The 56,287-nt window shown below is 75.6% G+C and carries 55 protein-coding genes (1 of these 55 cut by a window edge); 33 read left to right on the top strand and 22 right to left on the bottom strand.

Annotation, left to right across the window (positions count from 1 at the left end; genetic code table 11):
- Positions 1–962, bottom strand: partial view of a glutamate synthase subunit beta gene (locus KSNIM_RS06435; RefSeq protein WP_263102256.1) — the 5' portion only. The gene continues 547 nt to the left of window position 1, outside the view; only the first 962 of its 1,509 coding nucleotides appear in the window; it begins with the start codon at positions 960–962; its stop codon lies off the left edge, out of view.
- A gap of 196 nt (positions 963–1,158) precedes the next feature.
- Positions 1,159–3,264, bottom strand: a complete 2,106-nt coding sequence (locus tag KSNIM_RS06430; RefSeq protein WP_263102255.1) for an MMPL family transporter — start codon at positions 3,262–3,264, stop codon at positions 1,159–1,161.
- Positions 3,265–3,574: 310 nt separating this feature from the next.
- Here KSNIM_RS06430 and KSNIM_RS06425 point away from each other — a divergent pair, with 310 nt between their 5' ends.
- The 7 genes from KSNIM_RS06425 to KSNIM_RS06395 all read left to right on the top strand — a co-directional run bounded on the left by KSNIM_RS06425 (position 3,575) and on the right by KSNIM_RS06395 (position 8,815).
- Positions 3,575–4,171 carry a MarR family winged helix-turn-helix transcriptional regulator gene (locus KSNIM_RS06425; RefSeq protein WP_263102254.1) on the top strand — a complete coding sequence of 199 codons (597 nt, stop codon included), beginning with the start codon at positions 3,575–3,577 and terminating at the stop codon, positions 4,169–4,171.
- A gap of 80 nt (positions 4,172–4,251) precedes the next feature.
- The gene (locus KSNIM_RS06420) at positions 4,252–4,902 is read left to right on the top strand and encodes a beta-glucanase (RefSeq protein WP_263102253.1); all 651 of its coding nucleotides are present in this window, start codon (positions 4,252–4,254) and stop codon (positions 4,900–4,902) included.
- Positions 4,903–5,057: 155 nt separating this feature from the next.
- A complete protein-coding gene (locus KSNIM_RS06415) occupies positions 5,058–5,324 on the top strand; it encodes a hypothetical protein (RefSeq protein WP_263102252.1) in 267 nt (88 codons plus the stop codon).
- A 211-nt stretch (positions 5,325–5,535) separates the two neighbouring features.
- The gene (locus KSNIM_RS06410) at positions 5,536–6,543 is read left to right on the top strand and encodes a LacI family DNA-binding transcriptional regulator (RefSeq protein ID WP_263107850.1); all 1,008 of its coding nucleotides are present in this window, start codon (positions 5,536–5,538) and stop codon (positions 6,541–6,543) included.
- A 214-nt stretch (positions 6,544–6,757) separates the two neighbouring features.
- Positions 6,758–7,270, top strand: coding sequence for a flavodoxin domain-containing protein (locus KSNIM_RS06405; protein WP_263102251.1), 513 nt, complete (start codon positions 6,758–6,760; stop codon positions 7,268–7,270).
- A 213-nt stretch (positions 7,271–7,483) separates the two neighbouring features.
- Complete coding sequence (locus tag KSNIM_RS06400) at positions 7,484–7,780, top strand: SHOCT domain-containing protein (protein WP_263102250.1); 297 nt, start codon at positions 7,484–7,486, stop codon at positions 7,778–7,780.
- 39 nt (positions 7,781–7,819) lie between these two features.
- A complete protein-coding gene (locus tag KSNIM_RS06395) occupies positions 7,820–8,815 on the top strand; it encodes an Acg family FMN-binding oxidoreductase (protein ID WP_263102249.1) in 996 nt (331 codons plus the stop codon).
- Positions 8,816–8,877: 62 nt separating this feature from the next.
- On the opposite strand, the gene KSNIM_RS06390 is transcribed toward KSNIM_RS06395, so the two are convergent.
- Positions 8,878–10,584, bottom strand: a complete 1,707-nt coding sequence (locus KSNIM_RS06390; protein WP_263102248.1) for a GAF domain-containing protein — start codon at positions 10,582–10,584, stop codon at positions 8,878–8,880.
- A 232-nt stretch (positions 10,585–10,816) separates the two neighbouring features.
- On the bottom strand, positions 10,817–13,573 hold the full coding sequence (locus KSNIM_RS06385; RefSeq protein ID WP_263102247.1) for an AfsR/SARP family transcriptional regulator: 2,757 nt from the start codon (positions 13,571–13,573) through the stop codon (positions 10,817–10,819).
- A gap of 118 nt (positions 13,574–13,691) precedes the next feature.
- Between KSNIM_RS06385 and KSNIM_RS06380 the strand changes: the two genes are divergently transcribed.
- The 8 genes from KSNIM_RS06380 to KSNIM_RS06345 all read left to right on the top strand — a co-directional run bounded on the left by KSNIM_RS06380 (position 13,692) and on the right by KSNIM_RS06345 (position 22,685).
- Positions 13,692–14,687: a pyridoxal phosphate-dependent aminotransferase gene (locus KSNIM_RS06380; RefSeq protein ID WP_263102246.1), complete on the top strand. Its 996-nt coding sequence runs from the start codon at positions 13,692–13,694 to the stop codon at positions 14,685–14,687.
- Positions 14,684–15,688, top strand: coding sequence for an SAM-dependent methyltransferase (locus KSNIM_RS06375; protein WP_263102245.1), 1,005 nt, complete (start codon positions 14,684–14,686; stop codon positions 15,686–15,688). The genes KSNIM_RS06380 and KSNIM_RS06375 overlap by 4 nt, the downstream gene beginning before the upstream one ends.
- Entirely contained in the window at positions 15,685–16,983 is a 1,299-nt protein-coding gene (locus KSNIM_RS06370; protein ID WP_263102244.1) for an acetyl-CoA carboxylase biotin carboxylase subunit family protein, read from the top strand. The genes KSNIM_RS06375 and KSNIM_RS06370 overlap by 4 nt, the downstream gene beginning before the upstream one ends.
- The gene (locus KSNIM_RS06365; RefSeq protein ID WP_263102243.1) at positions 16,980–18,266 is read left to right on the top strand and encodes an MFS transporter; all 1,287 of its coding nucleotides are present in this window, start codon (positions 16,980–16,982) and stop codon (positions 18,264–18,266) included. The genes KSNIM_RS06370 and KSNIM_RS06365 overlap by 4 nt, the downstream gene beginning before the upstream one ends.
- Positions 18,263–19,633, top strand: a complete 1,371-nt coding sequence (locus tag KSNIM_RS06360; RefSeq protein ID WP_263102242.1) for an amino acid permease — start codon at positions 18,263–18,265, stop codon at positions 19,631–19,633. The genes KSNIM_RS06365 and KSNIM_RS06360 overlap by 4 nt, the downstream gene beginning before the upstream one ends.
- Positions 19,634–19,643: 10 nt before the next feature.
- Entirely contained in the window at positions 19,644–21,005 is a 1,362-nt protein-coding gene (locus KSNIM_RS06355; protein ID WP_263102241.1) for a hypothetical protein, read from the top strand.
- Between the two features lie 122 nt (positions 21,006–21,127).
- Entirely contained in the window at positions 21,128–22,171 is a 1,044-nt protein-coding gene (locus KSNIM_RS06350; RefSeq protein ID WP_263102240.1) for a zinc-dependent alcohol dehydrogenase family protein, read from the top strand.
- Between the two features lie 46 nt (positions 22,172–22,217).
- Positions 22,218–22,685, top strand: a complete 468-nt coding sequence (locus KSNIM_RS06345; protein WP_263102239.1) for a DUF3093 domain-containing protein — start codon at positions 22,218–22,220, stop codon at positions 22,683–22,685.
- A gap of 26 nt (positions 22,686–22,711) precedes the next feature.
- Here KSNIM_RS06345 and KSNIM_RS06340 read toward each other — a convergent pair whose 3' ends face one another.
- From KSNIM_RS06340 to KSNIM_RS06325, 4 genes are all read right to left on the bottom strand, one after another.
- Positions 22,712–23,530 (bottom strand): serine/threonine protein kinase, encoded by an 819-nt coding sequence (locus KSNIM_RS06340; RefSeq protein WP_263102238.1) that lies wholly within the window; start codon positions 23,528–23,530, stop codon positions 22,712–22,714.
- Positions 23,527–24,321, bottom strand: a complete 795-nt coding sequence (locus KSNIM_RS06335; protein WP_263102237.1) for a hypothetical protein — start codon at positions 24,319–24,321, stop codon at positions 23,527–23,529. The genes KSNIM_RS06340 and KSNIM_RS06335 overlap by 4 nt, the downstream gene beginning before the upstream one ends.
- 291 nt (positions 24,322–24,612) lie before the next feature.
- Complete coding sequence (locus KSNIM_RS06330) at positions 24,613–24,948, bottom strand: YnfA family protein (RefSeq protein ID WP_263102236.1); 336 nt, start codon at positions 24,946–24,948, stop codon at positions 24,613–24,615.
- A gap of 35 nt (positions 24,949–24,983) precedes the next feature.
- Complete coding sequence (locus KSNIM_RS06325; protein ID WP_263102235.1) at positions 24,984–25,844, bottom strand: universal stress protein; 861 nt, start codon at positions 25,842–25,844, stop codon at positions 24,984–24,986.
- 489 nt (positions 25,845–26,333) lie between these two features.
- Here KSNIM_RS06325 and KSNIM_RS06320 point away from each other — a divergent pair, with 489 nt between their 5' ends.
- The 8 genes from KSNIM_RS06320 to KSNIM_RS06285 all read left to right on the top strand — a co-directional run bounded on the left by KSNIM_RS06320 (position 26,334) and on the right by KSNIM_RS06285 (position 33,619).
- Entirely contained in the window at positions 26,334–27,041 is a 708-nt protein-coding gene (locus KSNIM_RS06320) for a helix-turn-helix domain-containing protein (RefSeq protein WP_263102234.1), read from the top strand.
- A gap of 154 nt (positions 27,042–27,195) precedes the next feature.
- Positions 27,196–28,533, top strand: a complete 1,338-nt coding sequence (locus KSNIM_RS06315) for a cryptochrome/photolyase family protein (protein WP_263102233.1) — start codon at positions 27,196–27,198, stop codon at positions 28,531–28,533.
- A gap of 57 nt (positions 28,534–28,590) precedes the next feature.
- Positions 28,591–29,772: a permease gene (locus tag KSNIM_RS06310; protein ID WP_263102232.1), complete on the top strand. Its 1,182-nt coding sequence runs from the start codon at positions 28,591–28,593 to the stop codon at positions 29,770–29,772.
- A gap of 72 nt (positions 29,773–29,844) precedes the next feature.
- Positions 29,845–31,359: an MFS transporter gene (locus tag KSNIM_RS06305; protein ID WP_263102231.1), complete on the top strand. Its 1,515-nt coding sequence runs from the start codon at positions 29,845–29,847 to the stop codon at positions 31,357–31,359.
- Between the two features lie 116 nt (positions 31,360–31,475).
- A complete protein-coding gene (locus KSNIM_RS06300; protein WP_263102230.1) occupies positions 31,476–31,634 on the top strand; it encodes a DUF5670 family protein in 159 nt (52 codons plus the stop codon).
- Positions 31,635–31,829: 195 nt separating this feature from the next.
- A complete protein-coding gene (locus tag KSNIM_RS06295) occupies positions 31,830–32,291 on the top strand; it encodes an ATP-binding protein (RefSeq protein ID WP_263102229.1) in 462 nt (153 codons plus the stop codon).
- 79 nt (positions 32,292–32,370) lie between these two features.
- Entirely contained in the window at positions 32,371–32,859 is a 489-nt protein-coding gene (locus KSNIM_RS06290; protein WP_263102228.1) for a hypothetical protein, read from the top strand.
- 97 nt (positions 32,860–32,956) lie between these two features.
- Positions 32,957–33,619, top strand: a complete 663-nt coding sequence (locus KSNIM_RS06285; RefSeq protein ID WP_263102227.1) for an HAD family hydrolase — start codon at positions 32,957–32,959, stop codon at positions 33,617–33,619.
- Between the two features lie 28 nt (positions 33,620–33,647).
- On the opposite strand, the gene KSNIM_RS06280 is transcribed toward KSNIM_RS06285, so the two are convergent.
- Together KSNIM_RS06280 and KSNIM_RS06275 are read right to left on the bottom strand one after the other, a co-directional pair.
- Positions 33,648–33,956, bottom strand: coding sequence for a DUF3040 domain-containing protein (locus tag KSNIM_RS06280; protein ID WP_263102226.1), 309 nt, complete (start codon positions 33,954–33,956; stop codon positions 33,648–33,650).
- Positions 33,957–33,961: 5 nt separating this feature from the next.
- Entirely contained in the window at positions 33,962–34,471 is a 510-nt protein-coding gene (locus tag KSNIM_RS06275; protein ID WP_263102225.1) for a hypothetical protein, read from the bottom strand.
- Between the two features lie 571 nt (positions 34,472–35,042).
- On the opposite strand from KSNIM_RS06275, the gene KSNIM_RS06270 reads away from it, so the two are divergent.
- From KSNIM_RS06270 to KSNIM_RS06245, 6 genes are all read left to right on the top strand, one after another.
- Complete coding sequence (locus tag KSNIM_RS06270; protein ID WP_263102224.1) at positions 35,043–35,849, top strand: SigB/SigF/SigG family RNA polymerase sigma factor; 807 nt, start codon at positions 35,043–35,045, stop codon at positions 35,847–35,849.
- 95 nt (positions 35,850–35,944) lie between these two features.
- Positions 35,945–38,413: a SpoIIE family protein phosphatase gene (locus tag KSNIM_RS06265; protein WP_263102223.1), complete on the top strand. Its 2,469-nt coding sequence runs from the start codon at positions 35,945–35,947 to the stop codon at positions 38,411–38,413.
- Between the two features lie 106 nt (positions 38,414–38,519).
- Positions 38,520–38,912 carry an STAS domain-containing protein gene (locus KSNIM_RS06260; RefSeq protein ID WP_263102222.1) on the top strand — a complete coding sequence of 131 codons (393 nt, stop codon included), beginning with the start codon at positions 38,520–38,522 and terminating at the stop codon, positions 38,910–38,912.
- Positions 38,909–39,331, top strand: coding sequence for an ATP-binding protein (locus KSNIM_RS06255; RefSeq protein ID WP_263102221.1), 423 nt, complete (start codon positions 38,909–38,911; stop codon positions 39,329–39,331). The genes KSNIM_RS06260 and KSNIM_RS06255 overlap by 4 nt, the downstream gene beginning before the upstream one ends.
- 98 nt (positions 39,332–39,429) lie before the next feature.
- The gene (locus tag KSNIM_RS06250) at positions 39,430–43,611 is read left to right on the top strand and encodes a HAMP domain-containing protein (protein ID WP_263102220.1); all 4,182 of its coding nucleotides are present in this window, start codon (positions 39,430–39,432) and stop codon (positions 43,609–43,611) included.
- Between the two features lie 5 nt (positions 43,612–43,616).
- Entirely contained in the window at positions 43,617–45,947 is a 2,331-nt protein-coding gene (locus KSNIM_RS06245; protein WP_263102219.1) for a PP2C family protein-serine/threonine phosphatase, read from the top strand.
- Positions 45,948–45,986: 39 nt separating this feature from the next.
- Here the strand turns inward: KSNIM_RS06245 and KSNIM_RS06240 are convergent, their stop codons facing one another.
- Entirely contained in the window at positions 45,987–47,090 is a 1,104-nt protein-coding gene (locus KSNIM_RS06240; protein WP_263102218.1) for a glutamate--cysteine ligase, read from the bottom strand.
- Positions 47,091–47,735: 645 nt separating this feature from the next.
- On the opposite strand from KSNIM_RS06240, the gene KSNIM_RS06235 reads away from it, so the two are divergent.
- Complete coding sequence (locus KSNIM_RS06235) at positions 47,736–47,945, top strand: hypothetical protein (protein ID WP_263102217.1); 210 nt, start codon at positions 47,736–47,738, stop codon at positions 47,943–47,945.
- A gap of 67 nt (positions 47,946–48,012) precedes the next feature.
- Complete coding sequence (locus KSNIM_RS06230; RefSeq protein WP_263102216.1) at positions 48,013–48,243, top strand: DUF6296 family protein; 231 nt, start codon at positions 48,013–48,015, stop codon at positions 48,241–48,243.
- An 88-nt stretch (positions 48,244–48,331) separates the two neighbouring features.
- On the opposite strand, the gene KSNIM_RS06225 is transcribed toward KSNIM_RS06230, so the two are convergent.
- Both KSNIM_RS06225 and KSNIM_RS06220 read right to left on the bottom strand, forming a co-directional pair.
- Positions 48,332–48,898: a type 1 glutamine amidotransferase domain-containing protein gene (locus tag KSNIM_RS06225; RefSeq protein ID WP_263102215.1), complete on the bottom strand. Its 567-nt coding sequence runs from the start codon at positions 48,896–48,898 to the stop codon at positions 48,332–48,334.
- 113 nt (positions 48,899–49,011) lie between these two features.
- The gene (locus KSNIM_RS06220; protein ID WP_263102214.1) at positions 49,012–49,248 is read right to left on the bottom strand and encodes a hypothetical protein; all 237 of its coding nucleotides are present in this window, start codon (positions 49,246–49,248) and stop codon (positions 49,012–49,014) included.
- Positions 49,249–49,416: 168 nt separating this feature from the next.
- On the opposite strand from KSNIM_RS06220, the gene KSNIM_RS06215 reads away from it, so the two are divergent.
- Complete coding sequence (locus KSNIM_RS06215) at positions 49,417–49,647, top strand: hypothetical protein (protein WP_263102213.1); 231 nt, start codon at positions 49,417–49,419, stop codon at positions 49,645–49,647.
- A gap of 57 nt (positions 49,648–49,704) precedes the next feature.
- Here KSNIM_RS06215 and KSNIM_RS06210 read toward each other — a convergent pair whose 3' ends face one another.
- The 3 genes from KSNIM_RS06210 to KSNIM_RS06200 form a co-directional block, all read right to left on the bottom strand.
- Positions 49,705–50,199 carry a DUF6328 family protein gene (locus KSNIM_RS06210; protein ID WP_317633996.1) on the bottom strand — a complete coding sequence of 165 codons (495 nt, stop codon included), beginning with the start codon at positions 50,197–50,199 and terminating at the stop codon, positions 49,705–49,707.
- A gap of 195 nt (positions 50,200–50,394) precedes the next feature.
- On the bottom strand, positions 50,395–51,168 hold the full coding sequence (locus tag KSNIM_RS06205; protein ID WP_263102211.1) for a class I SAM-dependent methyltransferase: 774 nt from the start codon (positions 51,166–51,168) through the stop codon (positions 50,395–50,397).
- A 47-nt stretch (positions 51,169–51,215) separates the two neighbouring features.
- Positions 51,216–51,947 (bottom strand): endonuclease/exonuclease/phosphatase family protein, encoded by a 732-nt coding sequence (locus KSNIM_RS06200; protein WP_263102210.1) that lies wholly within the window; start codon positions 51,945–51,947, stop codon positions 51,216–51,218.
- Between the two features lie 281 nt (positions 51,948–52,228).
- Here KSNIM_RS06200 and KSNIM_RS06195 point away from each other — a divergent pair, with 281 nt between their 5' ends.
- Positions 52,229–52,483: a hypothetical protein gene (locus KSNIM_RS06195; RefSeq protein ID WP_263102209.1), complete on the top strand. Its 255-nt coding sequence runs from the start codon at positions 52,229–52,231 to the stop codon at positions 52,481–52,483.
- Between the two features lie 7 nt (positions 52,484–52,490).
- Here KSNIM_RS06195 and KSNIM_RS06190 read toward each other — a convergent pair whose 3' ends face one another.
- The 6 genes from KSNIM_RS06190 to KSNIM_RS06165 all read right to left on the bottom strand — a co-directional run.
- A complete protein-coding gene (locus KSNIM_RS06190) occupies positions 52,491–52,964 on the bottom strand; it encodes a MarR family winged helix-turn-helix transcriptional regulator (protein ID WP_263102208.1) in 474 nt (157 codons plus the stop codon).
- Entirely contained in the window at positions 52,961–53,374 is a 414-nt protein-coding gene (locus KSNIM_RS06185; RefSeq protein ID WP_263102207.1) for an EVE domain-containing protein, read from the bottom strand. The genes KSNIM_RS06190 and KSNIM_RS06185 overlap by 4 nt, the downstream gene beginning before the upstream one ends.
- On the bottom strand, positions 53,371–53,811 hold the full coding sequence (locus KSNIM_RS06180) for an SRPBCC family protein (protein WP_263102206.1): 441 nt from the start codon (positions 53,809–53,811) through the stop codon (positions 53,371–53,373). Before KSNIM_RS06180 ends, KSNIM_RS06185 begins: the two co-directional genes overlap by 4 nt.
- 141 nt (positions 53,812–53,952) lie before the next feature.
- Positions 53,953–55,095 carry a flavin-containing monooxygenase gene (locus tag KSNIM_RS06175; RefSeq protein ID WP_263102205.1) on the bottom strand — a complete coding sequence of 381 codons (1,143 nt, stop codon included), beginning with the start codon at positions 55,093–55,095 and terminating at the stop codon, positions 53,953–53,955.
- Positions 55,092–55,415 (bottom strand): tetratricopeptide repeat protein, encoded by a 324-nt coding sequence (locus tag KSNIM_RS06170; protein WP_263102204.1) that lies wholly within the window; start codon positions 55,413–55,415, stop codon positions 55,092–55,094. Before KSNIM_RS06170 ends, KSNIM_RS06175 begins: the two co-directional genes overlap by 4 nt.
- Before the next feature lie 165 nt (positions 55,416–55,580).
- Positions 55,581–56,287 (bottom strand): helix-turn-helix transcriptional regulator (locus tag KSNIM_RS06165; RefSeq protein WP_263102203.1); only part of this gene is annotated, 707 nt, incomplete at its 5' end.

The following is a 56,287-nucleotide window of genomic DNA, read 5'->3' as shown; positions in this document are numbered from 1 at the left end:
TCCTCCGGCGGTCGCGGATGGATGTCCAACTGCCGTACGTCCAAGGCCTCCTGGCGCAGCGCGGTGCCGATGCAGTCGGCTGCGGTGTCACCGCCGCCGATCACCACCACGTGCCGGCCCTGCGCGCTGACCGGGGAGCGGTCGAGGTCGCCCGCCACCACCCGGTTGGCCAGCGGCAGGTACTCCATGGCCTGGTGGACTCCGGAGGACTCCCGGCCCGGCACCGGGAGTTCGCGCCAGGCGGTGGCGCCGATGGCGATCACGACCGCGTCGCAGCCGGCCCGCAGCTCGTCCGCCGGCAGGTCCCGGCCGACGGCCACGCCGGTGCGGAACCGCGTTCCCTCGGCGCGGAGTTGGTCGATCCTGCGGTCCAGTCGGTGCTTCTCCAGCCGGAAGTCCGGGATGCCGTAGCGCAGCAGCCCGCCGACCCGGTCGGTGCGCTCGTAGACGGTGACGGTGTGGCCGGCCCGGGTGAGCTGCTGGGCGGCGGCCAGCCCGGCGGGGCCGGAGCCGACCACCGCGACGGTGCGCCCGGTGCGGCGCTCCGGCGGCCGCGGCGGTTCCAGTCCGTGTTCCCAGGCGTGGTCGGCGATGGCGAGTTCGACGTTCTTGATGGTCACCGCGTCGGCGTTGATGGCCAGCACGCAGGCGCTCTCGCAGGGCGCCGGGCAGAGCCGGCCGGTGAATTCGGGGAAGTTGTTGGTGGCGCCCAGCCGTTCCACGGCGTCGCTCCAGTCGTCCTCGGAGACCAGCCGGTTCCACTCCGGGACGAGGTTGCCCAGCGGGCAGGCCTGGTGGCAGAACGGCAGGCCGCAGTCCATGCAGCGGGCCGCCTGGTCGCTGATGATCGGGAGCAGCGCGCGCCGCTGGTAGACCTCCTCCCAGTCGTGCACCCGGGCCGCGACCGTCCGGCGGGCGCGGAGCAGCCGGGGCGTGTTCAGGAACGCCTTGGCGTCGGCCATGGTCGGCCTCCAGCGGTGCGGTCCGCCGCCGGGCGTCAGGGCGGGGGAGGACCGGGCAAGAGAGGGTGCACAGGTGCGGGGGCGCGGGGCCGGGGGAGCGCGGGTCGGCGGTCGCAGCCGGGCGGGCGTGCGCACAGTGCCGTGTGGCCACCGTACGCCCGCCCGCCCGGCTTGGACAGTGGGGCGGCGTCGCTGGTCAGCGGGCCGCCGGCACCTGCTCGCCGACCGGCTCGGCCGGGGTGTCCGCCGGGTCGATCCGGGCCGGCCACCAGGCGCGTGGTCCGAGGTCGTGGACGAGGGCCGGGACGAGCAGCGAGCGGACCAGCAGGGTGTCCAGCAGGACGCCGAAGGCGACGATGAACGCGATCTGCACCAGGAACGCCAGCGGGATCACCCCGAGCGCGGCGAAGGTCGCGGCCAGCACCACACCGGCCGAGGTGATCACCCCGCCGGTCGCGGTGAGCGCCCGCAGCACGCCCTCCCGGGTGCCGTGCCGCAGCGACTCCTCGCGGGCGCGGGTCATCAGGAAGATGTTGTAGTCCACGCCCAGGGCCACCAGGAAGACGTACCCGTACAGCGGGACGGACGGGTCGGTGGCGGGGAAGCCGAAGACGTGTGGGAAGACGACGGCCGAGACGCCGAGCACGGCCAGGTAGGAGAGCGCGACGGTCGCCGCCAGCAGCAGCGGCGCCACCAGCGACCGCAGCAGCGCGATCAGGATCAGCAGGATGCAGACCAGCACCACCGGGACGATCACCGTGCGGTCCCGGGAGGCCGTCGCCCGGGTGTCCTCCTGCTGGGCGGTGTAGCCGCCGACCAGGGCGTCGGCGCCGTCCACCGCGTGCACCGCGGTGCGCAGCCGCAGCACGGTGGCGACCGCGGCGTCGCCGTCCGCGGGGTCGGCGAGCGTGGCGTCCAGCCGGACGAGGCCGTCGACCTCCTCGGCCGGGCCGCCCGGCGCGCCGCCGGTGTACGCGGCGACCGCGCTGACCCCGGGCACCGCGCGGGCGGCGGCCGCGACCGCGTCCGCCCGGTCGGCCCTGGCGACGATCACCGCGGGGTTGCCGGAGCCGCCGGGGAAGTGCGCCGACAGCACCCGCTGCGCGATCACGCTGGGCTGCTCCTTGACGAACAGGTCGGTCTGGGCGACGCCGCGGGAGTCCAGCGCCGGTGCGAAGGCCGCGCAGGCCACCAGCGCGGCCAGGGCGGAGGCCCAGACGGCCCGGGGCCGCCGCCCGACCAGGGCGGACACCCGCCGCCAGACGCCGTGCGCCGGGGCGCTGCCGTCCGCCGGCGGGCGGGCCGGCCAGTAGGCCGCGCGACCGCAGAGCACCAGCGCGGCCGGCAGGAAGGTCAGCGCGGACACCACCGCGCAGACGATCCCGATCGCGCCGACCGGGCCGAGCGCCCGGTTGTTCGTCAGGTCGGAGAGCAGCAGCACCAGCAGGCCCAGTGCGACGGTCAGACCGGAGGCGACGATCGGCTCGGCGGAGCGCCGCCAGGCCGTCCGCATCGCCGCGAACCGGTCGGCGTGCAGCGGGAGTTCCTCGCGGAATCGGGCGGACAGCAGCAGCGCGTAGTCGGTCGCCGCGCCGATCACCAGAATCGACAGCAGGCCCTGGATCTGGCCGTCCACCCGGACGACGCCGTGCTGGGCCAGCACGTACACCAGGGCGCAGGCGACGCCGAGTGCGAAGACCGCGCCGACGATCACCAGCAGCGGCAGCAGCACGCTGCGGTAGACAGCGAGCAGGATCACCAGCACCACGCCGAGGGCCACGCCCAGCAGCAGGCCGTCGATGCCGGCGAAGGCGCCGCCGAGGTCGGCCGCGATCGCGGCGGGGCCGGCCAGGGCGACGGTGGTGCCCGGCACCGGAGCGACCCGGTCGCGGACGGCGTCGACGCTGTCCACGGTCTGCCGGCCGAGGTCGGAGCGGAGCGCCACCACCCCCTGCAGGGCGCGCCCGTCCTGCGAGGGCAGTGCGGGGGAGACCTGGCCGGTCGCGCCCGGCACCGTGGCGGCGGCCCGCAGCGCGCGGTCGGCTGCGGTGCGCTGCTCGGCTGTGACGGAACCCTTGCGGGCCTCCCAGACCACGATCACCGGGAGGCTGCCCTGGGCCTGGAAGCCCTTCTCCAGGGCGGCGACCCGGGTGGACTCGGCGCTCTGCGGCAGGAAGGCGGCCCGGTCGTTGGTGGAGACCTCGGTGAGCCGGCCCGCGAAGGAGCCGAAGGCGCCGCCCAGGGCGAGCCAGGCGAGGACAAGAGCCAGCGGGATCAGGAACCGGATACGGCGAGGTGGCACGGCGGGTCCTCCGGGTGGGTCGACGGATCGGTCGACGGTCGGCGCGATGATATCTCAATCATCGAAAGACTTGACCATTGAGATAATCGCACGAGATGGCGCGCCCCGTGGGGCGCCGGCCGGATCGGGTCGGCACGGGGGAGCGGGGCCGGTGGATGCGGCTCCCGTGGGTGCGCGGAGGTGCCTCCCGGTCGCGGACCGTCTCCGGGGCGCGTGGGCTCGGCGCGATCCGCAGGCCACCCCCTAGGCTGGTGGCCGCCCGGGCCGGAGCGGTCCGTCCGCCGGCTGCCGACCGAACGAGAGGTGACCTTTGTCCGACCAGGAGCCGAGCGCCGAGGCGCCCCGGCCGCCCGACAGCAAGGCCTTCGGCAACCTCCTGCAAGGGCTCGCCTCCGAGATGAACCTGCTCGGCCACGACTTCGCCGCCGCGCAGGGCCTGCACGCCACCGACGTCCAGGCGCTGCTCGCGATCATGCGCGGCTCCACCGGCGCCGCCCCCGGCCCCGTCACCCCGAGCCGGCTGCGCGAGGAGCTCGCCCTCACCTCCGGGGCGGTGACCGCCGTCCTCGACCGGCTGGAGCGCGCCGGCCACATCCGCCGAAGCCGCGACGCCGCCGACCGCCGCCAGGTCCAGGTGCACTACAACCCCGGGGCGAGCCGGATGGCCGCCGCCTGGTTCGCCCCGGTCGCCGCCTGCACCGATGCTGTCGCAGCCGAGTTCAGCCCGGACGAGCTGCGTACCGTGGCGCGCTTCCTCGGCCGGATGACCACCGGCCTCGAGGGGCTGCGCCGCAGCCGCCGCGAGGACGCGTCGGACGGAACGGCCCACGGCGGGGGCGCGCAGGGCGGACCGGGCCGCGGCGGGGCGCAGGCCGGTCCGGATTCGGAACCTCCGATTCGCATATGACGAACCGTAACGGGTAATGCACTCCCAGTGATTGACGGCGTTCGCCCAAAACGCGGCGGACCGGCAACCGGGAGGCGGCGATGGCAACGGTCTTCAGCGCGGACTTCACGTCGGCACGGCAGTGGGTGGCGGGGCGCAGCAGCGCCTACCCCCGGATGGGGCCCACCAACAGGAGCGACCACAAGCTCGACCACCTCGTCCCCGCCTACTGCCCCGGCGGGGTCTTCGCCGCCACCCGGCGGCCCGGCAGCGACCTGTGGAACTGCAACCTGCTCACCACCGAGGGCAGCCCGGACGGCTTCCAGCTGCTGCCCGGCGACGTCATGCTCGCCCGGGTCACCCTCCCCACCGCCCTCGGTGCCTGGCCCGCCATCTGGACCTGGCGGGACGGCGGCAACGAGATCGACGTCTTCGAGTACCACCCCGACAACCCCGACCTGCTGGAGGTCTCCAACCACGTCCGCGGCGGCTACCGCTACTGGCACGGCGGCGCGGCCGGCATAGCCCCCGGCGCCACCGTGGAGCTCCGCACCGTCTTCGGCCGCACCTCCGTCGACTGGTACGCCAACGGTGTCGCCGTCCACTCCGACCACCGGGGCGTCGGCTCCGCCTGGCACGCCCATCTGATCGTCAACCTCTCCGTCTCCGACGGCACCTACCACCCGCGCCCGCCCGCGGGCGGCCCGTCCCGGTTCAGCTGGACCTGCCACAGCCTGGTCGTCGAACGCTGATCGCGTGCATCCCGCGCATCCCGCGCATCCCGCACAGCCCTCCGCCCGTCGACCGTCTGCAGCGCAGCGGTCCGAACGGACCACCGCCGCCCGCCGACCGGGCGACCGGAACCCGCCGCCGGTGACCGCGGCGCCCGCCGGCCGTTGGGCCGGGCATGAAGAAGACCTTCACCTCCGCGGCGCTCACCGCCGCCCTCCTCGCCCCGGCGGCCGTCCTCGCACCGGCCGCCCCCGCAGCCGCCGACCCCGCCGACAGCCTGGTCGGGGCGATCAACGCCGCCAACGACTGGAACCTCACCGCCGCCGCGGTCTGCCTCCAGGAACTCGCCGTCGTCCCCGTCGGCGCGGCCTGGACCGGCGGCACCGCCGACCCCTGTACCGGCGGGACCATCGTCAACGACCCCCGGCCCATCAACGGCTGAACCGCTTGAGCCGCCGGCGCCCGACGGCACCGCTCCCGGCCGCCGCCGGGCGCCCGGGCAGGCTGAAGCGCTTCATGGACACCGGGCCGACCGGCCGCCTGGATTGGGCGCCGATCTCGGTGCGGACCGCCGCACGGAGCAGGAGCCCAGGGCCGGTCGGCCCGGAAGGCGGACGACGAGCCCGGACGGGACGCACGCCCGACGTGTCACCATCCGCGACGTCGCCGACCGGGCAGGCGTCTCCACCGCCGCCGTCTCGCTCGCCCTCAACGACCGCCCCGGCGTCTCCGCCGCCACCCGCGAGCGCATCCTCACCCCCGCCCGCGACCTCGGCTGGACGCCCAACACCGCCGCCCGCTCGCTCTCCGGCCGGCAGACCGACACCATCGGCCTCGTCCTGGCCCGCCCGGCACCCATGCTCGGCTGGGAGCCGTTCTTCATGGACTTCATCGCCGGCGTCGAGAGCGTCCTCGTCGAACACCGCTGCTCGCTGCTGCTGCGCCTGGTCGGCAGCGTCGAGGAGGAGGCCGAGGTCCAGCGCGCATGGTGGCAGGGCCGCCGCGTCGGCGGCTCCCTCCTCGTCGACCTGCGCGGTGACGACCCGCGGATCGCCGCGCTCGCCGGCAGCGGCCTGCCCGCCGTCGCCGTCGGCCACCCCTCGCTGGCCGGCCCGTTCCCCGCCGTGTGGACGGACGACGCCGCCGCCGTCCACGAGGCCGTCCGCTACCTGGCCGCGCTCGGCCACCGCCGGATCGCCCGGGTCGGCGGCCCCGCCGGCCTCGGGCACAGCGCCGTCCGGGCCCGCGCCTTCGAGGAGATCGCCGCCGAACCGGCACGGGAGGAGGCCGTCCAGGTCACCGCCGACTACTCCGGCGGCGGCGGCTCCCGGGCCACCCGGAGCCTCCTCGCCTCCGCCCGGCGGCCCACCGCGATCGTCTACGACAACGACGTCATGGCCGTCGCCGGACTCTCCGTGGCCGCCGAGATGGGCCTGCGGGTGCCGCAGGACCTCTCGCTGGTCGCCTGGGACGACTCGCAGCTGTGCCAGCTGGTGCGGCCGCAGCTCTCCGCCGTGAGCCGCGACGTGTTCGCGTACGGCGCCCAGGCCGTCCGCTCGCTGTTCGACCTCCTCGCGAACGGCGAGGCGCCCTCCCGGCCCGCGCCCGACCCGGTCCTCGTCCCCCGCGCGTCCACCGCCCCGCCCCGCGGCGGCCGCTGACACCCCGTCCGGCCGGGCCCTCTCCTTCGGACTTTGCCGCGCGCGACGCCGGGCATCCCCCCAGCCCCGAGGGGCACCTCCCGGCCGGACCCGGGAATCACCCGAACGGCCGCACCTGGCCGCCGCGCCGCCGGTGGCCCACCCTGGAAGGGTCGGCCACGCCACCCGGGGACACCGGCCCGGCGCCCCGGCCGACCGGCGACGGGAGGACGTGATGACCGCGACGAAGACCAGGAGAATCCTGGTGGCCTACGGCAGCAAGCACGGCGCCACCGCCGGGATCGCCGCCGAGATCGGTCTCACCCTCCGGCAGGACGGCTTCGACACCGCCGTCCTCCCGGCCGGCGAGGTCCGCGACGTCTCCCCCTACGACGCCGTCATCCTCGGCGGCTCGCTCTACGCCGGGCACTGGCACCGTGACGCGGTGCGCTGCGCCCACCGCAACGCCGACGCCCTCAACGAGCGGCCGGTCTGGCTGTTCAGCAGCGGCCCGGTCGACGGCTCCGCCGAGCAGGAGGACCTGCTGCCCGTCCCCGGCGCCGCCCGCGAGATGGAACGCCTGCACGCCCGGGGCCACGTCACCTTCGGTGGCCGGGTGACCGCCGACACCCCCGGCCTGCTCGCCCGCCTCATGGTCCGCCGCGGCACCAGCGGCGACTACCGCAACGCCGAGCACATCCGGGCGTGGACCCACGAGGTCGCCGGGGAACTCCGCCGCGCGTCCTGAGCACCCGGCCGCACCGGACCGCGCACCCCCGGGAGCCTCCACCGCCCGGCCCGGCACTGCCCGACCCGGGTCGGGACCGGTCGGGGACCAGCGGGCCCCGACCCGGGCCGATCGGCCCAAGCGGGCCGCCGCCCCGGCCGCGCACGATGGTGGTGGGCGGTCCGCCCGCGATCCGCCCGCGATCCGTCCGCGAGCAAGGCGGAGGAGGTCGTGATGATGTACTGGAACGGCCACGGCATGAACGGCTGGGGCTTCGGCCTCATGACCGTCGGCATGGTGCTCTTCTGGGCCCTGCTCGTGCTCGGCATCGTGGTCCTGGTCCGCCACCTGGGCCGCGCCGAACCGCCAGGCCCCGGCCGGGGCGCACCGCCGCCCGCGGATCCCGGACGGCCGCGCACCGACCCCGAGCAACTGCTCGGCGAACGCTTCGCCCGTGGCGAGATCGACGCCGAGGAGTACCGGCACCGGCTGGAGACGCTCCGCACCGCAGGCAGAGCCGGCAGCGGCTGACCCGCCGCCGGACCCGCCACCCCACCCCAGGAGGCCGCCATGCGCACCGAGGCACTGGACGCCGCCGCGCTCGAGAAGCTCATCTCCGCCGCCGTCGCCGCGCCGTCCGTCCACAACACCCAGCCGTGGCGCTTCCGGCTGCGCCCCGAGACCTCCACCCTGGAGGTGCACACCGCCCCGGAGCGCGGCCTGCCGATCGCCGACCCCGAGGGCCGCGCGCTGCACATCTCGGTCGGCGCCGCGGTGTTCAACCTGCGCACCGCCGCCCGCCACCTCGGCTGGGCACCCCGGGTCCGCCTGCTGCCCGACTGCACCGAGCCCGGGCTGCTCGCCGCGGTCGACCTCGACGAGCCGTCCGTGGTCGACCTGCCCGGCACCACCGAGCTGTTCGACGCGATCTGGCGCCGACACAGCGTCCGCACGCCCTTCGACGGCGGGCCCGTGCCGCCTGCGCTGCTGGACCTGCTCGTCCGGGCGGCGCAGGGCGAGGGAGCTCACCTGCTGCTGCCCGACCGCGTCGAGCGCGACCGCCTGCTGCGGCTGACCGCGGAGGCCGAGCGCCGCAACACCACCGACCCGGACCGCCGGGCCGAGAGCCGCAGCTGGATCCGCACCCGGCCCGACCCCGGCGCGGACGGCCTGCCGGTGACCGCCCTCGGCCCGCAGGACGCCGGTGGGCACCTGCCGATGCGGGACTTCTCCGCGATCCACCCCGCCGAACACCTGCAGCCCGCCCCCTTCGAGGACGACCCGTGCATCGCCGTCCTGGCCACCAACGGCGACCGCCCCGAGGACTGGCTGACCGCGGGCCTCGCCCTGCAGCACGTCCTGCTGCTCGCCACCGCGCACGGACTGCGCGCCTCGCTGCTGCACCAGGCGATGGAGTGGCCCGGCCTGCGGGACGAGGCACGCGACCCCCGGCAGGGCCCGTACCACGTCCACCTGCTGATCCGGCTCGGCCGCGGGCCGGAGGGCGCGCCCACACCGCGGCGGCCGCTCGCGGAGGTCGTCGACGCCGACCCGACACCGCTCTGAGCCGCGCCGCGCCGAGCCGAGCCGGTCACGCGCCGCTCGGCGTAACGCGGTGCGCAGCGCGGTCACGCATCGGTGAGTGGGACCCGCCAGACCACCTCGGTGCCGCCCCCCGGCCGCGCCCCGGCGACGAACTCCCCGCCCAGCGCGACTGCCCGGTCGGCGAGGTTCGCCAGCCCGCTGCGCCGACCGCCCTCCGGCAGGCCCACCCCGTTGTCGCGGACGGCGACCACCAGCCGCTCCCCGGTGCCGTCCCCCGTAAGCTCCACCGACACGTCCACCGCGGTGGCCCGGGCGTGCCGGGCCGCGTTCGACAGCGCCTCCTCCAGCACCGCCACCGCCTCGCCCGCCACGGGCGCCGGCACCACCGTGTCCAGCAGCCCGGACATCCGCAGCGCCGGGGCGAAGCCCAGCACAGCAGCCGCCCGCTGCACCGCCTCGACGGCCTGCGCCCGCAAGCCCCCGGCCGACGGCGTGGCCTCCCGGCTGCGCAGCCCGAAGATCGTCGCGCGGATCGTCCGGGCGGTCTCGTCCAGGTCGTCGATCGCCCGCCGCACCCGCTCCTCGGCCTCCGGATGGTCGATGAACCGGGTCGCCCCCTGCAGCGTCATCCCGGTCGCGAACAACCGCTGGATGGCCAGGTCGTGCAGGTCGCGGGCGATCCGGTCGCGCTCGCTCAGCAGCGCCACCTGCTCGGAGTCGCGCCGCCGCTCCGCCAGCTCCATCGCCACCGCGGCCTGCCCGGCGAAGCCCTCCAGCGGCGCCGACTCGTCGGCGTCGAACACCGGCCGGCCCGCGGCCCTGGCCAGCATCAGCACACCGCGCACCCGCCCCCCGGCGGTGCCGATCGGCACGGCCACCGCCGGGCCGAGGCCCTCCCAGCGCGGCGGGCCCGCGGTGATCCGCGCGTCCCGCTGGACGTCGCTGCTGGTCACCAGCGTCCCGGCGGAGGCAGCCGCGCCGACGAACGAACCGGTCAGCGGCAGCACCAGCCCCGTGTGCTCCTCCGCCCGCAGCCCGGACGCGATCCGCACCTCCAGCTCCTCGGTGCCGGGCACCGGCAGCGCGACGACCGTGAGGTCCGCCCTGGCGATCTCCCCGGCCCGGGCGACCAGCAGGTCCAGCACCGCCTGCTCCCGGCTGCCGGACAGCAGGCTCGCGGTGACCTCGGCGCCGGCGGCCAGCCACTGCTCGCGCAGCCGCGCCTGCGCGTACAGCCGGGCGTTGTCCACCGCCACGCCGGCCGCCACCGCGAGGGTGGCCAGCACCGACTCGTCCTCGGCGTCGAACGCCTGGCCGCCGCGCTTCTCGGTCAGGTACAGATTGCCGAACACCCGGCCGCGCACCCGGATCGGCACCCCGAGGAAGGTGTGCATCGGCGGATGGTTCGGCGGGAAGCCGTACGACGCCGGATGCTCCGAGATCTCCGCCAGGCAGAGCGGCTCGGGGTGGCGGATCAGCTCGCCCAGCACCCCCCGGCCGGACGGGAGGTCCCCGATCAGCTTCACCTGCTCCTCGGTCAGCCCGACCGGAATGAACTGCGACAGGCGCAGGTCCTCGCCGATCACCCCGAGCGCCCCGTACTCGGCGTCCACCAGGGACACGGCCGCCTCCACGATGTGCTGCAGCACCTGTGACAGTTCCAGGTCGCGGCCGACCGCCAGCACGGCCTCCAGCAGGCTGTGCACCCGGTCGCGGGTGGTCCTGGCCGCGTCCAGCCGGGCCTGCAGCTCGTCCAGCAGGTCGTCCAGCCTCAGCTGCGGCAGGGGCACCGAGCCCTCATCCGACGCGTGGCCCACCGGCTCCTCCGAGGTCCCGGGATCAGACGCCAGTGTCAGCCTAGTCCGGTCCCCGAACAGCGGCTCTCCGGCCGTCAGCGCCGCGCGGGTGACGGTCGACCGGCCGCCGGTCAGGATCCGGCACCGTCCCCGGCCCTCGCCCCGCACGGGAGCGGGCCCGGCGGGGTGAGGGTGCGTCAGGTCGTGCGGAGCGGCCGGTGGAGGGTCAGGTCCGGGGGCGCCGGTCCTGACCCGCGCGGCCGGTGCGGTCGAACTCCGCGAGGATCTCGCGGGCGCTGCGCCTGGCCTCCCTCGCGGTGACCGGGTCGCCCGCGGCGTCGGCCGAGTCGCCCAGGTGGTTGAGCAGGGCGGCCTCGTTGAACCGGTCGCCGAACTCCCGGTAGATGTCGAGGGCCTGCTCGTAACAGGCGACGGCCCGGTGGTACCGGCCGACCCGGTGGTGCACCAGGCCGAGGGTGTCGAGGGTGGCGCTCTCGCCGTTGCGGTCGCCGATCTCGCGCTGGAGGACGAGGGCCTGCTCGCAGCACCGGCGGGCCGCCGGGTACCGGCCGAGCTGGGTGTTGCACCAGCCCATGTTGTTGAGCGCCCGGGCCTGGCCCGTCCGGTTGCCGGCGGCCCGGTACTTCGCCAGCGCGGAGGTGGCCTCCGCCAGGGCGGAGACGAAGTCGTGCCGCCGCTCGAACACCAGGGTCAGACTGTTGTGGCAGTGCGCCTCGCCGAGCGGGTCGGAGAGCTCCTGGAACAGCGGGACGGCCCGGCGCAGCAGCTGGTCGGCCTCCTCGTAGCGGCCCATCCTCGCGTTGGCGCGGCCCAGTTCGCCGAGCGCCGAGGCGATCCCCGGCCGGTCGTCCAGCCGCCGTGCCGCGTCCAGCGCCGCGTGCTGCGTGGTCACCCAGTCCGGCCAGTGGCCGCGCTGTTCCAGGTAGGTCGCCATGGATCCGGCGAGCAGGCCGACCCGGCCGTCGGGGGCCGAGTCGACCGCGGCGAGCAGGCACTGGTGCTCGGCGGCGAACCACGCCGAGGCGCCGTCGAGGTCGGCGAAGGCCGGCGGCGGCACGTCCGGTGCGGGCGGGGGCAGGTCGATCGGGTCGCGGTGGCCGAGCAGCACGGTGGCGGCGTTCGCGGTGTGCAGGTAGTAGTCGACGAGCCGCCGCTGGGCGGCCGCCCGGTCGGCCGGCGTGACGTGGGAGTGCGCCAGCGTGGTCGCGTACGCCCGCAGCAGGTCGTGCATGCCGTACCGGTCCGGGCCGAGGGGGTGCACCAGGTGGGCCCGGGTGAGCGCGGTCAGGGCGCTCCGGGTGTCGTCCGGGCTGCGTCCGGCGAGCGCGGCGGACGCGCTCAGCGACACGTGGGGGCCGAACTGGAGGCCGAGCAGCCGGAAGACGCGCGCCGCGGTCGCCGGCAGGTGCTGGTAGGACCAGGAGAACACCGCGCTGACGGAGTTACCGACCGTGTCCAGCAGGTGGAGCCGCCTGCGGCGGTCGGCCAGCTCGGACACCAGGTCCGGCAACGGGGTGGTGTGCTGGGTTGCCGCGAGTTCGGCGGCCACCCGTAGGGCGAGCGGCAGCCCCACGCACTGGGTGGCCAGGTCCTCGCCGATCGCCGTCTCGCGGTCCAGCCGGTCGCCGATCAGCCTGCGCAGCAGGTCGAGCGAGTCGTTCATCGGCAGCAGGTCGAGGTGGAGCCGCCGGGCCCCGTGCCGGGCCACCAGCTCGCCCAGGGTGTCGCGGCTGGTCACCAGCACCGCGCAGGATCCGGTGCCGGGCAGCAGCGGGCGGACCTGGTCCACCGAGGAGACGTTGTCGAGCACGACCAGGACGCGGTGCCCGGTGAGTTCGGTCCGGTACCGGGCCACGCGGTCGGCCTCGTCCAGCGGGATCTCGTGGGCGGGCAGGCCCATCGCGGACAACAGCCGGGCGAGGGCGTCGTTGCCGGACAGCGGCTGCTGGGGGTCGTAGCCCCGCAGGTCGACGTAGAGCTGGCCGTCGGGGAAGCGCGACCGGACCTGGTGCGACCAGTGCAGGGCGAGCGCCGTCTTGCCGACCCCGGCCGTCCCGGAGACCACCGCGACGGGCACCGCGACGCCCGCCGACTGCGTCAGGATCCGCCCGAGCCAGGCGAGTTCGCGCTGTCGGCCGACGAAGTCGGGCACGTCGCCCGGCAGGGTCGCCGGCACCGGCCGGCGCCTCGGGGGCGCGGTGGTGTGCCAGGCCTCGTCCGTCAGCAGCACCTGGTAGGCGGCCGCGAGTTCGGGGCCGGGGCCGATCCCGAGCTCCTCGGCGAGGCGGCGCCGCACCTCGTGGTAGGTGTCGACCGCCGCGGCCCGCCGCCCGGCTGCGTCGTATCCGCGGATCAGGCGGGCCAGCGCGGCCTCGTCCAGGGGGCGTGCGTGGGCGACCTGTTCGAAGACCGCCACCGCTTCGTCGGCGGCCCCGAGGGACAGCAGGGTCTCGCCCTTCGCCGACAGCGCCGCGAACCGCTCCTCGGTCAGGGCGAGGACGGCGGGATGCGCGGCCAGGGCGGGGACGTCGGAGAGCGGGGAGTCGGCGCGCCACAGCGCCAGCGCCGAGTCGAACAGGTCGAGGGCGCCGGTGTGGTCCCCCGCCAGCCGGGCCGCCGCGGCGCGGTTCAGCATGCTCCGGAAGATGCGGACGTCGACCGCGCAGGCCTCGGTAGGCAGCAGGTAGCCGTCGCCGACGGAGAGCAGGACCGAACTGGGGGCGCGGGGCGGGCGTTCGGGTTCGAGCAGCTTCCGCAGGTGCTTCACATGGGTCTGGATCACGTTGACCGCGGAGTTGGGCGGGTCGTCGGACCACAGGGTGTCGACGAGCTCCGTGCGGGACACCTGACGGCCGGCCGCCAGCCCGAGGACGCCGAGGACCGCTCGCCGCCCCGCCGTCGGCACGTCGTGCCGGACCTCCCCCTGCAGGACCCGGACCGGGCCCAGGAGCTGTACCTGCACGCGTGCGTCCCCCTTGCACCGTCACCGCGTCCTTCGCCCGTGTGAAGGAAAAGTTGACGTCCAGTCGTCATCCAGTCGAGGTTCCTACGGTAATCGAAAGATCGAATCGAGGGGGACGATGCTGCGTCTGCATGCCAACGAACACCCGCAGGGACCGCCGGCCGGCGTGGCCGAGGCCCTGCACGCGCTGGTGCCGGACCTGCACCGGTACCCGACCGGCGACGGTGCACTGCAGGCGGCGATCGCCGAACTGCACGACGTGCCACTGAACCGCGTCCTGATCGGCGCGGGCAGCGCCGAGATCATCGGCCTGGCCTGGCGGGCGTTCACCGGGCCGGACCGGGCCGCGTTCTTCCACGAGCCCGAGTTCGACTTCTACCCGATGCTGGGCGCCCAGTGCGGCACCCCGACGGTGACCCGGCCCTGGCCGCCCGACGAGCACCTGGCCGACCACGTCCTGCAGGCGCGGGCCGGCCTGGTGGCGCTGTCCAACCCGCACAACCCGACCGGCGGGTGGCGACCCCGGCAGGAGATCGCCGACCTGGCGGGCCGGCTGCCCGACACCACCGTGGTGCTCAACGACGAGGCCTACCACGACTACGCGGACGAGGCGGAGGCCGGGCCGTCGCTGAAGGCCCTGTCGGAGCTGCCCAACCTGCTGACCACCAGGACCTTCTCGAAGATCCACGGTCTGGCCGGGCTGCGGGTCGGCTACGGCATCGGCCACGCCCGGCTGATCGGCGTGCTGCGCTCGCTGCAGACGCCGTTCACGGTCAGCAGCGCGGCCTGCTCGGCCGCCCTCGCCTCGCTCGCGGACCCGGCCTCGTGGAAGGCACGCCGCACCCGCAACCGGGAGCAGCGCGAAGCGCTGGCCGGCGAACTGGCCGGACGAGGCTTCGAAGTGGCGCCCAGTCAGGCCAACTTCCTGTACGTACGCCCGCCGCACGGCACCGCGGACTGGGCCGCCGACCTGTTGGACCGGGGGGTCCGGGTCCATCCGGTCGGCGCCGCCCTGCGGGTGACCGTCGGCTCCGCCGCCGAGACCGCCGCCCTCGTCGCCGCGGTCGACGACATCCTGATCAGCTCTCGCACACAACACCTGGGGGAACCATGACCGGCTCGGTCATCGACGACGTCTTCAACCACACGCTCTCCGCCTTCGCCATCTCGACGGCCTGGGAGACGGGCCTGCTGGACCGGCTGGACAGCTCCGGAGCACCGGTGGACCTGCGGGACTTCGCCCGCGACCAGGACCTGGACGCGCCCTCGGTGGAGGCCGTCGCCCGGGGCCTCGCACTCGCCGGGATCGTCACGCTCGACCCGGACCACCGGACGGCCGCGCCCGGCCCGCTGTTCGCCGAGACCATGGCGAAGAAGGGCTTCTTCTACTGGCTGACCCGCGGCTGCGGCGAACTCTTCACCACCATGCCGGAGTTGATCCGCAACGCCAACCGCCCCGACGGGTTCACCGTCCGGCGCGACTACAAGGCCATCGGCCTGGGGGCCCGCGATGCCGGATTCTCCTACGTCGACCCGGTCTTCTACCGGATCGTCGCCGAGCGCAACCTGCACCACGGCGCCGACCTCGGCTGCGGCAGCGGCGAGCGGCTGATCAAGCTGGCCGAGCAGGACCCGCAGTTCCGGGGCGTCGGTGTGGACTTCGCCGCCGGCGCGCTGGCGCTGGCCAGCGAGTCGGTCGCCCGGGCCGGCCTCGGCGACCGGATCTCCGTCGTCCACGGCGACGCGACCGCGATGGAGAGCCGCCCCGAGTTCGACCAGGTCGACTTCGTGTGCACCTTCATGATGGGGCACGACCTGTGGCCGCGGGAGGAGTGCCTGACCAGCCTGAAGCTGATCGGCGAGGCGTTCCCGGCGGCGACCGACCTCATCATCTGCGACACCTACCGTTCCGACCTGCCGTCCACCGACCGGCACCCGGTCTTCACGCTCGGCTTCGAGACCGCACACGCCGTCATGGGCCAGATGATCCCCTCGCTGGCCGAGTGGAAGGACGTGCTCGCCGAGGCCGGCTGGAACCTGAACGAGGTCGTCGACTTCGACCTCCCCCCGTACACGGCGCTGATGCACCTGACCCGCGACGGGTCGAACGGATGAGCGACCGGGCCGCGGCCGGCCGGCACATCCTCGTCCTCAACCGCTTCGACCGGTCGGTCGGCTGCGACTACACCGCGTACATCGACCACACCGCCGACCGGGTCGCCTACCTCTGCTCGGCGGTGGGACTCGGCGGCGTCGACGCCGCGGCGGCGGAGACCGTGGCCGTCGTCGACGACCTCGCGGACGCGGCGGCGGTCGCCGAACTGGCCCGCGGCATCGTGCGCGACTTCGGCCCGGTGGACCACGTCGTCGCCCTCTTCGAACGCGACCTCGAGGTGGCTGCCGCCCTGCGCGAGCTGCTCGGCGTCCCGGGCCCCGGACTGGCCGACGTGGCGCGGGTCCGCGACAAGGTGACGATGAAACGGCTGGTCGCCGCGGCGGGCCTGCGGGTGCCCCGGTTCGTCGACGCCGACGAGCCCGGGCAGGTCCGCCGGTTCGCCGCCGAGGTCGGCTTCCCGGTCGTGCTCAAGCCCCGGGACGGCTCCGGCAGCCAGGGCATCTACCTGGTCAACTCCCGCGCCTCACTGGAGGAGACGCTCGCCGCCCCGCTGCCGGGCTACGTCTGCGAGGAGTACGTCAGCGGGCCCATGTACCAGGTCGACGGGGTGATCCAGGACGGGAAGGTGCGGGTGCTCCGCGCCTTCCGGCTGCTCAACACCTGCCTGGACTACGCCCTGGGCGACTCGTTCGGCTCGGTGGCCGCGGACGACCCCGAGCTGGAACGGCTGCTGACGGGCTACTCGGAGGTGGCGCTCGCCGCCCTCGGCGTGCGCAGCAGCGTCTTCCACCTCGAGGTGTTCGTCTGCGAGCCGACCGGACCGGGCGCGTACGACGGGCTGGTGTTCCTTGAGGTGGCCGCGCGGGCCGGTGGTGCGGAACTCCCGCACGTCTGGCGCGACGTGTACCGGCTCGACCTGCTGGAGGTCGCCACCCGGCTGACCCTCGGGGAACCCCTGGAGCTGGCCCCGCTCGACCCCGCGGGCGAGGCCGGCGGCTACCTGCTGATCCCGGAGCCCCCGGTGCGGCCCTGCCGGGTGCTGTCGACCAGGTCGCTCCTCGACGAGGTGCCCGAGATGTACGCGGAGGTCCTGCCCGAGGTGGGCGCGATCCTCAACGGCACCGGCGGGGCGAAGGAGACCGGCGGGCGGTACCGGTTCCGCGCGGCCAGCGGCCGGCGGATCGAGGCGGCGATCGGGCGGGTGCTCGCCGAGTACCGCCTCGACTGGGAGCCGGTGGAGGACCGCCCCGTGGCCAGGGTGGCCGGCCGCGCGCAGTCGGTGGCGCGCCCGTGAGCAGGCCGCCGACGGCGGGCTTCGGCCGGGTGCTCGCCCTCCGCGAGTTCCGCATGCTGTGGCTGGCCCAGCTGATCTCCGTGGGCGGCAACCAGCTCACCCGGGTGGCGCTGGCCCTGCTCGTGTTCGACCGGAGCGCGTCGGCGGGGCTGGCCGCACTCACCTACGCCCTGACGCTGCTGCCGGAGCTGGTCGGCGGGCCGATGCTGTCCTGGTTGGCCGACCGCTTCGCGCGGCGCGGGCTGATGGTGGTGTGCGACCTGGTCCGCACCGGCCTGGTCGCCGTGATGGCGGTGCCCGGCACGCCGCTGTGGCTGCTGTGCTCGCTGGTCGTCGCGGTACAGCTGGCCCAGTCGCCGCACCTGGCGGCACGGTCGGCGCTGCTGCCGACGATCGCGCCCGGCGAGCACTACCTGCCCGCGTCGGCGGTGGTCAACCTGACCGCCCAGCTCGGCCAGCTCGCCGGCTTCGCGGCCGGCGGTGCGGCGGTCGCGGCGCTCGGACCCTCCCGGGCGCTGCTGCTCAACGCGGCCACCTTCACGGTCTCGGCCGCGCTCACCCGGCTCGGTCTGGTGCGCCGCCCGCGGCCGAGCGGCGGCGCGCCGGCGGGCGGCCGGTGGAGCGTGCTCACCGGTGGTGCCGGACTCGTCCGGGCCGACCGCCGCCTGCGCCTGCTGGTGGCGTTCGGCACCGTGTCCGGCTTCTACGCCTGCAAGGAGGGGCTGGCCACCCCGTACGCCCATGCCATGGGGCAGGGGCCGACCGGGGTGGGCCTGCTCCTCGCCGCCAGTCCGGCCGGCGCGGTCGTCGGCATGTTCGTGCTGACCCGCTGGGTGAACCCGGACCGAGGCCTCCGGCTGCTCGGGCCGCTGGCCGTCGCCTCCTGCGCGCTGCTGACGTTCACCGTGGTGTCGCCGAACACCGCCGTGACCTGCGTACTCTGGGCGGCCTCCGGGGTGTTCTCGGCGTTCCAGGTTCCGGCGAACGCCGAGTACAGCCGCTCCGTCCCCGACTCCCAGCGCGGCAAGGCGTTCGGACTGGCCTCGGCGGCCGTCCGGATGGCCCAGGGGGTCGGCATCTCGCTGGCCGGCCTCGCCGCCGACCACGCCCCGGCCTCGGTCGTCATCACGGTGTTCGGCGCCGTGGGGGCGGCGGTCTCCGCCGTCCTGGCCCTCCGCTGGTCCAGGATGCCGGGCCGCGCCGGGGAGGCCGTGGTCGAACCCGTCTCCGCACCGCACCGCCCGTCCCCCCGTCCCCGTGCCTCGTCCAAGGACCTCGAATGACCCTCACCGCCCCACCCGTCACCGAGTCGCGACCGGAGGGGGCCCTGCGCGGCACCCTGCGTGCGCGCCACCTCGGCATGCTCGCCATGGGAGGCGTGATCGGGTCCGGCCTGTTCGTCGGCTCCGGCGCGGGCATCGCCGCAGCCGGACCGGGAATCGTGCTGTCCTTCGCGGCGGCCGGCGTCCTCACCGTGCTGGTGATGCGCATGATGGCCGAGATGGCCGCCGCCCACCCGTCCAGCGGCTCCTTCTCCGAGCACGCGGAACGCGCCTTCGGCGCGTGGGCCGGGTTCACCATCGGCTGGATGTACTGGCTGACGCTGGTCGTCGTGCTCGCCCTGGAGTCGACCGCGGCCGCCGTCATCGTGCACGGCTGGCTGCCGGCCGTCCCGCAGTGGCTGCTGGTGCTGCTGTTCATGGCGGTCTTCACCGCGGTCAACCTCACCGCGGTGGGGAACTTCGGAGAGTTCGAGTTCTGGTTCGCGCTGGTCAAGGTCGCCGCGATCGTCGGCTTCCTGGTCATCGGCGTGCTGGCGATCGCCGGAGTGCTCCCCGGCGGGGACGCGGGCGCCCTGGAGGGAGACCTGCTGCCGCACGGCTGGGCCGGTGTGGCGGCCGGACTCACCACCGCCGTCCCGGCCTTCGGCGGCCTGGAGGTCGTCACCATCGCCGCCGCCGAGTCCGACGACCCGGCCCGGGCCACCGGCCGCGCCGTCCGTGCCGCCGTCTGGCGGATCGCCGTCTTCTACCTCGGCTCGATGGCGGTCGTGGTCACCCTGCTGCCCTGGTCCGACCCGCAGGTCGGCGCCGGCCCGTTCGCCGCCGTCCTCGACCACGTCGGCGTTCCCGCCGCGGGGCAGGTCATGCGGGTCGTCGTGCTGATCGCCCTGCTGTCCGCACTCAACGCCAACACCTACGCCGCCGCCCGGATGGCCTTCTCGCTGGCCCGCCGTCGCCAGGCGCCCGCCCTGCTGGCCCGGCTCGGCCGGACGGGCGTCCCGCACCACGCCGTGCTCGCCTCGGCCGCGTTCGGGTTCGTCGGGGTCGTGCTCAACCTGCTCTGGCCGCGCACGGTCTTCCTCCACCTGCTCGACGCGGTCGGCACGGTGCTGCTGCTGGTCTGGATCCTCGTCGCCTGCTCCCAACTCCGGCTCCGCCCGCGGCTGCCGGCCGGCTCGCCGGTGCGGATGTGGGGCCACCCGTACCTGAGCTGGGCCGCCCTGGCCGCCATGGTCGCGCTGCTCGGGCTGATGCTGGTCGACCCCGGGACCAGGATCCAGCTGATCAGCTCGGCCGTGCTCGCCCTGGTCGTCCTCGCCGTCGCCCTGATCCGTGGCCGCCGCGCAACCGCGGCTGCCGAACAGTAGAGAGAGATCCATGGACCGCATCTCCCTGACCCGCGCGTACCTGGCCGAGCTGGCCCGGATCGGACCCGGAGCCGACACCCCGGCGGTCGGCCCGGTCGGCTCGGAGTTCCTCGACGGGATGTACGAGGGCCGGTACCTGACCCGGCCGCTGTTCCTCGGCCACGCCGAACAGGTGCAGCTCCACGCCGACCTGGAGAACCTGCGCAGCGCCCTGGCGTCCCTGCCGGACCTGCTCTTCGGCGGCGACTTCGAGGCGTTCGCCCGCGCGGTCGGGCTGACCGACGTCCAGGTCTCCGCCGTGATGCGCGGCCGGGGCGCGACGGTGAGCCGGCAGACCCGGGCCGACCTCTACGTCGACGACACCGGCTTCAAACTGCTCGAACTCAACATCGGCAGTGCCGTCGGCGGCATGGACAACCCCGACATGTGCCGGGAGCTGCTCGCCCGCCCGCACCTCGCGGACTTCGCCGAGCGCCACGAGCTCGGCTTCGTGGACTCGCTGCGCGAACAGGTCAACAACATCGTGGTGGAGAGCGGGTTCGGCCCCGGGGACAGCCCCGTGGTCGCGCTGACCGACTGGCCGGACGGCTACGGGCGGATGCTGCCCTACATGGAGGCGCTCTGCGACCGCTGGGGCGAGTTCGGGCTGGAGGCCCACCCGTGCCACGTCGGCCAGCTGGAGGCGCGGGACGGCCGGGTCTGGCTCGGCGAGAAGGCGGTCGACATCGTCTTCCGGGTGTTCCTGATCGGCGACCTGCTCAAGTCCCCGCAGGCCCTGCAGCTGGTCCACCCGATCCTCGACGCCGCCGAGCGCGGCGAGGTCCGGATCTTCACTCCGCTGGACTCGGCCGTGTACGCCAGCAAGGGCGCCCTCGCCCTGCTCTCCGACGAGCGGAACCGGGGCCTGTTCGGCGCCGACGTGCTCGCCAGCCTCGACCGGATCCTCACCTGGACGCGGATGGTCCGCCCCGGTCCGGTCACCCTGGAGAACGGGGAGTCCGTCGACCTCGTCGAGTACGCCCTGGCCCACCAGCAGGACCTGGTGCTCAAGCCCACCTCGCTCGCCGGCGGATCCGGGGTGCTGCCCGGCTGGACGGAGGGTCTGACCGCCGACGAGTGGAGCGAGCACGTCCACGCGGCGCTCGACCGACCGTACATCCTGCAGCGGCGGGTCCGGCCGACGGTCGAGCTCTTCGCCGACGACAACGGCGAACTCCACCCCTGGACGCCGCTCTGGGGGGTCTTCACCGTGGTCAACGGCCACGGCGGCGCCTACATCCGCGCCACCCCCGCCACCACCGGCGGTCTCGTCGTCAACCTCGCCACCGGAGCGCACGCCGGTCCCGTCCTGTACGAACTGTCCCCCCGCTGAGCGGCCGTCCGGGCCCTGCGGGTCGGCGGCGGGGCCGACCGGCCCATGGCGGGCGGCCCCGCCGGGGGGGACGGTGGAGGTGTACCGCCATCCGTGCCGCACCGCCGAGGAGTGAGCAGGACATGAAGGCACTCACCTACCACGGGCCCGGTCGCCGCACCTGGGGAGAGGTGCCCGACCCGGCCGTCCGCGACCCGGAGGACGCCGTCGTCCGGGTGGACGCCGTCACCATCTGCGGAACCGACCTGCACATCCTCAAGGGCGACGTGCCGGACGTCGCCGAGGGCCGCGTCCTCGGGCACGAGGCCGTCGGCACGGTCGTCCGGACCGGCCCCGGGGTGCGCACCGTCCGGCCGGGCGACCGCGTCCTGGTGTCCTGCATCTCCGCCTGCGGCCGGTGCCCCTCCTGCCGCGAGGCGGCCTACGGCCAGTGCACCGGGGGCGGCGGCTGGATCCTCGGCCACCTGGTCGACGGCACCCAGGCCGAGTACGTCCGCACCCCCTTCGCCGACAACTCCCTGCACCGGCTGCCGCCCGAGGTCTCCGACGAGGCCGCGCTGATGCTCGCCGACATCCTGCCGACCGCCTACGAGGTGGGCGTCCGCAACGGCCGCGTCGAACCCGGCGACGCCGTCGCCGTGGTCGGCGCCGGACCGATCGGGCTCGCCGCGGTCATCACCGCCCGGCTGTACAGCCCCGGCCGGATCGTCGTCGTCGACCCCGACGAGGGCCGCCTCGACGCGGCGAAGCGGCTCGGCGCCGACGAGGTGCTGACGCTGCAGCAGGCCACCGACGAGGCCGTGCGGGCGCTCGGCCGCGACGACCGCGGCGTCGACACCGCGATCGAGGCCGTCGGCGTGCCCGAGTCCTTCGAACTGTGCACCCGGGTGGTCCGCCCACGCGGACGGGTCGCCAACGTCGGCGTCCACGGCCGGGCCGCCACCCTGCACCTCGAAGACCTCTGGATCAAGGACGTCACCATCACCACCGGCCTGGTCGACACCAGCTCCACCCCGCGGCTGCTCGCCATGCTCGCCGCCGGCCGGCTGGAGGCCGCCGGCCTGGTCACCCACCGCTTCGGCCTCGACGAGATGCCGGAGGCCTACGACGTCTTCGGCGCGGCGGCCGACCACGGCGCCCTCAAGGTCGCGCTGTTCCGCACCTGACGTGCCGACAACCGGCGGCCCGTAAGGACGTGGCAGCATCGGCGACGTGGTGATCTACGACGAACGGCTCTCCGTCCCGGTGCGCTGGTGGCTGGCCGCCACGGCGGCCGCCGCCGGCCTGGCCGCGGCACTGCTCCCGGTCGGACCGCTGCCCGCGGCGGCCGGCGGCGCCCTGCTGCTGGCGGTGACCGCCTGGGCGCTGCGCGGCTACGGCGCGGTGCGGATCCGGGTCTGCGACGGGGTGCTGGTGGCCGGGCAGATCGTGCTGCGGGCCGAGCACTTCGGCGGGATCGAGGTCCTCGACGAGGCCGAGGCGCTGGCCTGGCGCACCCGGCGGGCCGGCCCGCGGGCCCGGCTGCTGATGCGCGGCTTCCTGCCGCAGGCCGTCCGGGTCGACATCGTCGACCCGTCCCTGCTCTGCCCGTTCGTCTACCTCTCCACCCGCCGCCCGGCCGAACTGGCCGGAGCCCTCGCCGACGCCCGCGCCCGGTACGGCGTCCGCACCGCCGCCTGAGCCGCCCACCGGGACCCCGGTCGCCCTCAGCGGCTTCCGGCGGCCCGCCAGGCGGCGGCGAGGGCGGCGACGGTCGGGTGGCGCCGGGACGGATCGGGGTCGGTCGCCCGGGCGATCACGCCGAGGCGGGCCGGGCCGCCGCGCCAGGCGCGCTCCTCGTCCCCGGCGTCCAGCAGCAGGCGGGCGGCGCGGCCCAGCGTGAACACCGTCGACCGGGTGTCGATCACGGCGCCCCGCGTGCACTGTTCCGGAGCGAGATAGCGGCGCGAGCCCGGCAGCCGGTCCTCCGTCAGCACGAACGGGCCGGGCCGGTACTCGTCCAGGTCGACCAGGCGCAGGTTGCGCGCCGCGAAGTCGTAGAGCATCGAGCCGTCGTAGAGGTCCACGGCGACAAAACCGGCTGCCTCGACCGCGAGGTGGGCGTCCAGCAGCACGTCCACCGCCGCCAGGACGTCCGGCAGCGGCAGCGCCCGGAACCGGGCCATCGGGCTGTCCGGGTCCGTCCGGTCGCCCGAACGCCCGGCCACCGGGTGGTACAGCACCTGCCCGGGACACCACGGCAGGACGACCGCCGGACGCCCGTCCGCGGTGAACCCGTGCACCTGCGGCACGATCGCCGGATGCCGGACGGCCCGGTGCAGCACCCGGCCGCGGAGCACCGGGGCGGTGGCCGCGTCCGTCCGGGCCGCCTTGACGAACCAGCGCTCCCCGGAGGGCAGCTCGACGCCGTAGGAGTGGCACCCCGAGTCCTGCGCCCGGAAGGCCGCGAAGACCGTGCCGAGGCGGCCGAGGCAGGACTCCAGGTCGGCGACCTCACGGAGGGCGAGGAGCGGACGGCCGGTCACCGGGCGCCGCCGGTCAGCAGTCGCCAGGGCGCGGTGAGCAGGGCCGCCTCGGCCGGCTCCAGCAGATCCGGTGCGCCGAGGACCATCGCGGCGCCGAGCAGCGCGTCCGCGGCAGCGGACCAGGCCGGGGCGAGGCGTGTCCCGCGCTCCTCGGTGTCCTCGTCCTCGCCGTCCTCGTCGCGCCGGTCGGCGGTGAAGGCCGCCGCGCCGCCCCGCGTGAGGGCACTCGCACGGACGGCGGCGTGCACGGCGAGGAAGCCGTGGCCGATCGGTGAGCCCACGCGTCCCGCACCTGGGATCAGCAGGGTGGCCGCGTGGTCGGAGCCCAGGTAAGGCCCGGGGTTGGGCTGGTCGACGAGCCAGCGGTCCCAGGCCGCGGCGTAGGCGGCCCGGCCGGCATCGGTGCACGCGGGGGCCAGCCGGCCGACGGCGGCCGGGGTGAGGGCGGCGGCCGCGTCCGCGACCCGGGCGACCTCCTCGCCCGCGGGGCCGAACAGCACGCCGGGGGAGAGCTCCGCCAGGACGTCCACGGCGTGTGCGCGGCTGTGGCCGGCGCTCGGTGCGAACCCCTCGTTCGCCCGGCGCAGCGACTCCCGGACGTCGGCGTCCGCGGGCGCGACGGCCGCCACCCGGAACAGCCGCCCGGGCCAGCGCGTCACATGGACCCGGTCGAGGGTGTGCACCACCACGAGCCACGGCGGCCCACCGGAGTCCATGGCGACCCGCCGCCCGACCTCGGCACCGGCCATCGGCCCGGTGTCGCCCCCACCCACGTACACGTAACCGCTCACCACGGCGGCCATGGTAGGGCCCGTCCGACAGGTCCCGGGGTGCGTGTTCAGAGGCATCCGGCACCCACAGGGACGCCGGGGGCACCTCCCGGCCGGAGGCTGGGGTCGGAACTGCGCGACCCGGATGCGGATCGCCGTACACATCCGGGGTCGGACCTTGGCACTCCGGTGCCCGCCACCGGACTGCGCAGTCCCCCGGCCTTCGGCCCGGAGGTGGCCCCAGCGCCCCTGAATCAGCCACCCGACTGCCCTTCGGGACATGCGCCAGGGGCGGACGGCGGCATGCGGGAGTCAGTGCCCGCGCGGTGCGTACATGATGACGGCCACGCCGGCCAGGCAGACCAGGGCGCCGACCACGTCGTAGCGGTCCGGGCGGTAGCCGTCGACGACCATGCCCCAGGCGAGCGAGCCCGCGACGAAGACGCCGCCGTACGCGGCCAGGATCCGGCCGAAGTTCGCGTCGTCCTGCAGGGTCGCGACGAAGCCGTACGCGCCGAGGGCCAGCACGCCGGCGCCGATCCACGCCCACCCGCGGTGCTCCCGGGTGCCCTGCCACACCAGCCAGGCACCGCCGATCTCGAGGAGCGCGGCGAGCAGGAACAGCAGGACGGAACGCAGGACGGTCATGCCCCCGACCCTAGGGTAGTGCGGGGGAGCGGCCGTCAGTGGTAGGGGACCACCGCCACCGGGCAGTTGACGTGGTGGATCGCCGCGTGGGTCACCGGCCCGACGTGGCCGCCGAAGGTCACCCGACGGTCGTGCCGGCCGACCACCAGCAGGCCGATGTCCTCGCCGACGGCCTCCACCACCGCGAGGGCGGCGCTGCCCGGCACCACGGTCGCGTCCACCCCGACGTCCGGATACCTGTCGCGCCACGGCTGCAGCGCCTCGGTGAGCGCCTGCTCCTCGGCCGTCGCCAGGTCCGCGGAGATCGCCGCGATCGCGCCGAAGGCCATGTACTCGCTGCCCGCCGGCGGGCCGGCCGCGTGCAGCACCCGCAGCGGAACCATGCGCTGCGCGGCGGCCCGGAAGGCGAAGTCCAGCACCTGGGGGCAGTCGTGGCGGAGGTCCAGGGCGAGCGCGACCGGACGGCGGGCCGGTGCCTGCCCGGTCTCGCCGCCGGCCCGGACGAGCACCACCGGGCAGCCGGCCCTGGCCAGCACCTCCTGGCTGACCGAGCCGACCAGGAACCCGCGCAGGGTGCTCAGGCCCCGCGAGCCCAGCACCAGGACGGAGGCCTTCTCGCCGGCGGCCGTCAGCGCGGCGGCGGGCGCGTCCGGCACCAGCCGGGAGCTCACCGGGACGTCGCCCGCGGCCGCCCGGACGGCGGCCTCCCGATCGGCGAGCTGCCGCCTGACCCACCGGTCCGCGTCCTCCCCGCCGAGGACGTGGTGCTTGGGCCACGGCCAGGCCTGGACGAGTTCCAGCGGCAGCCCGCGCAGTGCCGCCTCGGCGGTGGCCCACTGCAGGGCGGCGATGCTCTCGGCCGAGCCGTCGTAGCCGACGACGACGGGTCCGTTCACGGGATCCTCCCGGGTGGTGCGATCGTTCTGTGCCGGTACGGCCTCACCGGGGTACGGCGGGACGGCGTGCGGCGGGTGCGCGGGTGGCGCCCGGAGCGGGCGGCCGGGACGCGGCCGTGCCGCGTGCGCCCCATCGCACCAGTCTTGCGCGGCCGGGGACAGGGCCGGACGGCCCTACCCCGGACGGCCGTGGGGGGAACGTCCGGCGCCGGTGGGGCGAACCGCGCCGACCGGTACGGCAGAGGGGTACAGCCCGCCCGCCGGCCCGGCCACGCGCATGCCCCGCCGGGGTACCGCCGCACGGTGCGAAGGGAAGGCGGCGAAGTGCCCGGGCGGTACCGCCCCGTTCGGCGGACCCCCGGCCCCCCGAGGACCCGGAGGCCTGGCGGTCCGAGCGGTCACGGGCTCTACTGGGCGGGACAGCCGCGCGGACCACGCCGCCGACAGCGCGGGCCGGGTGCGCCCGCCGCGCCCGCCGGGAGGACAGCCGTGAACGACAACGCCCCGACCGAGCCCGGCCACGCCCCGAGCGGGGACGCGTCGCCCGGCCCGGGCGAGCCGGACCCCACCGAGATCGCCCGCCGCATCGACGAACGCCGCGACGCCCTCGGTCTCAGCGAGGCCGAACTCGCCGCCAAGGCCGGGATGGCGACCCGCTACCTGCAGCACCTCGCCGAGGCCGGACCGGCTTTCGACCCCGGCGGGTTCCTCCGCCTCGCGAGCGCGCTCGGCCTCAGCCACCGGGAGCTCGTCGAGGGCGGCACCGACCGGCCGCCCGGCCAGGGCAGGGCCCCGGAGCACCCGGTGCTCGTCCAGCTCGGCGTCCGCGAGTGCTGGGAGCGGATCGGCGACCACGGCGTCGGACGGGTCGCCCTCCCCGCCGGGCCGGGCCCGGCCGTCCTGCCGGTGAACTACGTCGTCGACGCCCGCACGATCGCCTACCGGACGACCCCGCACAGCGCCGCCGCGCCCGACACCGGCACCACCCTCTCGTTCCAGATCGACCGGATCGACGAGAAGCTCAGCCGCGGCTGGAGCGTGCTGCTGGCCGGCACCGCCGAGCATGTGACCACGCACGAGGAGATCGAGCGGCTGAACCGGCACCCCGGGTCCGAGCCGTGGGCGGGCGGCGACAACCCGCTGTGGATCCGGATCCGGCCCACCCGGGTCACCGGCCGCCGCGTCGGCTCGCTCTGACACCCGGCTCACCGTGAAGCCAGGCTGTGACGCCGGGCCCGCTGTGACATCCCGGACGGGCCGCAGGGTTTGGCCGGCCCTGTCCGGCCCGGGCGGGGGACACGCCGCGCGGCGCCGCCGGCACGGCGGCGCCGGTCGCTAGCCTGGCCGGGCCATGACGATCGCCATCGCCCTGCTCACCCAGGACCTCCGCCTGCACGACAACCCGGTGCTGCACGCCGCCGCCCGCAGCGCCGACGAGGTCGTCCCGCTCTTCGTCCTCGACCCCGCCGTCGAGGCGGCCGGCTTCGCCGCCCCCAACCGCCGGACCTTCCTCGCGGACTGCCTGGCCGACCTGGACACCTCGCTGCGCCGGATCGGCGGGCGGCTGGTGATCCGCCGGGGCCCCGCCGTGGCGGAGACGGCACGGCTGGCCGAGGAGACCGGCGCGGTCGCCGTCCACGTCGCCGCCGGCGTCAGCTCCTTCGCGCGGCGCCGCGAGACCGGCCTGCGGGAACACCTCGGTGACCGCCTCCAGGTGCACGACGGCGCCCTCACCGCGCTGCCGCCCGGCGCCGCCGTACCCGCCGGCAAGGACCACTACGCCGTCTTCACCCCGTACTTCCGGGCCTGGCAGCAGAGCACCCGCCGCGCGCCGCACCGGCCACCCCGGAGCCTGCGCACCCCCGCGGGCCTCGCCGGGGCGGACCCCGCCGCCGTCCGCCCCGGGCACGCCGACTCACCGGGACTCCTGCCGGGCGGGGAGACCGAGGCCCGCAGACGGTGGGAGGCCTGGGACGTCACCGCCTACGCGGAGGTGCACGACGACCTGGCGGCCGACGCGACGTCACGCCTCTCCCCCTACCTGCACTTCGGCTGCCTGTCCGCGACCGAGCTGGTCGACCTCGCCGAACGCCGCGGCGGCCCCGGTGCGGAGGCCTTCGTCCGGCAGCTCGTCTGGCGGGACTTCCACCACCAGGTGCTCGCCGCCCGGCCGGAGGCCGCCTGGCAGGACTACCGCACCAAGGGCGACCGGTGGCGCGAGGACTCCCGCGAGGCCGAGGCCTGGCGGGAGGGCCGCACCGGCTTCCCCGTGGTCGACGCCGGGATGCGCCAACTCGCCCACGAGGGCTGGATGCACAACCGCGCCCGGCTGCTCACCGCCTCCTTCCTCACCAAGACGCTGTACCAGGACTGGCGGACCGGCGCCCGGCACTTCCTGCGCCTGCTGGTGGACGGCGACCTCGCCAACAACCAGCTCAACTGGCAGTGGGTGGCCGGCACCGGCACGGACACCCGGCCCAACCGGGTGCTCAACCCGCTGACCCAGGCCGACCGCCTGGACCCGGACGGCGCCTACGTGCGGCGCTGGGTGCCCGAACTCGCCGACATCCGGGGCCGGGCCGTCCACCGGCCCTGGCTGCTCGACCGCCCGCCGGCCCACTACCCGAGGCCCCTGGTCGACCCGGGTGAGGCGGCCGCACGGCTGCGCCACGGCCGGGGCCTCGATTGACCCGGCGGGACCGGCCACCCGCGTACCACCCGTGAACCGCCCGACCTGGGAGGCCGAATGGACGCCCTGCTGCACGCGCTGAAGATCACCGGCGCGATGACCTGGGAGATCACCTGGGCGCTGATCCTCGGCTTCCTGCTGTCGGCGATCGTCCAGGCGGTGGTCCACCGGGAGACGGTCGCCCGGGCGCTGGGCGACGCCCGCCCGCGGACCCTGGCGCTCGCCTCCGGCCTCGGCATGGCCTCGTCCTCCTGCTCGTACGCCGCCGTGGCGCTCGCCCGCTCGCTGTTCCGCAAGGGCGCGGACTTCACCGCGGCGATGGCCTTCGAGATCGCCTCGACCAACCTGGTGGTCGAACTCGGCGTGATCCTCGCCCTGCTGATGGGCTGGCAGTTCACGGCGGCCGAGTTCACCGGCGGACCGATCATGATCGTCGTCCTGGCCCTGCTCTTCCGGCGGTTCCTGCGGGCGCCGATGGTCCGGGAGGCGCGGGAGCACGCCGACCGCGGGGCGGCCGGCTCGATGGAGGGCCACGCCGCGATGGACATGGGCGTGCGGCGCGGCGGAGGCTTCTTCCGCCGGCTGGCCTCGCCCGAGGGCTTCACCTCGGTCTCGCACGTCTTCGTGATGGAGTGGGCCGCGATCCTGCGGGACCTCGTCCTCGGCCTGCTGATCGCCGGGGCGGTCGCCGCCTGGGTGCCGGACTCCTTCTGGGAGGCCTTCTTCTTCACCGGGCACCCGGTGGCGGCCAAGATCTGGGGCCCGCTGATCGGGCCGGTCGTGTCGATCGCCTCGTTCGTCTGCTCGGTCGGCAACGTGCCGCTCGCGGTGGTGCTCTGGAAGGGCGGCATCAGCTTCGGGGGCGTGGTCTCGTTCATCTTCGCCGACCTGCTGATCCTGCCGATCCTCAACATCTACCGGAAGTACTACGGGCGGCGGACGACGCTCTTCCTGCTCGGCACCTTCTACACCGCCATGGTGGCCGCCGGGTACGCCGTCGAGATCGTCTTCGGCGCGCTCGGCCTGATCCCCGACCAGGCGGACGCCACGGTGCCCTCCGAGGGGGTGCGCTGGGACTACACGACCTGGCTCAACATCCTCTTCCTGCTGCTCGCCGCGGTGCTGCTGGTCCGCTTCTTCCGGACCGGCGGAGCCGGGATGCTGCGCGCGATGGGCGGCGCCCCCGATGCGGCGCGGCACGACCACGGCACCGTCCCCGGGGCCGGCCCGTCCGTGTGATCGCGCCGCGGCGGGGCAGGCGCCTCCCCGGACGGGGCGACCGGGCCCCGCGGCAGCGAACGGAGGCCGACCATGACCGAGTCTGTGCCACCCTCAGGACACGCCACCCGCGCAGACCGGGCGAGCAGCCCGTCGAGCCGCACGATCCGGACGAACGTGCCGGCCCGCCTGGACCGGTTGCCCTGGTCGCGCTGGCACTGGCGCATCGTCATCGGCCTCGGGACGGTCTGGATCCTCGACGGCCTCGAAGTCACCATCGTCGGCAACATGGCCTCCCGGCTCGCCGAGTCCGGCAGCGGCATCGACATCAGCGCCGCCCAGGTGACCACCACCGCCGCGGCCCTCTACGTCGCCGGCGCGTGCAGCGGCGCCCTCTTCTTCGGCTGGCTGACCGACCGCCTCGGCCGGAAGAAGCTCTTCATGGTGACGCTCGGCGTCTACCTCGCGGCCACCGCCGTGACGGCCCTCTCCTGGACACCCTGGTTCTTCTTCCTCTGCCGGTTCTTCACCGGCTTCGGCATCGGCGGCGAGTACGCGGCGATCAACTCCGCGATCGACGAGCTGATCCCGGCCAGGGTTCGCGGCCGGGTCGATCTGATCATCAACGGCAGCTTCTGGATCGGCGCCGCGATCGGCGCCTTCGCCTCGATCGCGCTGCTGAACACCGCGCTGTTCGCGACCGACGTCGGCTGGCGGCTCTCCTTCGCCCTCGGCGTCGTCCTGGGCCTCGCCATCCTGCTGGTGCGGCGGCACGTCCCGGAGAGCCCGCGCTGGCTGTTCACCCACGGACGCGCCGAGGACGCCGAACGCCTGGTCGACGACGTGGAACGGACGGTCGCCGAGGAGACCGGAGAGCAACTCCCGCCCGCCACCGAGGAGATCACCATCAGGCCCAGGGGCCCTCTCGGCTTCATCACCATCGCCCGGACGGTGACCTCCACCTACCCGCGGCGGACGATCCTCGGCCTCGCCCTCTTCGTCGGCCAGGCGTTTCTCTACAACTCCGTCACCTTCGGCTACGCGGTGATCCTGACGACGTTCTTCGACGTGCCGGACGGCAACACCGGCTACTACTTCGCCGTCATCGCCGTCGGAAACTTCCTCGGACCGCTGCTGCTCGGCCACCTCTTCGACTCGGTCGGCCGCAAACCGATGATCGCCGGCACCTACATCGGTTCGGGCGTCCTGCTCTTCCTGACGGCGTACCTCTTCCAGCAGGGCGCGCTCGACGCGACGACCATGACGGTGTGCTGGACGGCCGTGCTGTTCCTCGCCTCCGCCGGCGCGAGCGCCGCCTACCTGACCGTCAGCGAGATCTTCCCGCTGGAGACCAGGGCGCTGTGCATCGCCTTCTTCTACGCCGTCGGCACCGCGATCGGCGGCATCACCGGACCGCTGCTCTTCAACAGCCTGGTCAGCAGCGGCAAGACCGCCGACACCACGCTCGCCTTCTCGATCGGCGCGGCGCTGATGGTGCTGGCCGGCCTCGTCGAGGCGGCGATCGGGGTGAAGGCGGAGCGTCGCAGCCTGGAGTCGCTCGCCGCACCGCTCAGCCAGGTGCAGGCCGCGGCGGCCGGGCCGTCCTGACCCCGTCGTCGTTACACCCGTCCCGGCCGGGAGGAGGCCGTGCCACCTGCGGTTCCTCCGCCCGGCCGGGTTCATTCCGGCGGAGCCGGGCACACGCGGAACCGGAGGTGTTTTCCATGATCGCACTGCTTCTCGTACTCCTGCTGATCCTCATCCTGTTCGGTGCCGGGTTCGCGGTGAACATGCTCTGGTGGGTGGCCCTCGTGCTGCTCGTGGTGTGGGTGGTCGGGTTCTTCGCCCGCAGCGGGTCGGGCGGCCGCTGGTACCGCTGGTAGCCGGACGGGCATCCGCGGGGCATCCACGGGGCACGGGAGGGGACAGTCGCTCCACGAGAGCGGTGGGCGCACAGCCCGCGGGCCACCGGCCGAGCCGGCGGCCCGCCGTGCCGCGAACGCGGCCGGGGGCGGCGGAACGGAGGAGGACGGAGCGGCACGGCCGGGCGGGCGGGCCGACGACGACGGGGTGAGGACATGGCGAAGGGCATCGGACGGACCCGGTGCACGGCCGGGGCCGCGCGCTCCGTCTCCGCACGCCGCCGGTGCTACTTCGGCACGCCGGGGGACATCCGGTCGGGCCGCGACTTCACCACCAGGGTCCTGGACGAGTGGGGGCGACCGGGCGGCGAGGACCGCCGCGCCGACATGCTGCTGGTGGTCTCCGAACTGCTCTCCAACGCCCTCCTGCACGGCCGCAGCCCGATCGAGCTCACCCTGGTGCGGGACGGCCCGTGCGCACGGATCGAGGTCTTCGACACCGGCCCGGGCAGCCCCGCGCCGCGCGAACCGCGGGAGGCCGTCAACGCACCGGGCGGGCGCGGACTGCACATCGTCGACCGGCTGACCACCGACTGGGGGGTCGTCCGCCACCCCCGGGGCAAGACCGTCTGGGCGGACGTCAGCCTCAACCACCGGGAACGGCCCGCACATCGCTGACACCACCGGTGCATCGGACGGCACCGACCGGGCAGACGCGGGTGGGGAACCTCCCCGAACGTCTGAGAGGAGACAGCCGATGCTTGCGCTCGGACTCCTGCTGCTGGCGGCGACCGGTGCCTTCACCGGACTGCTGATCGCCGAGAACCCCGACGGACCGACCACCACGGTGACCATGTTCGGCAACGACCTCGCCACCATGAACAGCCTCGCGGTCTTCCTCGCGGGGATCGCGCTGACCCTGGTCCTCGTGTTCGGCTGCCTGCTGGTGCTGGCGGGCAGCCGCCGCCACCGCCGGCGCAGCGCCGAACTGCGCACCTCCCGCCGGGACCGCGCCGAGGCCGCCCCGGCGGAGCCGGCCGGCACCCCGCCGTACGCCTCGGCGCCGCAGCCACAGCCCTACGCCGACCGGGCACCGCTCGGCGGCGCCTCGGGCGGCCCGGCCGGCCCCGGCACGCAGGCCACGACCGCCGGGCCGCGGCCCGAGGACGCGGCGGCCGAACCGGCCCCGCAGACCGAGCCGCAGCCGAAGCGGCGGCCGGATCTGATCCACCGTCTCGGCCACTGAGCCCGGCCCGTCCGGGAACGCCGGGCGCGGGCATGCACCGTACGCCGCGCATGCCCGCGCCGCGCCGTCCGCACCGGTCCTCCGGAGGGAGACCAGCATGCCGTCCGCAGCCCTCTTCGACGTCGACGGAACCCTGCTCGACACCAGCTACCTGCACACCGCAGCCTGGTCGGAGGCGCTCGCCCAGTTCGGGTTCACCCCGGCGACGGCGCGCATCCACGGGGCGATCGGCATGGCCGGCGACCACCTGCTCGACCACCTGCTCGGACCCGACCGGGACCGTTCGCAGGACGCCGCGATCAGCGCCGCCCACCAGGCGCTGTACGCGCGGTTCTGGCCGCGGCTGCGCGCCTTCGACGGCGCGGCCGACCTGCTCCGCGAGGTCGCGTCGCGCGGGCGCCGGGTGGTGCTGGCCAGTTCCGCGTCCGGGCGCGACCTGGAGGTGATGCGGCGGGTGCTCGCGGCCGAGGACGTGCTCTGGTCGGCCACCGGCGCGGACGACGTCGAGGCCTCGAAACCCGCCCCCGACCTGGTGCACGCCGCGCTCGAACGGGCCGAGGCCGGCCCCGGCCAGGCCCTGTTCGTCGGCGACACCCGGTGGGACGTCCAGGCCGCCGCGGCGGCCGGCGTCCCGTGCATCGCCGTCACCTGCGGCGGGGTGGGGGAGTGCGACCTGCGGGCCGCAGGAGCGCTGGAGGTGCACGCCGACCCGGCGGCCCTGCTCGCGGCGCTCGACGACAGCGCGCTGGGCCGGGCCTGACCGCCGGGCTCGGGAACCCGGCCGCCACTCACCGCCCGCGGCGGGCCCGCCGGGTACTGCGGACGAGGGCGAGCACGGCGACCGCGGCCGCCGCCCCGCACACCACCCGCACCGCCACCGCCGCGGCCGGGACACCCGCGGTGGCGAGCCCGACCGCACAGACGGCCACCAACAGCAGCGCACACAGCGGCACCCGCCGCAGCGCCCGCCGGAGGCCGTCCAGCCGGCCCAGCCGCATCGTGCGGAGCCGCAGTTCGAGGTCCGCGTCCTGGCCGAGCCCGAGTTCTATCTGACGGAGTATCCGCCGTTCACGCCAGGAGAGGTCGGGACCGTCCACCGCCGTCACCTCCGTCCGCCCCCGGCGGGCGTGTCCGGCCCGGACGGCTGCGGGGAACCGCTCCGCCGCCCTCGCCGCCCGCCGCCGCCCGTCATGATTCCGGCGACCACCGCGGCCAGCGCCAGGACGCCGAGTGCGGCCGCCGTCCACAGCGCGGCGGCGACCCAGAACGTTGTGCCCGCCGACCGGCGCCGCAGGGCGGCCATCAGCAGGCCGCCGGACAACGCCGCAGCCGAGACCGGCAGGTACGGCCGGCGGCCCGAGACCGCCTCGCACAGCCTCACCCGGGCCCGCAGCACAGCGGCCGCCGCCCGCGGCACCGTCGCACCCGCCGCTGTGCGCGGCGCCGGGTCGTGGCGGGCGCGTCCGTCGGGCGCGTCCCCGTCCGATGGCGCGGGCGGCCCCGGATCCGGGGCCGCGGGGCGCGGTACGGGCGGTCCGTCCGGCTCGGGTCGCGGTGCGGGGGCGGGCCGCGGCGGACGGGTGTCCGGGTCGGACGGGATCGGGACGGTCATCGCCTGCTCATCGCCTTCCGGCGTCCGAAGGTGGTCCGACGGCAGCCCGCTCGTCGTCGGAGGCCCGTGCCGCGCCCCGGCCCGCCGAGGCGCCCCGGGCCCGGGGATCCGCTGCGCGCCTACCCGGACGGAACGGCCGGACACCGCGGATCCGCCGGCGGACGGCCGGCTGATCCGGCCGGCTCCGCCGCACCCGTCCCGGTTTCGTCAGAAATGCGGGGTTAGCGGCCCGCCGAGCGGGTACAACCACCAGACGGAGGCGTCGGGCCCAGGCTGCCCCCCTCCGCGACCCGGTGGTCAACGGCCGCCGGGGTTCTCCGGCACCTCGGTGTGCCGGGACGCCACCGTCTGAAGCCGTCGGGCGGCCGGGTGTCCCATCCCCGCAGCGCGCAGCGCCGTGCGCGCGCCCTGCGGTCCTCCCGCCCCACGGAGATGACTCCCCGTGTCCGCTGCTGTCGCTTCCCCGACCACCGCTGCCCCGGCGGCGCCCGCCGAATCCACGACCCGTACCGCACCCGCCACCGCTCCGGTGCACCCCGAGCCTCGCCCGACCCCGCAGGAGATGCGGGCCATGGGCAAGGCCGAGGCCCGGGCGCTCAGCGACGCGCTCTTCGAGCGCCTCGCCGCCCTCGAACCCGGCACCCACCAGTACAGCTACGTCCGCGGCACCATCATCGAGCTGAACATGCCGCTGGTCCGCTTCGTCGCCGCGGGCTTCCGCCACCGCGCCGCCGACATGGACGACATCCTGCAGGTCGGGACGGTCGGTCTGATCAAGGCCGTGGACGGCTACGACCACGAGCGCGGTGTCGAGTTCGTCACCTATGCGATCCCGACCATCACCGGCGAGGTCAAGCGGTTCTTCCGCGACACCACCTGGCCGGTGCGGGTGCCGCGCAGCCTGCAGGAGCTCTACCTGACCGTGGCGCGCTCCTCCGACCGGATGGAGCAGGACCTCGGCCGGCTGCCCACCCCGCAGGAACTCGCCGAGGAGCTCGGACTCGCGCCCGACCAGGTCGCCGCCGGCCTCACCGCCGGCCGCGCCTACCGCTCGGACTCGCTGGACGCCCTCCGCGAGGACAGCCCGGACGAGCCCGGCAGCTCCCTGCTGGACCGCCTCGGCGCCTGCGACGCGGAGCTTGCCCTGGTCGACTTCCGCGAGTCCGTCCGTCCGCTGCTGCGGGAGCTGCCGGAGCGCGAGCAGACGGTGCTGAAGCTGCGGTTCTGGGGCGGCCACACCCAGTCGGAGATCGCGGACCGGATCGGCGTCTCCCAGATGCACGTCTCCCGCATCCTCGCCGCCACGCTCCAGCGGCTGCGCGAACGCCTGGACGACGCCACACCGCCGGACACCGTCCGGCCCGCCCAGGCCGGATGACGACCGGCCGGACGACCCGCGCGGGCGGAGCCACCGCGTCCGGCGACCGGGCGCGGTGACCGGGCGGGACACGGCCGCAGGACTACGCTGACTCCGTGGCAGGCCGCGCAGAACACCACCCCGCGGCGCCGCCCGGCGCGGAGCCCGGCACCACCGCCCGGCCGGCCGAGCGGTCCGTGCTTCAGGCCACCGTCGACCGGCTGCGGGCCGAGGTCGAGGGCCTGCAGACCGCCATGCGCACCCGCGCCGTCATCGAGCAGGCCAAGGGCATGCTCGCGGAGCGCGAGGGCGGCACACCGGACCAGGCCTTCGACCGGCTCGTCCAGCTCTCCCAGGACACCAACCGCAAGCTGGTGGACATCGCCGCCGAGGTGGTGGGCGTCGCCGCACCCCTCAGGGACCGGGCCGGCGAACCGGACCGCCCGGACCCCGCGACACCCGCTGCCGCGACGCAGCCCGAGGAGCGCCCCGGCCCGGCACCCGGCTCCGACGCGGCACCGCCCCCCGGCGAAGGGCTGCCCGCCCGCGGCCTCGCCGCCCGCTACCACCTCGCCGCGGCCGCCATGGCCTCCGCCGGCAGCACCGAGGACCTCGCCCGGCTGCTGCACGACACCGCCCTGGCCCCGCTCGGCGTCACCGCGGCCGTGCTCGCCCTGCTGGAACCCGACGGCGCCCTGCGCCTGGTCGGCAGCCACGGCGTCTCCGCGCACCGGCTCAGCCAGTGGCAGCGCATCCCGCCGGTGACCGCCCTGCCGCTCACCGAGGCAGCTCAGTCGGGCACCGCCGTGTGGGTCGCCACCCGCAAGGACTTCGCGGCCCGCTACCCCGACGTGCCCGGCGAGGACCTCGTCCCCGGCCGGACGGTCTGCGCGCTGCCGCTGCGCACCGGCGGCCGGGTGATCGGGGCGATGAAGCTCGGCTGGGCCGAGGAGTACCGGCCCGATCCGGAGGCCGAGCGGTACCTCGCCGCGCTGGCCGCGCTCTGCGCCGCCGAACTCGAGCGGATCGGGGCGGGCGCCGCCGGGCCGGGCCGGGCCGCACCGGTCGCCGAGCCGTGGTTCCGGGCCGTGCTGGACGCATTGCTCGACCCGGTGCTGATCCTCGGTGCCGTCCGCGACCCCGGCGGCGGCGTGACCGACCTGCGGGTCGAGCACGCCAACGCCGCCACCGTCGACCTGGCCGGCCGCACCGCCGACGACATGGTGGGCCGCCGCGTCACCGAGCTGTACCCGGGCATGGTCGCCTCCGGCACCTTCGGCCGGCTGCTGGACGTCGCCGCCACCGGCGCCCCGTACGAGGGCGGGGCCGAGCGCTTCGAGGAAGTCGTCGACGGAGCCGTCCGGGCCTCCGAGATGACCCTGCACGCCACGCCGTTCCTGGACGGCGTGCTGGTCAGCTGGCGCGCCCACGACGAGCGGGACCGGCGGGAGACCCAGCTCGCCCAGGCCCAGCGGCTCGCCCGGCTCGGCACCTGGAGCTGGGAGCCGGGCAGCACCCGGCTCACCTGCTCGCCCGAGGTCCCCCGCCTGCTCGGCCTGCCCGACGACGGCAGCGGCGGGATCGGCCTCGCCCAGGCGCTGGCCGCCGTCGTGCCGGGCGACCGTGACGGGGTCCGCGCCGCAGCCGCCGGGCTGCTGGCCGGTGCCGCCGACACCACCCTGGAGTTCCGGGTCGGGCAGGAGGCGGAGACGCGCAGCCTGCGGGTGCTCGCCACCGCCGTCCGCGGCCTCGACCGGTCCGCCGCGGTGGCCGTCCGCGGCGTGGTGCAGGACGTCACCGGCCGCCGGCGGGCCGAGCAGGCCCTCGCCGGTACCCGCACCCGGCTCGCCGAACAGCGCCGCCGCGCCGACACCGAGCACCGCGCCGTCCTCGCCCTGCAACGCGCCCTGATGGACGCCCCGGCCGGCCCGCCCACCCCCGGACTGCACACCGCCGCCCGCTACCTGCCCGCCGGGCGGGGCAGCAAGGTCGGCGGCGACTGGTGGGACGTCCTCGCCCTCCCCGACGGCACCGTGCTGGTCGTGGTCGGCGACGTCTCCGGGCACGGCCTGCCCGCCGCCGCCGGCATGGCCAACCTGCGGCACGCCCTGCGCGGCCTCGCCTACACCGGCGCGCCGCCCGAGGAACTGCTCGCCCGGCTCAACCGGATGCTCTGCCACGAACGGGGCAACTACACCGCCACCGCGGTCTGCGGCCGCCTCGACCCGGCCACCCTGACCCTCGACTGGGCCCGGGCCGGCCACCTGCCCCCGGTCGTCACCCGCGGCGGCGGCGAGGCCCGGCTGCTGGAGATGCCCGACGGCATGCTCCTCGGCGCGGTGCCCGGCGCCCGCTACCGCCCCGCCCGGCTGCGCCTGGAGCCGGGCGACACCCTGCTGCTCTACACCGACGGCCTGGTCGAGCGCCGCGGCGGCGACCTGGGCGAGGGCGTGCACCGCCTGGTCGAGGCGCTGCGCGACTACCGCGCCGACGACATCGAGGGCTGCCTCGACCACGTGCTGCGCCGCCTCGGCGCCCCCAACCCGCTCGACGACACCTGCCTGGTCGGCCTGCGTCTGACCTGACCCGACCCGACCCGTCCCCGGCCGCGGTGCCGGAGCGCTGCCGGGGCCGGCGGCCGGCGCCGACCTATGGTGGAGGTGAGCACCCCTCGCACGGGAGGAGCCGGCGATGGACGCCGACACCGCGGCACGCGGCGGACCCGCGGGCGCCGACCAGCTGACCGTCTCCGTGGACCGGTCGGCCGGCCGCTGGGTGCTGGCCCTGGCGGGAGAGCTGGACCACGACAGCGCCGAGCCGTTCCGCGTGGCCCTCGACGGGGCGCTGCGGGACCCGCCGGTCCTGGTGGTGGTGGACTGCTCCGGCCTGTCGTTCTGCGACTCGACCGGGCTGAACCTGCTGCTGCGGGCACGTCTGTCCGCCCAGGCCGAGGGCGGCGAGGTGGTGCTGGCCGCCCCCACCCCGATGGTGCGGCGGATGCTGGAGATCACCGGCGCGGGCGAGATCTTCCGGGTGTTCGAGAGCGCCGCCGAGGCGGGGCCCGGACCTGGCGGCGGTGGATGACCGGGCCGGCCGGGCAGGTGCGGCGGCTGGCCCTGTACGAGTCCCGCGGCGCGGTGCAGCACTGCCGCGAGTTCACCCGCGAGGCGCTGCACGACTGGGGCTGGCTGCCCGCGGCGGACGGGGAGCGGCTGGCCGTGGCCGAGGACGTGCTGCTCATGGTGAGCGAACTGGTCACCAACGCCTGCCTGCACGCAGGCGGCCCGCGCGAGCTGGTCCTGCAGCGCACCGGTGGCGGACTGCGGGTCGAGGTGTCCGACGACAGCACGGACCTGCCCGTGGTGCAGACCGACCGCCCGCGGTCCTCGCCCGGCGGGCACGGTCTGCGGGTGGTGGACCGGCTGGCCGCGGCCTGGGGGAGCGTGCCGCGCCCGCCCGGCAAGACGGTGTGGCTGGAGGTCGAGCGCCCGGCGGGTGGGTGAGCGCATCCGCGCCCGCGGCGGGGCGCCCCTGCGGGCAGCGGTGGCAGAGTGGATGCGAGGACACCGTCCGGACGTGCCGAACCGTGCCGAGGACGACGATGAACCGACCGATCCCGCCCGATCCCCACGGACCCGACCGGGCCGCCGGCCGCTTCCTGCGGCCCGCCGGCCCCCAACCCGCGGACGCACCCGGGGCGCTGCCCGAGGAGGACCTGCGCCGGCTGCTCGCCGGGCTGACGGCCGTCCGCGACGGGGACTTCGGCACCCGGCTGCCGTCCGGCGGCCCCGGGCTGCTCGGCGAGATCGCCGAGGTGTTCAACGGCATGGCCGACCAGCTCTCCCGGGTGACGGCCGAGGTCACCCGGGTCGCCCGCGAGGTCGGCAGCGAGGGCCGGCTCGGCGGGCAGGCCGAGGTCGAGGGCGTCTCGGGCACCTGGCGCGAGCTGACCGACTCGGTGAACGCGATGGCCGGCAACCTGACCACCCAGGTCCGCAACATCGCCCAGGTCACCACGGCGGTGGCGGAGGGTGATCTGACGCAGAAGATCGAGGTGGCGGCCCGCGGGGAGATCCTGGAGCTCAAGGACACGGTGAACACGATGGTCGACCGGCTGTCGGCGTTCGCCGGCGAGGTGACCCGGGTGGCCCGTGAGGTGGGGACGGAGGGGCGGCTCGGCGGTCAGGCGGACGTGCGGGACGTGTCCGGGACCTGGCGGGACCTCACCGACTCGGTCAACTCGATGGCCGGCAACCTCACCGCCCAGGTCCGCTCGATCGCCCAGGTCGCCACCGCCGTGGCGGAGGGTGATCTGACGCAGAAGATCGGGGTCGCGGCCCGCGGGGAGATCCTGGAGCTCAAGGACACGGTGAACACGATGGTCGACCGGCTGTCGGCGTTCGCCGGCGAGGTGACCCGGGTGGCCCGTGAGGTGGGGACGGAGGGGCGGCTCGGCGGTCAGGCGGACGTGCGGGACGTGTCCGGGACCTGGCGGGACCTCACCGACTCGGTCAACTCGATGGCCGGCAACCTCACCGCCCAGGTCCGCTCGATCGCCGAGGTGACGACGGCCGTGGCCCGGGGCGACCTCGGCCAGAAGATCCGGGTCGATGCGCGCGGCGAGATCCTGGAGCTGAAGGAGACCATCAACACCATGGTCGACCAGCTCTCCGCGTTCGCGGACGAGGTCACCCGCGTCGCGCGCGAGGTGGGCACCGAGGGCAACCTCGGCGGGCAGGCCACCGTCCGGGGCGCCTCCGGCACCTGGAAGGACCTGACCGACAACGTCAACGTGATGGCGTCCAACCTGACCGGGCAGGTCCGTTCGATCGCCCAGGTCGCCACCGCCGTCGCCCGCGGCGACCTCGGCCAGAAGATCACCGTCGAGGCCAAGGGCGAGGTCGCCGCCCTCACCGACGTGATCAACACCATGGTCGACACGCTCTCCGCCTTCGCCGGCGAGGTGACCCGGGTGGCCCGCGAGGTCGGCACCGAGGGCATCCTCGGCGGGCAGGCCACCGTGCCCAACGTGGCCGGCACCTGGAAGGACCTCACCGACAACGTCAACTTCATGGCGCACAACCTGACCAGCCAGGTCCGCAACATCGCCCAGGTCACCACCGCCGTCGCCCGCGGCGACCTCAACCGCAAGATCGACGTCGACGCCCGCGGCGAGATCCTGGAGCTCAAGACCACCATCAACACCATGGTCGACCAGCTGTCCTCGTTCGCCGCCGAGGTCACCCGGGTGGCCCGCGAGGTAGGCAGCGAGGGCCGGCTCGGCGGCCAGGCCGAGGTCGAGGGCGTCTCCGGCACCTGGAAGCGCCTCACCGAGAACGTCAACGAACTCGCCGGGAACCTCACCCGGCAGGTCCGCGCCATCGCCGAGGTCACCGGCGCCGTCGCCGAGGGCGACCTGACCCGCTCCATCACCGTCGACGCCTCCGGCGAGGTCGCCGACCTCAAGGACAACATCAACGCCATGGTGGAGTCCCTGCGCGAGACCACCCGCGCCAACCAGGAACAGGACTGGCTGAAGACCAACCTCGCCCGGCTCACCGCACTCGTCCAGGGCCACCGCGACCTGACCGCCGTCGCCGACCTCATCATGAACGAACTCACCCCGCTGGTCGGCGCCCAGTACGGCACCTTCTACCTCGCCGAGGACACCGCCGACGGCACCGCACTCGTCCTGGTCAGCAGCTACGGGCGGCCCGCCGGCGACTGCCCGCCGCGGTTGCGGCTCGGCGAGTCGCTGGTCGGCCAGGCCGCACTCACCCGGCGCCCGCTCGCCGTCGCCGACCTGCCCGACGGCTACGCCGCCATCTCCTCCAGCCTCGGTGCCGCCCCGCCGCGCGCCCTCGTCGTGCTGCCGATCACCGTCGAGGACCAGCTGCTCGGCGTCGTCGAGATCGCCTCGCTGCACCGCTTCACCGAGGTGCACCGCGACTTCCTCGGCCGCTTCACCGAGGCCCTCGGCGCCAACCTCAGCATGCTGCTCGCCAACGCCCGCACCGACGAGCTCCTCGAGGAGTCCCAGCGGCTCACCGCCGAACTGCGCGCCCGCTCCGAGGAACTCCAGAACGGCCAGCAGGAGTTGCGCGACTCCAACGCCGAACTCGAGGAGAAGGCCGACCTGCTGGCCGCGCAGAACCGCGACATCGAGACCAAGAACCTGGAGATCGAGCAGGCCCGCCGCGAACTCGAGGCGCGCGCCCAGCAGCTCGCCCGCACGTCCATGTACAAGTCCGAGTTCCTCGCCAACATGAGCCACGAGCTGCGCACCCCGCTGAACAGCCTGCTCATCCTCGCCCAGCTGCTCTCCCAGAACCCGAACGGCAACCTGACGGCCAAACAGGTCGAGTACGCCGAGATCATCCACTCCGCCGGCTCCGACCTGCTGCAGCTGATCAACGACATCCTCGACCTCTCCAAGGTCGAGGCCGGGAAGATGGACATCCACGTCGAACACTTCCCGCTGCGCGAACTCCTCGACTACGTCGAGTCGACCTTCCGGCCGCTCGCCGGGCAGAAGCGCCTCGAGTTCACCGTCGCCACCGCCCCCGGCCTCCCGGACACCCTGCACACCGACCAGGCACGGCTGCGGCAGATCCTGCGCAACCTGCTGTCCAACGCCGTCAAGTTCACCGACCGCGGCCGGGTCGAGCTGCGGATCGAGCCCTCCGCCCCGGAGGAGGAGAGCGGCACCGACGGCGCCGTACCGCCGGGCAGCCTCGCCTTCCGGGTCACCGACACCGGCATCGGCATCGCCGAGCAGCACCTGGAGTCCATCTTCGGCGCATTCCAGCAGGCCGACGGCACCACCAGCCGCCGGTACGGCGGCACCGGCCTCGGACTCTCCATCAGCCGCGAACTCGCCCACCTGCTCGGCGGCACCCTCACCTCCCGCAGCACCCTCGGCGAGGGCAGCTGCTTCACCCTCCACCTGCCCGGCGCCGTGATCGGGGCGTTCGCCGAGGCCGCACCGCCGCGCCCGGCCCGGCTGTTCGTCGTCGAGGCGGACCCGCCCGGTCTGCTCACCGCCGTCACGGCCAGCGCCACCGCCCACCGCGACCCGCCCGCCGAGATCCGCACCGTCCGCGACACCGAGGAACTCCGGGACGCGCTGAACCGCGGTCCGTGGCAGTGCGCCGTCGTCGACCTCGACCTGCCCGCCGAACGGCTGCGGCCCGTCCTCGACGCCCTGCGCACCGACGGGCCCGTCGTGATCGGCCACTCCGAGCGGTCCCTCGACCCCGACCGGCCCGACGCACCGGACACACCCGACCTGCCCGCGGCGGCCGCAGGCCTCGACGACCTGCGCGCCCGGATCAGGACGGCCACGGCACTGCCGCCGAGCCCGCCCACCGCCGCTCCGACCGCTCCGGCACCCGTGCACCGCGCCCGGCTGGCCGGCCGCACCGTCCTGATCGTCGACGACGACACCCGGAACGTCTTCGCCGTCACCGGCATGCTCGAACTGGACGGCGCCCGCGTCCTGCACGCCGAGAACGGCCGCACCGGCCTGGACGTGCTGCGCGGCCACCCCGAGACCGACCTCGTCCTGATGGACGTGATGATGCCCGAGATGGACGGCGACGCCGCCACCGCGGCCATCCGCAAGGAGGCCGGGCTCTCCGACGTCCCGATCATCGCCCTCACCGCCAAGGCGATGCCCGGCGACCGGGCCCGCAGCCTCGCCGCCGGCGCCAACGACTACATCACCAAACCCGTCGACACCGAGTACCTGCTCGCCCGCATCCTCCACTGGCTGGACGGCTGACCACCGTGGACCGCACCGGCCCCGCCGGCACCGGGGTGCCCCGCGACCGCGCCGAGGCGGCGGCCGACCGGCTCGCCCTCGCGCTGCGGCGACTGGAGGCGGAACGCGACCTGCTCCGCGAACGGCTCGCCGTCCGGCCGGTCGTCGAGATCGCCACCGGCATGCTCGCCGAGCGGCTGCGCTGCCCGCCCGCCGACGCCGCCGCCCAGCTCGACGACCTCGCCGCCGAGGCCGGCGTCCCCGCCGACCGGCTCGCCGCCGAGATCGTCGGCGCGACCGCCGCCGACGCACCGAGCCTCGGCGAGAGCCCCGCCGCCGGCGTCCGCGAGCCGCCCGCGCCACCCACCGAGGCGGACACCGCGGCCCGCGCCCTGCTCGACCGGACGGCCGACCTGCTGGCCGCCGACACCGCCGTGATCTGGGGCGCCGAGCCGGGCGGCGGCCTCACCCTGCTCGGACACGCCGGCCTCGCCCCCGAGGACGTCCGCGCCTGGCGCCACGTGCCGCCCGACATCGACATCCCGGCCCGGCTCGCCGCCCGCAGCGACTCCGGGATGTGGCCGGAGGACGGGCCCGCCGCCACCGACCTGCCCACCGCCGGCCGGGCCACCGCACCGCACCGGCTCGCCCTGCCGATGCGCCGCCGCGGCCGCCTGCTGGGCGTCCTCGAACTCGGCTGGGCGGAGCGCCCGAGCCCGCTGCCGGCCGCCGCGCCGGCCCGCCTGCGCGGCCTCGCCGAGGTCTTCGCCGTCACCGTCGACACCGCGCCCCCGGAAGCACGGCCCGAACCACCGGCCGCCGACACCGCCGCCCTGGAGGCCGTCCTCGACCCGGCGCTGCTGCTCGCCCCGCTCGACGGCGGCGACGGCCGGGCCGCCGACTTCCGCATCCTGCGCACCAACCACCGCTTCCGCGACCCGGCCGGCCGCCCCCGGTACCGCATCGAGGGCAGCACCCTGCTGGAGGCCTACCCGCTCGCCAGCAGCCACGGCCTGCTCGACCGGCTGGCTGCCGTGCTCGCCACCGGCGAACCCGTCCGCGAGCGGTTCGTGCTCACCTTCCTCACCGACGACCTGTCCCGGCTGCCGGTCGTCGCCCGGATCGGCGCCGCCCGCACCGACGGCCACCTCCTGGTCAGCTGGCAGATCGAGGACGCCGACGCCCGGCTCGGCGGCCTCGTCCACTCCGCCCAGCGGCTGGCCCGGGTCGGCGGCTTCGAGGAGGACCTCGTCAGCGGCGACATCCTGTGGAACGAGCGGATGTTCGCGCTGCACGGGCTGCCGCCGGACGCCACCCCCGTGCCGCTCGCCGCCCTCCCGGCACACGTCCACCCCGACGACCGCCGGGCCGTCCAGCGGCTCGCCCACGGCGTCCTGCAGGAGGGCCGGGCCGCCTCCGCCGTCTTCCGGCTGCTGCCACCCGGCAGGCCCGCCCGCTACGCCCGGATCGTCGCCGAACCCGTCACCGACCCCGCCGGCCGGGTGGTGCTCGTCCGCGGCGCCGGCCAGGACGTCTCCGACCAGCACCGGACCGAGGTCGCCCTCGCCGCCACCCGCGAACGCCTCGCCGACAGCGAACTCGAAGCCGTCCAGCGGCAGAGCCTCACCCTGCGTCTCCAGGAGGCGATCCTGCCGCCCGGGCCGCCGCCGCTGGCCGGCGCCCGACTGCAAGCCGCCGTCCGCTACCGGCCCGCCGTCGAACGCGAACGGGTCGGCGGCGACTGGTACGACATCCTGCCGCTGCCCGACGGCGGCGCGCTGCTCTCCGTCGGAGACCTCGCCGGGCACGGCGTCGAGGCGGCCACCGGGATGGTCGCGCTGCGCAACGCGCTGCGCGGGCTCGCCGTCACCGGCGCCGGCCCCGCCCGGCTGCTGGAGTGGCTCAACCTCACCGCCCTCGCCCTGCCCGACCCGGCCACCGCCACCGCGGTCTGCGCCCGTTTCGACCCGCGGACCCGCACCCTGCACTGGGCCCGCGCCGGGCACCCGCCGCCCGTCCTGCTGCGAGCCGGCCGGCCCGTGGTGCTGCCACTGCCCCGCGGCCTGCTGCTCGGCGCCGCCCCCGACGCGCGGTACGAGGAGCTGGCCCTGCCGTTGGAGCCCGGCGACGTGCTGCTGCTGTACACCGACGGGCTGATCGAGCAGCGCGGCACCGCCGACGAGGAGTCGCTGCGCCAGCTGCTGGTGGCGGCCGGCCCGCCCGGCCCCGACCTCGGCGCGTGGCTCGACACCCTCCTGGAGCACAGCCGCTCGGACACCGACGACGACACCTGCCTGATCGCCGTCCGCGCCGACCCGGACGACCCGGACGACCCGAAGGACCCGGCGGACGTTTGAGTCGGCGGGCCAGCTCGGCGCGAGCAGGTTCCGGCAGGATCAGGCCTCGGCGGTCAGGGCGGCCAGTTCGTCCACCACGTCGCCGTAGCGGCCGCGCCGGGCGAAGGCGGCCCGCTGGCGGTCGGCACCCGTCCCGGCCGTGCACAGGCCGGCCAGCAACTGGCGGACGGTGCCGAGGTCCCCGGCGGCCTCCAGACCGGGCCGGGCGCGCTCGACCAGCAGCTCCACCAGGTGCCGCATCGGCGCGATCTGGCCGGTCACCGGGTCGGGTCCGTTGCCGTCGATGCCGGACAACGCGGCCGACCAGTGCGCGGCGTCGATCATCGCCGTCGTGTCGGCACCCGTCTCGGCGGGCCCGGCCGCGTCCGGATCCTCGGGCAGCTCGGCCAGCATCGTGGTGGCGAGGCCGCGCACCAGGGCCGCGAGCAGCACCGTGGTGTTCACGTCCGCGCTGGTGTCGGCGACCCTGACCTCCAGGGTCGGGACGTGCTCGGACGGACGCGAGTACCAGTAGATCATCGCGGTGTCGAGGATCACCCCGGCCTCCAGCAGCCCGCCGACCGTCGCCCGGTACGCGGGCTCGTCGAGCCGTGGCGCCGGGCCGACCGTCGGCCAGCGCCGGTAGAAGGCGTGGCGCCAGCTGGCGTAGCCGGTGTCCCGCCCCGCACTGAACGGCGAGTTCACCGCGAGCGCCTGGACGATCGGCAGCCACGGCCGCATCAGGTTGTTCAGCGCCAGCGCCCGAGCCCGGCACGGCACCCCGACGTGCACGTGGCAGCCGCAGACCAGGCCCTCCGCGCTGGACGCCACCGCGCCGACGTGCGCGCTGATCCGCCGGTAGCGCGCCGAATCGGTGATCGCCGGAGGCTGCTCGTCCGTGATCACGGGCATGGCGGTGCCGACCGGCCGGCAGTCCGCGCCCGCGGCGGCCTCGCGCAGCACCGCCCGCAGGTGCACCAGGTCGGCGCGCAGCTCCGGCAGGCTCCGCGCGGGGCGGGTGCACACCTCGGCCTGCGAGGTGAAGAACTCGGTCTGGACCTGCTCGCCCAGCACGTCCGAGGCCTCCTTGACGACACCGGGCGCGCGGCCGACGGGCAGCCGGGAGTGCCGGTCGACGAGCAGGAACTCCTCCTCGACGCCCACCGTCGGCACCTCCAACCCCCGGCGGGGTCGGGCCCCGGCCGTCACCGGACCGGACCTCTCGCCGGACCGCCCGCCGGGGCCGGCTGCGGATCCGGGCCGGGAACCGGTGGCACCGGGTCCGGCGGGGCCGGGTCGGGCCCCGGCGCGGGCGGAGCGGGAGGTACCGGGGCCGGACCCGGGGGCACCGGCTCGGGCCCCGGAGGCACCGGGGGCACGGGGACGGGCGGGGGAGGGCCGGGCGGTGCCGGGTCGGGCACCGGTCCGACGTCCGGTCCCGGAGGGACGGGGACGGTCATGGCGTCCTCCTTGTCGCGGGGGGCGGAGCACCGGTCGTCACACGGGCGGAGTACCGGCCGCCTGGGCGGCTGGGCGCCCCGTCCATGGTCCGACGGCTCGCGCCGATGCGCAGCCGACCGGCCGCACGGCCCGGGGCCGCCGATCGCTCCCCCCGTTCCGACGGGTACCCCCCGCCGCCGGGCCCAATCCCTGCCACCGCGACGGCCCCGCCGCACCCCAGGGACGACCCCGCCCGGGATTGGACCCTCCCGGGCGGGGCAGGCGCGGGTCGTGGCGGGCGACGCTGCCGGCCCCGCCGGCCGGGCAGCCGACGACTCCGCGCAGGACCAGCACCGAGGAGGACCGGCCATGAGCACACAGCCTTCGAGCACGCAGCCTTCGAGCACCCAGCCCCCGCGCACCGGGCGCGAGCACCCTGACGACGCGCGCGAGCACCCCGACGACGCCTGGCCGCCCACCGAGACCCCGGGCGCCCGGATGACCGGGGAGGGCGGCCCGCCCCCGCCCGAGGACCAGGAGCCGGACCAGCCGGCCGACCCCGCCGACGACGAGGAGTGACGAGCCGGGGGGAGGTTTCGCCGGCGGTCCGCCGGTCCAGACGCAGGGCACCCCCAGGAGGTGCGTCATGCCCCCGACCGAGCGCTACGCCGTGACCCTGCCCACCGCCCCCGGCACCCACGCACCGCCCCAGGTCGTGATCGTCAGCCCGACCGGGACGTTCGGTCCCGACGGGCGCCCGGTGTACGCCGACGAGTCGGGGACCCTGCTCTTCCAGGTAGCCGCCGGAGGCGTGGCCGTGCCCCTGGCGGGCTGCCCCGGCACCCATGCCTGTCTGCACGCCGTCCCGATGCCCTGACCGCGGCCCGCACGCACGGCCGGCCCGCGCCTTCCGGAAGGCGCGGGCCGTCGGTGTAGGTCGGCTATGTGCCGTCGGGTGTGTGCCGTCACGTGTGTGCGGGGGTACGGGCGAACTCCTCGACCAGCGTCCGCTCGAAGGCCTGCAGGTCGTCCGGCTTGCGGCTGGAGACCAGGGTGTTGGGGCCGTCGTGGCAGACGGCGACCTGCCGGTCGACCCAGTGCGCGCCGGCGTTCCGCAGGTCGGTGCGCAGGCTCGGCCAGGAGGTGAGGGTCCGGCCGCGGACGGCGTCCGCCTCGATCAGTGTCCACGGCCCGTGGCAGATCACCGCGACCGGCTTGCGCAGGTCGAAGAAGCCCCGGACTAAACCGACCGCCCGCGGGTCCATCCGCAGGAAGTCCGGGTTGGCGACGCCGCCGGGCAGCACCAGGGCGTCGAAGTCCGCCGCCGAGACGTCCGCCACCACCGCGTCCACCCGGAAGGTGTCGCCCGGGTCCAGGTGCTTGAACGCCCGGACCGTCCCCTCCTTGGTGGAGACCAGCCGGGGCCTGCCGCCGGCCCGTTCCACCGCCTCCCACGGCGAGGTCAGCTCGACCTGCTCCGCGCCCTTCGGCGCCACCAGGAACGCCACCGTCCTGCCCTGCAGACCGGTCATGTCGGCCACCTTCCTCCGTGCTCGGGTCAGTAGTCCGTCCCCCGAACGTCTCACCGGCCCGTCCGGAGCGAAACCGCGGCCCGCGGATCCGCCCCGCCCCGCCGGGCTGGCGTTCAGCCGCGGCCCACCGGCCTGCGCCGGCGGCAGCGGGCGAACACCAGCGGATGGGCCGCGGCCAGCACCGCGAGTGCACCGAAGGCCAGCGCCAGGGCGGTCGGGACGGCGCGGGCGGCCGGGTCGTCATCCCCGGCGGCCACCGCCCAGAACGCGAACAGGGCGGTCAGGAAGGCCAGCAACGGCGCACAGACCCGGGACAGCGCCTGCCGGGGCCCGCCGGTCGCGGACAGCACAGCCGATCACCTCCAGCGGAGCCGGGCCGTGGCCGACCGGCCCCGTGACCCGCGTCTGCCCGGGCCGGCCTGCTCCACACCCGGGAGTCCGGGGCTGTGGGTCCGGGGCTGCGGTTTCGTGGCCGGGCGGCCCGGGCAGGCGCACAGTGGAGGGGTAAGGAGGCCGCCATGACCGTCAACCCCGGCCCGCCCGAACTGCGCCCGCACGATCCTCCCGCCGGCACCGTCCGCACCGTTCCGGTGAACCCCGGACCACCGGCCGAGACGCTGCGCACGCCGCACGAGCGGCATGAACGCCGTCCGCGGCACCACCGGCACTGGCCGCACCGCCACGACCGGTTCGACCGCCACCACCAGGACGGCCGCGACACCGTGCAGCCGCCGGAGCAGGACACCTGACCGGCCCCGCCCCCGCCGACCACCGCCGGTCCGGCCCACGGCGGCGCTGAGTCCTGCTCAGCGCCGCCGTGGGCCGGACCGGCGCAGCAGCGCGACCGGGAACAGCACCCAGCAGACCGCGAACCACGCCAGTACGGCGCCCGCGATCACCCAGGCTCCCCAGGTGAGGCCGGCGACCTTGAGGAGCAGCAGCAGAGCGGCGCCGACGTTCAGGCCGAGCAGGACCACCCCGAGCGAGACCATCCGGGACGCGGCAGCCACCATCCGCGGCTTGACGTGCCGCCCGGCCAGCAGCCGGTGGTACGAGACCGGGGCCATCAGTGTGCCGGTGGCGACCGCACCCAGGGTGACCACGCCGACGTAGAGGGCACGGTCGAACCCGTGCAGCGTGGTGAACCGCTCGGTGAACACCACCGTCAGCAGGAAGCCGAACATGATCTGTGCGCCGGTCTGCGCGACCCGCACCTCCTGGAGCAGCTCCGTCCACAGCCGGTCGGCCCGTTCCTCCGGGCTCTCGTCCCGACCGTCGGCCGGTGCCTGCCGCTCTGCCATGCTCCCCATCCTCGGTGCGGCGCCCGCGGATCGCCGCCGCTGCGGCCCGACCGCTCGGCCGTCCGACCGCCCGGTGCGACGCCCCGACGGGCCCGGACGCGGCCGGGCGGCCCGCGGGTCAGGAGCGCGGGCCCGCCCTTCCGGGCGTCTGGCCCGGGCCGCGACCGGCAAACCTCCCCTGCCGGGCTGGTCCGCTCACGGGGCGAAGGCCGTCAGCACCGGCTGGAAGAAGCCGCTCGCCGCGGGCTCGGCCCACAGCGGCCGGGTGAAGCCCGCGCCGAGCACCAGCCCGGTCAGCTGCTCCCGGGCGAGCGCCCAGTACACGGCACGACGGACCTCGGTGCGGACACCGCCCGGCCCGCTGGACTCCTGCACCATCTCCAGGTCGTAGTGCTCGCCGTCCTCGTGCCAGTGCCACCGCTGGAAGGTGGTGGTCCGGACCCCGGCGGCCTCGACCACCTGCGGCGGCGTCCCGGTGGGCCGGGTGCGGCGCAGTTCGTCGTACGGACGGGTGCTGACGACCAGCAGGCCGCCCGGGCGGAGCACCCGCCGCATCGCGCCGAGGGCGGTGCGGACGTCCTCCGCGGTCAGCAGGTGGGGGAGCGAGTTGTCCGCGCACACGACCGCGTCGAACCGGCCCCGGGCGAACGGCAGCCGGCGCATGTCCGCCGCCACGGCGGGCAGCACCGCACCGCGGGCGGCGGCCTCCCGCCTCGCCCGGGCCGCCGCCACCGCGCTGAGGTCGGAGCCGACCACCCGGTGCCCGCGCAGCGCCAGCCCGATCGCCTGGGTACCGATGCCGCAGGAGCAGTCGAGCACGTCCGCCGGCCCGGCCCCCAGACGGTCCGCGAGCAGCACGTCCAGGGCGGCCCCCTGCCGCCGGACGCTCGCCTCCCAGTCCGCGTAGATCAGGTGGTAGTCGGCGGCGAGGCCGTCGTAGAAGCCCGCCAGCGGGTCCTGCGGTGCCACTGCGCCCTCCTGTCGCGCCGGCGTCCGGTTCTGCCGCACCATCGGTGTCAGCCGGTCGGCAGGGGGCCGACCTCGGCGTGGACGGGGTTGTGGTCGGAGACGCCGGCCACGTCCTCGACCAGGGCGCCGCGGCTGCCGAGGCCGTGCACCACCACGTGGTCGATCCACTGGGACTTCCCCGCGCCGGTCTCGCGCGGCCTGGTCGGCGGTGCCCCGGGCGGGAGTTCGGCGACGGCGAAGCCCGGGCCGAGTTCGGCGGCGACGGTCGTCCGGTCCGCGTTGAAATCGCCGAGCAGGACGGCCGCGCCGTCCGCCGCCGCGGCCACCACCTGCGCCAGCCGGGCGAGTTGGCGGGGGCGGCGAGGACCGGTGCTCACATGGGTGGCGACGACGAGCAGGCCCGCCGTACGGACGGCGAGCAGACCCTTGCCCGGGTCCTCCGCGAAGGCCTCGGCGGCCACCACCTCGCCCGGTCCGTCGACCAGCAGCACCAGGTGCTCACTGCGGTCGGCCAGCTGGGTCGGAATGCGGCGCGGCGTCGGGATCCGCGGGTAGTCGAGCGCGTGGACGCTCCGGCTCGCGGGCAACGCGGCGTGCAGCGAGGCCAGTTGATCGCCGCTCACTTCCTGCAGCGCCACCACCCGCTCGGTCAGCGCGGCCACCCGGGCGGTGACGGCGGCGATCCGCGGCACCTCCTCGGGCCACCGGTCGAGGACGTCGCTGCTCCAGTTCTCCGCGTGGACGCGGTGCAGGACGTTCCAGGTGGCAACGGTGAGCATGCCCCCGATGGTACGGGCCCGTTCCCGCCGCCCGCGCCGGGGACGCCGCCGCGCGGCCCGTGACGGCGGCTCGGTACCGCCGACCTGTTCGCGGTGGAACGCATCGTCCACGGCTGACCGCTGACGGTCGGACGCTGACCGCGGCGGTGTGCGAACGTGCCGCGCGCGGCACGCGCGCCCGCCCGGCGGGGGTGTCCGGCCGAGCGGTGCAGGTGATCTCGGGCGCTAGCATGCGGACCGACGGGCACCCGGACACCGAGGGTGCGACGGGGGGATGTCGGATGAACCACCGCGACCGGTACGAAGTCCGGCGAGCGATCGCCAAGGGCATCAAGAAGGCCGAGCGCAAGCGGCAGGAGGACACCCGGCGGGCCGTCGCCGAGGCGCTGCGGCAGCACGAGCTCTCGAAGGCCGGCCCGGCTGGGGACAGCCGGATGGCTGCCAGTGAGGTGACCTGGGGGACCTGCGGTTGCTTCCTCGGCCTGGTGCTGCTTCTGGCCGGCGCCGGCTACCTCGCCTACCGGTGGCTGTTCTGACCCGGTGTCACTCCCCGGTGGGCGCTGCGGCGGTGCGGAGGGTGCGCAGGGCCGCGGTGAAGGTGGCGGCGTCGGTGCCGAGCGGTGCGAAGAAGGTGCGGTCGCAGGCCTCGACGGCGGTCACGGCGCGGTCGGCGAGGGCGCGGCCCTCGTCGGTGGGGGCGAGGGCGCGGGCGCGGCGGTCGTGCGGGTGCGGCAGCCGGTGGACGAGGCCGCGGGACTCCAGGGCGCGCAGTACCTGGGAGGTCATCATCGGGTCGGTGGCGGCGTGGTCGGCCAGCTGCTTCTGGGTGACCGGGCCGTCCGCCTGCAGCCAGCTCAGCGAGGCCAGCAGGACGAACTGGACGTGAGTGAGCCCGTACGGCCTGAGGGCGGCGCGCTGGGCGGCCTGCCAGCGGTTGGTGACCTGCCAGAGCAGCAGGCCGGGGCTCTCGTCGGCGTCGGTGAAGCCGCTGGCCAGCCGCGGCGGATGGTCGGTCATGCGGTGACCATAGCGGCCCGGACGAGGCCGAGGTCGTGGGCGGTGAGTTCGACCAGTCCGCGGCGGAGCCGGTACCCCCAGTTGGCGCCGGAGGTCAGGTCGAGCGCGCCGTCGAACTGGGCGAGCGGCGCCTCGGCGGCGCCGGGGAGGTAGTCGACGCGCCGCCGCCAGGGTGTGAAGTCGCCCTCGTCGGCCTGCCAGACCTCGTCGTCGGCGACCGTGCCGATGGCGGTGAAGGCGCGCAGCGGGCGGCCGCCGGTGAGGCTCGTCCGCGGCGAGTAGTAGACGAGCCAGTCGCCGGCCGCCAGGCGCGCGACGGCGTCCCGGCGGCCGTGGTTGAGCTGGGCGATGCCCAGCCCGGTGCCGCGCAGGACGTGGTCGCGGCAGACGACGCCGAGCCAGGCCCTCATGCGGCGGACACCGCGCTGTCGGCCTCGGCGGTGGCGGCGAGCCGGTCGAGGTCGTGCTGGAGGCTCGACCGGATGTCCTTGCCGAGGATCGCGTTCCACACCGCGGCGAGGGGTCCGTCGAGGGTGACGTCGACGCTGACCAGGGTGCCGCCCTGCTCGGTGCGCTCGACCAGGTGACGGAAGGTCAGCCGGGCGCCGAGCAGCCGGGAGACGTCGGTGAACTCCCGCCCGGGGACGAGCTTCGCGACGGTGAAGGGCACCTTGGGGCCGCCCTTCGGCTTGAGCACGCCGGTGGCGCCCTCGACGAACGGGCCGTCCAGCCGGACCCAGGTGGTGTCGGTGTTCCACTCCGGCCAGGTGGCCATGTCGGCCCAGCGGGCGAAGAAGGCGGACGGGTGGGCGGTGGAGACGGTCTGTGCCGTGGCGAGCTTCCTCATGGGAAATACTATGCGCGCTTAGCATCTATGGCGTCAAGCCCTCCGGCTGGCCGCGTCGTCCCCGCCCGCGTCGTCCCCGCCCGCCTCGTCCCGCCCGCGTCGTCCCCGTCCGCGTCGTCCCGCCCGCTCCCGGCACGGCCGTCAGGCGGCGGACAGGACGTGCTCCCGGCGTTCCGCCCGGTGCAGACGGCGTTCGCGGGCGGCGATGTGCTTCGCCACGACCGCGGCATCCCTGCCGGCGCCGCCGATCAGCATCGAACTGAACGCCCGTTGGAAGGACAGCCCGCAGAAGTACAGGCCGGGTGCGTCCTCGGCCACGCCGCGGTGCTCCAGCGGCCAGCCGTCCGGGCCGGTCACGGGCGCGTCGATCCAGCCGAAGTCCTGCCGGAAGCCGGTGCACCAGACGACGTTGGCCACCTCGACCACCCGTCCGCCGGCGAGCACCGGCATGCCGCCGCGCACCCCGGCCATCCGCTCCGGCACCCGCTCCACCCCGGCGCGCGCCAGGTCCGCGGCCTTCACCCGCAGCAAGGGCCCGCCGTGCGAGCGGACCTCCTCGCGCATCCGCCGACCCAGCGGGGTGCCCATGGTGAGCACCCGGTCGGCGATCTGCCACAGCACCGGGAAGGCCAGCCGGGTCGACCGCGCCTCCAGGGTGAGCGGGATCTGCCCGGTCTCCCGGCCGCACAGCACCGTCCGGTGCCGCCCGGCCACCTCGTACGCCACGTCCGCTCCCGAGTGCGAGGCGCCGACCACCAGCACCGGGCCGTCGTGCAGCTGCCGCTCGTTGCGGTACTCGCAGGAGTGCAGCTGCAGGATCCGCGGATCGAGCTGCGGCGCGAACGGCGGGACGTACGGCCCGCGGCCGAAGGTGCCGGTGGCGACCACGGCGTTCTCGGCGAGCAGCCGGCCCCCGTCGGTGTCCACGATCCAGCCGCCGCCCCCGTCCGGGCCGCCGGTGTCCGCTCGGGAGAGCCGGGTGACCCGGACACCGGTGCGCACCGGCAGGCGGAACCGTTCCGCGTACGCCTGCAGGTAGTCCGCCACCTGGTCCTTGCCGGGGAAGGACCAGCCGGGCGCGGGGAAGCGCATCCCGGGCAGTCCGTCGTAGCGGGCCGGGCTGTACAGCCGCAGCGAGTCCCAGTGTGAGCGCCAGTTGTCGCCGATCCGGTCGTTGCCGTCCAGGATCACGAACTCCCGTCCGTGCCGGGCCAGCTGGTGGCCGACGGCGAGCCCGGCCTGCCCCGCGCCGATGACCACGGTCTCGTGCCGTTCCCCGTTCATGACTCCTCCTCCGTTCCGTCCGGCGGCCCCGCGACCAGCACCAGCACCCGGTTCAGCAGGGCCTCGGCCTCGGCCAGCCGGCCACGCGCGGCGCAGACCGCCCCGAGCGCCCGCAGCGGCACCGCCAGCCGCGGATCGTCCGGTCCGTATGCGGCCGTGCAGCAGCGGACCGCACGGCGCAGCATGCGTTCGGCGGCGGCGTGTTCGCCCCGCTCCGCGAGCGCCGTCCCGAGGGCCGTCGCCGCCCGGCCCGCCTGCGCGAGTGCGGGGGTGCCCGTCCTCGCCGGTGCGTCGGCCGGGGCCTGTGCCCGGGGCGTCACGGTCGTCCGGTGTGCCGCGGTAGTCCGGAGTGTCACGGTCGTCGCCGCCTTCCGTGGACCTTCGCCGTACTTCGACGCTAGGGCGCGGGGGCGGGGCGGCGCATCGGCAGAACCATGTGTTCCGGGCCGACACGGATGGGCAGATCTGCGCAGCCGGCGGCGCCGTCAGCGGCCCGCGGAACGGGCGCCCGCCAGGCCGTGCTCGAAGGCGTACGCGGCGGCGGCCGTGCGGGATCCGGCGTCCAGCTTGCCGAGGATGTTGCTGATGTGCCGGGCCACCGTCCGCTCGCTGAGGTGGAGCTCCCGGGCGATCGCATGGTTGGTGCCGCCCTCGGCGACCAGCCGCAGCACCTCCACCTCGCGCGGGGTCAGCCCGGCGGGTGTCTCCGCCGGGGCCGCAAAGAGGCCAGGCTGGCCGCCGCCTTCCCGCCCGGCGGCAGCCGCCCGGGCCACCGCCAGATCGGGCCCGGCACCCAGCCGGGCGAACCCGGCGCCAGCCGCGTCCAGCTCCACCGCCGCGGTGTCCTCGTCCCCGAGTGCCCGGCAGGCCCGCGCCACCAGCACCCGGGCGCGGGCCGTCTCGTAGGGCACGTCCAGGTCTCGCCACAGCCGCCAGGCCCGGCGGGCCTCGGTCAGGGCCTCGGTCAGGTCCTCGGCCGGGTCCTCGATCGGCGGCCCGGCCTGCGCCCGCCCGGCGAGCAGCAGGGCGGCCCGGGCCTGCGCGGCCTGCGCGTCCAGGGCGGGCCGGCGGAAGGTCGTGGCGATCCCCGCGAGCTCCTCGGCGGCGGCCCGGGCCTCGGCCGTCCCGCCGGTCGCGAGGGAGACCTCCACCAGGGCGGGCAGCAGCCGGGCCCGGGCGAGCCGGTCCGGGG

This window comes from Kitasatospora sp. DSM 101779 (genome assembly GCF_025655475.1).
Taxonomy (GTDB): Bacteria; Actinomycetota; Actinomycetes; order Streptomycetales; family Streptomycetaceae; genus Kitasatospora.
Note: the sequence above shows the minus strand (reverse complement) of the source record. Positions and strands in the feature narration are given on the sequence as shown.

Bases quoted from the DNA above. Each gene is read 5' to 3' on its own strand.
- KSNIM_RS06420 (WP_263102253.1), top strand. From the start codon at position 4,252: ATGGCAACGGTCTTCAGCGCGGACTTCACGTCGGCACGGCAGTGGGTG.
- KSNIM_RS06415 (WP_263102252.1), top strand. From the start codon at position 5,058: ATGAAGAAGACCTTCACCTCCGCGGCGCTCACCGCCGCCCTCCTCGCC.
- KSNIM_RS06405 (WP_263102251.1), top strand. From the start codon at position 6,758: ATGACCGCGACGAAGACCAGGAGAATCCTGGTGGCCTACGGCAGCAAG.
- KSNIM_RS06400 (WP_263102250.1), top strand. From the start codon at position 7,484: ATGATGTACTGGAACGGCCACGGCATGAACGGCTGGGGCTTCGGCCTC.
- KSNIM_RS06395 (WP_263102249.1), top strand. From the start codon at position 7,820: ATGCGCACCGAGGCACTGGACGCCGCCGCGCTCGAGAAGCTCATCTCC.
- KSNIM_RS06380 (WP_263102246.1), top strand. From the start codon at position 13,692: ATGCTGCGTCTGCATGCCAACGAACACCCGCAGGGACCGCCGGCCGGC.
- KSNIM_RS06375 (WP_263102245.1), top strand. From the start codon at position 14,684: ATGACCGGCTCGGTCATCGACGACGTCTTCAACCACACGCTCTCCGCC.
- KSNIM_RS06370 (WP_263102244.1), top strand. From the start codon at position 15,685: ATGAGCGACCGGGCCGCGGCCGGCCGGCACATCCTCGTCCTCAACCGC.
- KSNIM_RS06360 (WP_263102242.1), top strand. From the start codon at position 18,263: ATGACCCTCACCGCCCCACCCGTCACCGAGTCGCGACCGGAGGGGGCC.
- KSNIM_RS06355 (WP_263102241.1), top strand. From the start codon at position 19,644: ATGGACCGCATCTCCCTGACCCGCGCGTACCTGGCCGAGCTGGCCCGG.
- KSNIM_RS06350 (WP_263102240.1), top strand. From the start codon at position 21,128: ATGAAGGCACTCACCTACCACGGGCCCGGTCGCCGCACCTGGGGAGAG.
- KSNIM_RS06330 (WP_263102236.1), bottom strand. From the start codon at position 24,948: ATGACCGTCCTGCGTTCCGTCCTGCTGTTCCTGCTCGCCGCGCTCCTC.
- KSNIM_RS06315 (WP_263102233.1), top strand. From the start codon at position 27,196: ATGACGATCGCCATCGCCCTGCTCACCCAGGACCTCCGCCTGCACGAC.
- KSNIM_RS06310 (WP_263102232.1), top strand. From the start codon at position 28,591: ATGGACGCCCTGCTGCACGCGCTGAAGATCACCGGCGCGATGACCTGG.
- KSNIM_RS06305 (WP_263102231.1), top strand. From the start codon at position 29,845: ATGACCGAGTCTGTGCCACCCTCAGGACACGCCACCCGCGCAGACCGG.
- KSNIM_RS06300 (WP_263102230.1), top strand. From the start codon at position 31,476: ATGATCGCACTGCTTCTCGTACTCCTGCTGATCCTCATCCTGTTCGGT.
- KSNIM_RS06295 (WP_263102229.1), top strand. From the start codon at position 31,830: ATGGCGAAGGGCATCGGACGGACCCGGTGCACGGCCGGGGCCGCGCGC.
- KSNIM_RS06290 (WP_263102228.1), top strand. From the start codon at position 32,371: ATGCTTGCGCTCGGACTCCTGCTGCTGGCGGCGACCGGTGCCTTCACC.
- KSNIM_RS06285 (WP_263102227.1), top strand. From the start codon at position 32,957: ATGCCGTCCGCAGCCCTCTTCGACGTCGACGGAACCCTGCTCGACACC.
- KSNIM_RS06275 (WP_263102225.1), bottom strand. From the start codon at position 34,471: ATGACCGTCCCGATCCCGTCCGACCCGGACACCCGTCCGCCGCGGCCC.
- KSNIM_RS06270 (WP_263102224.1), top strand. From the start codon at position 35,043: ATGGGCAAGGCCGAGGCCCGGGCGCTCAGCGACGCGCTCTTCGAGCGC.
- KSNIM_RS06260 (WP_263102222.1), top strand. From the start codon at position 38,520: ATGGACGCCGACACCGCGGCACGCGGCGGACCCGCGGGCGCCGACCAG.
- KSNIM_RS06255 (WP_263102221.1), top strand. From the start codon at position 38,909: ATGACCGGGCCGGCCGGGCAGGTGCGGCGGCTGGCCCTGTACGAGTCC.
- KSNIM_RS06250 (WP_263102220.1), top strand. From the start codon at position 39,430: ATGAACCGACCGATCCCGCCCGATCCCCACGGACCCGACCGGGCCGCC.
- KSNIM_RS06235 (WP_263102217.1), top strand. From the start codon at position 47,736: ATGAGCACACAGCCTTCGAGCACGCAGCCTTCGAGCACCCAGCCCCCG.
- KSNIM_RS06230 (WP_263102216.1), top strand. From the start codon at position 48,013: ATGCCCCCGACCGAGCGCTACGCCGTGACCCTGCCCACCGCCCCCGGC.
- KSNIM_RS06225 (WP_263102215.1), bottom strand. From the start codon at position 48,898: ATGACCGGTCTGCAGGGCAGGACGGTGGCGTTCCTGGTGGCGCCGAAG.
- KSNIM_RS06215 (WP_263102213.1), top strand. From the start codon at position 49,417: ATGACCGTCAACCCCGGCCCGCCCGAACTGCGCCCGCACGATCCTCCC.
- KSNIM_RS06210 (WP_317633996.1), bottom strand. From the start codon at position 50,199: ATGGCAGAGCGGCAGGCACCGGCCGACGGTCGGGACGAGAGCCCGGAG.
- KSNIM_RS06200 (WP_263102210.1), bottom strand. From the start codon at position 51,947: ATGCTCACCGTTGCCACCTGGAACGTCCTGCACCGCGTCCACGCGGAG.
- KSNIM_RS06195 (WP_263102209.1), top strand. From the start codon at position 52,229: ATGAACCACCGCGACCGGTACGAAGTCCGGCGAGCGATCGCCAAGGGC.
- KSNIM_RS06190 (WP_263102208.1), bottom strand. From the start codon at position 52,964: ATGACCGACCATCCGCCGCGGCTGGCCAGCGGCTTCACCGACGCCGAC.
- KSNIM_RS06185 (WP_263102207.1), bottom strand. From the start codon at position 53,374: ATGAGGGCCTGGCTCGGCGTCGTCTGCCGCGACCACGTCCTGCGCGGC.
- KSNIM_RS06180 (WP_263102206.1), bottom strand. From the start codon at position 53,811: ATGAGGAAGCTCGCCACGGCACAGACCGTCTCCACCGCCCACCCGTCC.
- KSNIM_RS06175 (WP_263102205.1), bottom strand. From the start codon at position 55,095: ATGAACGGGGAACGGCACGAGACCGTGGTCATCGGCGCGGGGCAGGCC.